The organism is Isoalcanivorax indicus (assembly GCF_003259185.1).
GTDB lineage: Bacteria > Pseudomonadota > Gammaproteobacteria > Pseudomonadales > Alcanivoracaceae > Isoalcanivorax > Isoalcanivorax indicus.
The window spans coordinates 1-55,092 of record NZ_QGMP01000001.1; the positions used below are offsets into that span (position 1 = coordinate 1).

A 55,092-nucleotide genomic window follows, 5' to 3' on the forward strand; every position below is an offset into this window, starting at 1 on the left:
TACGACGATGACCAATCAGCTCATCATGGATGCCTTCAAGATGGCAGTTACATCCCGAAAAGTAGAGCCTGGGCTGATCCTGCACTCAGACAGAGGCGTCCAGTATCGCTCTGGCGAGTATCAGGCGCTTCTGTTGGGCGAAGGGATGCGGCCCAGCATGAGCCGCAAGGGGAACTGCTGGGATAATGCCGCCATGGAGTCATTCTTCGCGCGCTTCAAGGTCGAAGCGCTGTATGCCGAAGACGTAAAGAGCAAGCAGGAGGCATACTCCTGCGTCTTCGAATATATTGAGCTATTCTATAACAGCCACCGGCGACACAGCACTCTGGGCTATAGAAGTCCGAGGGCCTATGAAGAAGAGTATGCGCGGATGTGCGCCTAAATCAGTGTCCACTTTTGGTGGGGAAGATCATGAGAATAAGAAATGGGCACCGTTAAAACTATGAGCGAGCTGGTGAGAGAGAAGCTCGATCAGGCTGCGGACAGCGGTGCTGACCAATTTATCTCAGCAATAAGGCCAATTTACGGCGCTTCCGACCATGGCCGGCCGGAACATATTAGTAGTGGGCTCCTACTTTTGTGGAAAGACAAACAGTACCTTGTTACAGCTGCTCATGTTATCGACGAAAATTCTGAGTCCACTCTGTATTTGGGGGTGGGATCTTGTTTGCAGGAAATTTCAGCGGGGTTCTTTTGCACTAAAAAGCCGGACAACGACCGTAGTAAAGATTACTACGACTTCGCTTGGACTGAATTGACCAATCTCAGTTTGGAAGGTTATAACGATCTTTCCTTTATCAGCGAGTCAGAAATTTCTCTTGAGGGCAGCTGTCCCGATGAGAATGCGTATCTTGCGCTCGGATATCCAAACTCAAAAAACAAGAAGCATGATAATGTGAAAAAAAGGGTGGCGCCTAAATACATGAAATATACATCTACCCTAAAAAGAGATAAGTCATGGGCAACTGAGCGGTACCTTAGCGGGAATGACCATATTCTCCTGAAATACCACAGCAAGCACGCTCGAGACTCTGATGGTAATAAGGTCAATACATTGTCACCTAGGGGCGCAAGCGGAGGTGCTTTGATCGATATGGGTGCATTGCATCAAGTAGAGGCCTATAAACCCAATCACACCCCGGTAGGGAGACTTGTTGGGATGATCATAGAAAAGTCGGCGAAGCATGACGTGCTGGTAGCAGTCAAAATAGGCTCAATTCTTGAGCAGATTGAAAGATGCTCACACTAACAATAGCGACAACGCGGACCGGTTTCTCCGCTGGCGCTCCAAAACCGGCCGGTTACGCTAAGCGTTAACGAACCAGCAGGAAGAGAGCATATGAAATATTCCGTGATGTATGAATGCCGAGCGAACGGGAAGGAATTTCAGGGGAATATTGAAGTTGAGCGCGACTTTGAGCCGTCGACGACGGACGTCGAGATACTGGACTTGGCTCGCCAAGATTCAGCCAGATTTATTCAATCAGGCGGTGCGGGTATCGAAGTCATCTCCATCAAGGAAATTTCTTAGGTGGTGCAATTCGTTAACAAGGCTAATCACGGCGACGGCTTTTACGTTGCGGCTTCGCCTCCACTACAAAGCCGCGCGTGTCGGCAGCGTTAACTGGGAAGGAGCCCATGAATCAGAATCTTGCGGATGAGCTGGTCACGATGATGACGGAAGACCAGCGGTTGTTGCAGCAACTCTTCAATTCCGGAGAGCTGCCATCTGAGTCTTATCATCCCCGGATGAAAGCCCTGCATGAGCACAATGCCTCCCGCCTGAAAGAGATTATTGGTGCTCACGGCTGGCCCGGCATTTCGTTAGTTGGGGAAGAGGCTGCTAAAGCTGCATGGCTAGTCGTTCAGAATTCTGTTTCAGATCTCGAATTCATGGGTGAGTGTGTCTCCCTACTAGAAAATACAGTTGCGAGAGAGGATGTAGCGGGCTGGCAGTTGGCATTCCTCCAGGATCGGGTGCGTACGTTATCTGGCAAGCCTCAATACTACGGCACCCAGTTTGATGTTGATGAAAACGGTTGGCCAACACCGTTTCCTATCGAGGATTCTGCTACGGTTAATGAACGCCGTGCGCGTCTTGGGCTGAACTCCATCGAGGAGCGCCAGGAACAAATGACTGAGCGGGAGCGGAAGCGCCGTGCCACCATCGAACAAACCAGTTAACAAAACGCGGCACACGGACGCCCTTGTCTCCGCTTCACTGCGTCAAGGTCGCCAGTGCGCTCTGCGTTAAACGCTCAGAACACTGACCATCAACGGGAGAGGCAGCCATGGAATTCGATTACAGAGCAGACGGCGATTCTGGTCTCATGTATATGGGCGACTATGAACCCGGGACAAGTCTGTCACAAACCATCGAACCCGGTGATGAGGTGACGCTCAAGGTTGGTGGAAACAGGGTTAACGTCACAATCGACACGATCAATGGGAATTCGTACGAGGGGACTGTAAGCCGTATAATCGACGATTCCGATGCATTCGGTGACCTTGAGGCTGGTGATGAGGTGGAATTTCTACACTCCAATATCTGGGCTAAGTATCGGGGTTAATGAGCGTCTAACCAGTCGCTGCAGTACGCGGCCGATGGCCGCGCCGGACGCCCTTTTCATTGCGGCTTCGCCTCCATTACAAGGGCGCCGCTAAGCTTTGCGTTAGCCTCTAAGGGAGATTATGGCAATCTCACAAGACTTTCTCGCCTACCATGAGTCAATTGGCGCAGAGCTAAAATCATCAGAAACTAGAATTAGGAATCTCATTGGTAGCTCTCATTGGGCTACAGATGGCGAGCATAAAGAGAGTATTCTCAGAAAGGTTATATCGGATTTTGCGCCAGAAATTTATAGAGTGGGAACTGGTTTTGTTTGTTACCCTGGCGAAGCTAATGGGGATCAAAGTAACTCTGGACAAATAGATATTTTAATTACGTCAAAAGCCAGCCCGACGCTTTTTAAGAGTGGCGAGCTTCACTTTGTTACTCCGGATTGCGCCAGTGCCATTGTTGAAGTTAAGTCACGAGTTGCAAACGGAGAATCCCTTAGATGTATATTGCAAAAGCTTAGCAACGACATAAAGTCCATTCGTACGCATTCAGGTAATCCTAATAACGCATGGGCTGGTCTCTTCATATATAACAGCGGTAGCTTGAGAGACAGTCAAGTCTTAGAAATGCTGCAGGAGATTACTAATAATGACCCATTAGGTGTTATCAACTGTGTGTCGATAGGTGAGAGTGTATTTATACGGTATTGGGAAAATGGGCATGCCAGCAGCAATCTTGGCGAGGATCCAGTTTGGCATTCATATAATTTAAATAACTTATCACATGCGTATTTTGTAAGTAACCTAGTGTCTCATCTCTCTCCAAATATTGATGACACTCTATCTCAGGCTTGGTTTCCTGTCGAAGGATCAAAAGAAGTTCATCGCTCACGTTACGCCATGTTAGAGCAAAGAGAATCAGTTGAATTTGACCAAGGCTAACAAGTTTAGGCAATCGGACGCTGTAGTTCCCCCGGTTTAGTGGACACCTTCTCCTAACTGAGGAGGTGTAGAAATGCCGAAGTACAATAATCCAAGAAAGACTTGGCGGTATGCGGACGATTTCAAGGTTCGCGCCGTCGAGATGAGCTACCAGGAGGGAATTCAGATCCAGCAGGTTGCCGAGGGACCTGGCATCCACCCCTTCATGCTATCGCGCTGGCGTAAAGAGTATCGGGAAGGCAAGATCAGGTCTGACGGTCGCAAACGTGTAGCAGTGATGAAGAATCCCAAAGCACCCAGGACCGCCGAGCTGAACGAAACGGCCCGGCTGAAACGCAAGAATGAGCGCCTCAAAAAGGAGAACGATCTCCTAAAAAAGTGGCAACGGTATCTGGCGGAACAACATCAGAGCGATTTGGATTCATCCAAGTCCACGGACGAGAACTAGGCGTCAGATACCTGTGTGAATGGCTTGGGGTTTCCCGGAGCGGCTACTACGCATGGCTGAAGCGTATCCGTTTTACTGGTGGAGGATCAATAACTACTCGCTGCGCTCCCAATTTTCCGGTGAGCAAGGCGTTGGGCAGAAATGATGATGGAATATTTAGCTAAAATCTGGAATAACTTCAAATCCTTTTGGTGTAAAGTGGATTCGCATGTGATCCAAGAGTATCGCACCGTTTTCAAGGGAGGAGTATTTTTGCTCGGTGTGACTATTGCGAGTTTGTCTCAGATTTACCCTAAGCTCATAGAAATGGACTATAAAGCCAGGCTCGTCCAGTTTCAGGTTGAGGCCCAAGAAAAGAAAAAGCTGAGTGAGATTGGCGACTGTCACACACTATCTGAAAACATAGATAAGTGTCTTTACGCAAAATATCAGCTAAACAGCAATGTGACGTCGTTTCGCTTGGCTGCTTGGGTTACAGTATTCTGTTTTTATACAGGGGTTCTTCTTCTGCTTGCAGCTATGTACGGTTTCGTAGAACAGGCAAAAAAAACCGATGGCCCACCGGAGAATACAAGTGAATAGCCAGGCGCAGCATTCCATGCCCTTCGGGCACGGGCCACTCATAAGATCGTGCCTCTGTGCGCAACGTTGCACGTCATGATTAAACGGGCCGCCGCCACAATATTACTGGCATTTTCAGGGCTTTGTTTAGGGGAATCTGTGCATGATGGCAAAGAGGAATCTCAAGAATTGATGAATGCAGTTTTGCCGCTTGCAGAAAAGCTATTAACCGAACATGGCGAGTTCTTTCCTTATGGCGGTGCAATGACCCCCGATGGCGAAATCGTAAGTGTCGCAGTCTATGATGGCAACGAGAACCCTCCGTCTTCAGAAGTTATAGACTCGCTTCACAAGGCATTTCATACAGCCGCTCAGAATAATGAATACAAAGCCACAGCTCTTGTTTACGATGTTAGGGTTCGGTTATCCAATGGCGAACCATCAGATGCACTAGCAATCGAGCTGGATCATGAGTCGGGTTACTCGGTCATTGTTTTGATTCCTTATATTTTAAGTAATGGCCAGCTTCAATATGGTGAAATCTCAGCGCAAGCCGGGGAAGGTAATGTCTTTCAGTAGCGAGAAACTTGGAACAAGTCAAAGCACGAGGAGGTGGCAAATCCATCACCTTCATAACGCCGATGTTTGAGGCGTTAGAAGTTCGAGTTGTCCACAGATAGTGGGCACCCTTTACAGTTAGAAAATGAGCAAAATGTGAGCTTCCCAATCTACCAGATCGATGCGTTCACTAACCGGGTCTTCGGCGGCAATCCGGCTGCGGTTGTCATACTGGATGAATGGCTCGAAGACGAGACCCTTCAGGCCATCGCGGCAGAGAACAATCTCGCTGAAACGGCATTCGTCATCCCGGGTGCAAAGTGCTCCGAGCTACGATGGTTCACTCCGGTGGTGGAAGTGGAGCTCTGTGGTCATGCCACGTTGGCTGCTGCATACGTGCTGTTCCAGGAGTATTTCCGGGCGGAAAGCCATCTTCGGTTTGAAACTAAAAGTGGTTGCCTTGCGGTGAGCCGAAAGGAGAATTTCCTCTTTCTCGATTTTCCTTCACGCCCCGGAAAGGCGGTATCCGTCGATGACAGCCTCATTGAGGTGCTGGGAACAGCACCAGAATCCGCATTCCTGGCCCGGGACCTCATGGTGGTGCTTGAAAGTGAGGCGCAGGTGAGGTCGTTCTCGCCCAACTACCATGCAATACAGGGCCTTGACGCGTTTGCGCTCATCATCACCGCTCGTGGCGATGAGGTGGATTTTGTCTCCCGCTTCTTTGCGCCTGGTGCCGGAGTGCCGGAAGACCCGGTGACGGGATCAGCCCATTGCACCCTCATTCCCTACTGGGCTGATCGTCTCGGGAAGACTGATTTGGTAGCACGCCAGCTTTCCAGCCGCGGGGGAGAGCTTAGCTGCGAGCTTCACGGAGATCGCGTCTTGATCGGCGGTGAAGTCGTTGAATATATGAGAGGAAAAATCCTTTAAAGCCTGCTTCTATCTTTTGGGGGTCGGCCCCCATTTCCCGCATCTCTGAGTTCAGGTCTCCCATTTCCCGCTGGATTTTTCTGAGAAATAAGCGGCCTGCCCCCAATGATGATGAAGATCACTCGGGTAAAGGCATCCTGGCAATACGAGCGGCCTTCTCATCCTCTACCCCTAATGCCAGCAAGATCATTTCAGCCGCTGCGCTGTCATGATGTTCAAGCTCCATCCCCTCCAGCAGCGTAAAGATCGCGCCTGTCGTGCCCGCGACTACCATCGACATCGCCAACTCCTCACTGGCATAGCGGAAATCCCCTTGTTGCTTCCCTGCCTGCAAGTCAGATCGCATATAAGCTGCCAGCGCTGAACGCAAGCCTTCGGCAAAGCGCACTACCTTGACCAAAGCACTGCCCCATTCATGATCTGCCTGCGCTTTGCGTATGAAGGAGCGGACGCCGACAGCAAGGCGCTCGGCACCACTGCTCAGGCCGACGCTGAGCGTAATGACCTCATGAGAGAAGGCTTCCGCCAGCGCGATACCCACGGCTTCCAGCATCTCTTCCCGGGTGCGGAAGTAGTTGTACACCGTGCCATGTGACACGCCCGCCTCATCCGCCAGACGGTTCAATGACACAGTCTGCCCGCCCCGCTGGGCATATATGCGCAGCGCTGCCTCCACCAGCAGCCGCCGGGTACGCGCCTTTTTCTTGTGCCCGCGCGTCAGCCCTTCTTCGGCCTCCAGATCACTTGCCGTATCCGCCTGCTTCACCATTCGCCAACCCCACTCCTCAGATTTCCAACGGCCAATAGACTGGATTTTTTCCAAAATTGGACTCATTTCAAGCCAACTTTACCATCCTGCCCTGCCGGCAATCACCAACAAATGGTTGACGACATCGCCAATATTGGAATACTTTCCATTTGTGGGGTCGAGCCCCGGAACAGTATCTACCGCGCAATCTGCCGCGCAGGCGAGGAAACGTGCCATGACTTATGCAACTCAACCGGTCCGAATGCTGACGGACGAAGAGATTCAACGCTACCGTGAGGACGGGGTAATCATGGTCAAGCAGGCCATCGCCCCCAACTGGATGGCCATGCTTGAAGCGGGTCTTGAGGAGGCGAGAAACAACAGTTCCCTGCTTGGAAAGTTCATGTCCCGCAAGGTCGAGGGATACCAGATGGATATCTTCCTCTGGAAGCGCATAGACGTGCTGCGCGATCTTATCTATTACGGCCCTTTTGCTCACTGGGCCCAGCAGCTCATGGGTTCCAATGAAGTCCGGTTCTTCTACGACCAGATGTTTGTCAAAGAGCCTGGCACCAACGCGCCTACGCCCTGGCATCAGGATCTGAGCTTCTGGCCGATCCGTGGTGAACAGATCTGCTCTTTCTGGATTCCCTGCGATGCGGTCACGCGTGAAAGCAGCGGCTTGCTTTACGTCAAGGGCTCCCACAAGTGGCCCCAGCGCTTCAAAGCCTATTCTCCCGACTATGTCGCCGCCCTGATTGACGACACCATGGATGAAATTCCTGACATCAGCGGCAACCCGGACCAGTACGACCTGATCGACTGGGAAATGGAGCCGGGCGATATGTTGGTGTTTCACCCGCTGACCCTGCATGGCTCCTTCGGCAATGGCTCCCGTGTGCGCCGTCGCCGCGCTCTGGCCTTGCGCTGGGTCGGGGATGACGTGCGCTACGCGCCGACCGAAAAGCGGATGCCTATTCACTACCGGCACGACTCCGAAATTGGCGGCCCGCTGCGCGGGGCGGCTTTCCCCCGCATCCTGCCTTTTGCAGACCCGGCAGAGCGCGCCGCGCGCCGCAAGGCTGAGCATCCGAAAATTGACAAGCTGTTGAGCTCGGGCATCCACAATGCTGCCGCAGCGGCGCGGCTCAAGCTGAAGCCCTCTGCAACCATTGATCAGCTCAAGAAAAGCTGGAATAAATAAATCCGAGAGGAACGATTCCGAATGAAAAGCTATCCCAATCCTGTCCCTGCAGGGGACATGAAACTTCTGCGTTTGCCCGGTCTGAATCCCGAAGATGTGATTCTGGACAAGAAAGGTCGAATTTATTGCGGCCTGGAAGATGGCAGCATTCTGCGTATGAACGCGGATGGCAGCGATACTCACGTAGTGGCAAATACAAGCGGGCGGCCGCTGGGCTTGGATTGGCTGCCAGATGGCCGCCTCTTGGTCTGTGACTGTCTGCGCGGACTGCTCGCCGTGGATACCGGCAATGGCTCAGTCGAGCTTCTGCTGGATTCGGTGGACGGAAAGAAGATGATGATCTGTAATAATCCCGCTGTCGCGAAAGACGGCACCATCTACTTCACCGATTCCTCTACGCGCTATCTGCTGACAGAGATTCGCCGCGACATAATAGAACATATCGCCACTGGCCGATTACTGCGGCGCAATACCGATGGCTCCGTGGATGTACTGTTGGATCATCTGCAGTTTGCCAATGGTGTGGTGCTGGCCGAGGATGAGTCCTTTGTTTTGGTTGCCGAAACCGGTGCAAACCGGATCAATCGTGTCTGGCTGAAAGGTTCGAAGAAGGGGGCTTCCGAAATCTTTGCGGACAACCTGCCTGGCATGCCAGACAACATGTCATGGGGTTCCGATGGTTTGTTCTGGGTTGCCCTTCCCTCGGCTGTTGATAAACGTCTGCAGCTGCTGCACCGCTTGCCAACCGTCATTCGCAAGCTTATCGCGCGCATTCCGGAGAAGCTGCAGCCGGCGGATCAGCGTAGCGTTCTGTTCATGGCATTTAATGCGGCCGGAGAGTGCGTGCATTTCATCGAAGGCAATCCCCTTCGCTTCCATCTTGTCACCGGCGTACGAGAGAAGCACGGAAAGATCTATGCAGGCAGCATTGAAGAGAACGCCGTGGCGGTTATCGATCTTCCTTCAGCGGTTCCCCGGTGATCTTGGGGTCAGGTCTCCCATTTCCCACTGGAATTTTTCTTTGAGACATAAGAGACCTGACCCCCATGATGGATGCCACTATGGTCTGGATTTGTACTTTATGAAAACCGCAACGGCGACAGGAAGAAGATAAGTCAACAGGAAGATGGGTAACTCCTGCATAAGCGTATAACCGGCTTGTGTCACGCCCACCCAGATATTCCAACTGGTTATCATGAGCCAAATGGTTGCGAAGATCGCTACAGGCTTCCAGCTGCTGCTCGCGTGGTCATTGAACAGTTTGGCAACACCCGTGATGACTGCCCAAAGAATGATGCCCCCAACGATCACTATTAATGTTCTCATACCTTCCTCCATCACTCGGGGTCTGTGTGATCTGGTTGCGGGTATCGCCCCCGGCAACTACTCCCGGGGGCGGTGCCCGTTTTTTATCGGGTGGTGTAGCCACCATTAGCAAACAGGGTCTGACCGGTCATCCACCAGCCCTCTGCTGCCAGGAATTTCACAATGGGAACAATGTCTTCAACCATCGTGAGCCGATTGCCCATGCCATTTGACTTGTGATACGCCACCCGCTCCGGGGTTTCCTGGCCATAGAAAAACGGCGTGTCCATGGGGCCCGGTCCAATATTGTTGACCGAAATGCCCCGATGGGAAAGCTCCTTGGCTGCGGCGCGCGTGAAGTGCTCCACCGGCGCTTTGCCGCCGGCATAGGTTGAGTAGCCGTCGGTGAAGGCGGCCAACAGGGAGGTCACGATGGTGATGAGCTTGCCGTTATCGTTCAGATGCAAGCCCGCTTCCTTGATGAAGAAATACGCGGACTTGGCGTTAATGGCCATCATCTCGCCGAACTCGGCTTCCGTTGTTTCAATGATGGGTTTGCGCAGTACCTTCCCGACAGTGTTGACTGCTACATCGATGCCACCGAAGTGGTCCTTGGCCTGTTGAAAAAGCGCGGATACATTGGCGGCTTTGGTAAGGTCGCCCTGGATCGCAATCGCGTCACGCCCCATGCCTTTGATGACTTCCACCGTGTCGTGTGCGTCTTTCTCGGTCGCATCGCTGTTGTAGTGCACCACGATATCCATCCCGCTAGCGGCAAATTCCCGGCTGATAAGGCCGCCAAGATTCTTGGCACCGCCAGACACAAGCGCCACTTTTCCGTTCAGATCGATCTTTGCCATGATTTCTCTCCTGCGGTGAATGAAGGCGGATCTCGGCCGTCCTTGCGATGCCGATCACCGTAGGGGCAGACTATGGAATTGAGCTGAATGCAGGAAGAGTGCTAATGTGCATCCATTAAATGCATATGGCGCAATAAGCATGGGTAATGTCGAGCACATATTCGTTCGAGTGGTGGAGTCGGGCAGCTTCAAGAAGGCGGCAGAATACCTGAAGCTCGAGCCCTCCTCCGTCAGCCGGCAGATCGCCGCGCTGGAGGATCGCCTCCAGGTCAAGTTGCTGCGTCGTTCCACACAGCGAACCACGCCGACGGAGCTTGGGCAGCGATACTACGAGCGCCTGCGCGTGATTATCGATGACCAGATCGCGCTGGAAGAGGAAATCCGAAGCGGCGTTTCCCGGCTCACCGGGAAGTTGCGTATCACCGCGCCCGTTGATTTCGGCACCAGATTCGTGGTTCCGGTAGCGTGCAAGCTGCAAGAGCTGGCCCCGGAATTGTCGGTGGAATTGTTGCTGGGCAGCCCTTTCGAGAGCTTGCTGGAGAGCGATCTTGATGTCGCTGTGCGAATCGGCGACCTGCCGGATTCCAGCCTGATCGCGAAGCATCTGGGCCACAACAGGCGAGTGCTGGTGGCCAGCCCCGAGTATCTGGATAAGCATGGTACGCCGACATCCCTGGAGCAGCTGGAATCGCACAACTTCATTCTGTACTCATCCAGTCAGGCGAGAAGCGATATCGAGTTTGCTGATGGCAGTCGCTATTCGCATCTGAAGATCAGAAGCAACATGACCGTCAACAGCGTCGCCGCGGTACGCAGGCTGGTGCTTGAGGGCTACGGCATACATCTTGGTCCTTTGTGGGTCTTTGCGGAAGACATCGAAAGCGGCGGACTGGTGCGCTTGCTGCCAGACAGGCCTTTGCGAAGCTTCCCGGTGCACGCCGTTTACCCTGAGCGCTCCTACCTGCCTGTTAAGGTAAAGGAGTTCATCCGGCTGCTATCGGAAGAACTGAGTTTGCAGAATACTTGATGGCTGGATCTCTAGGGTCAGGTCTCCCATTTCTCGCTCAAAGTGTTCTTTGGGAAAGACCCCAATGCCCCTGAAGCGGTTCAGAAACGTGTTGAATTCCATCCAAGTTGATAGCTACTACATAGAAATAAGGGAAGGGACCACCTATGACAATCATGATCAGGAAATTAGTGCACCCGGTACTTTGGCTTGCTTTGCTCTGCGCAACGTCCACCGCGTCCGCCGCTGGCCGGGAGACCGATCGGTTTGAGGCGTTGATACTTGATGTTTTCTTCACACTGAGCGAGCATGCGGAGGTCGATAGCGGCCAGTGTGCCGAGGCCGCTTTCAGTCCCCTGTGTCGGCATGAAATGGGGCGAAGAAACCTTGAGCGCGCGTTCAGTGAAATGGATGCCTGGCGAGTCTCATACGGTGAGGATAGCAGCCTGCCTTTCAGCGGATGGCCTGCGCTGGTCGACGAGTTAAGGCACTTCCCTCGAACTGAAGCCGTGGACGCTGCCAGGCAAGAAATCTACCTGAATGGCTTTGATCGGTTCCCGGTGGCCTCCGTGAGCTGCCAGAATCTGGTTAACCGGTTCATGGCCGCCGAGATTGCTGTTCTGGATGCGGCTGCCGGTCACGACGCCAGCCTGCGCCACAAGCAGTACGAAGAATACATACAGGCAACCTGCCGACCGTTCGTAAGATTGAGAAATCGCCTGATTGACCGTCATGGCGGCAATCGCGTCTATGAAAGCCTCGCTGACGTGCCGCAGAGAAGGGGGGCATGGCGTGCTTATATGAATGTGTACAATGTTTCGCGAAGATAAGATCGGAATTTGACGAGTCGGCATCCGGCAGATGAACCGAAAAATAAGAGACCTGACCCCAATGATGTTGCGCTCCGCGATTCTGTATCAAAGGAGAGTTCTGAATGAAGCCGAGAATCAGCATGATTACGCTGGGCGTCAGTGATCTGGAAGCGTCGGTTCACTTCTATGAGCAGGGGCTCGGTCTGCCGAGGATGGACTCGCCGCCGGAGGTCGCGTTCTTCACCCTCAACGGGACATGGCTCGGATTGTACGGCCGGAAGGCGTTGGCAGAAGATGCGGGGGTGCCTGCTGACGGCACGGGTTTCGCCGGCTTCACGATCGCGCATAATCTGGATTCGGAGGCGGCCGTTGACGAACTCATCGAGCAAGCTGTTGCGGCAGGGGCCAGGCTGGTGAAGCCTGCTCAGAAGGTCTTCTGGGGCGGTTACTCCGGCTACTTTGCCGATCCAGATGGCTATCTGTGGGAGATCGCACATAACCCCCTGTTCTGGGTTGGCCCGAAGGACGAACATGCATAACGGGCCGCTCAAGCTGTTCGATGCGCACCTCCATATCATCGACCCGCGGTTTCCTCTTTTTCAGAACAATGGATACCTTCCGAAGGCGTTCACGTGCAAGGACTACCTTGACAGAATGCAAGGGTGTCATCTGGCGGGAGGCGCCGTTGTATCAGGTTCATTTCAGGCCTTTGACCAAACGTATCTGATGGATGCGCTCCAGACTCTGGGTCCGAAATTTGTGGGTGTTACGCAAGTGCGGGCAACGATTTCGGATGACGAGCTTCTCGATCTTGATCGCGCGGGCGTTCGCGCAGTTCGCTTCAATCTGAAGCGCGGAGGCTCGGAAGAGGTACGATATCTTGATAGCCTGGCCAGACGTGTGCATGAGGTGGCAGGCTGGCATGTGGAGCTGTATGTCGATTCGAGAGCGTTGGCTCCCCTTTTTCCTGTGTTGGTCGCATTGCCATCAGTCAGTATTGACCACCTCGGGCTTTCCCGCGGCGGCTTTGCGACTCTGCTGCAACTGGTGGAGAAGGGTGTTCGTGTCAAGGCCACGGGTTTCGGGCGAGTTGATTTCGATGTAAAGACGGCGCTTGTGGCGTTGTTCTCAGCCAATCCGGACGCCCTGATGTTTGGCACCGATCTGCCCTCGACCCGCGCACCTCGGCCTTATGAAGACGACGATGTTGCGCTGATGGTTGAGGCGTTGGGGGCAGAGAATGCGCGCAAGGTGCTATTTGAGAATGCGGCGATGTTTTACAGGCCATCGGAACGCGGTTGATCAAGGAGGTGATATGAATGCATTCATCGCCGTGTTGTGGCGCCGGTTGGACACGCCAGGCCATGATGCATCTCCGCTACCGAGTATGAATACGACGCGCCGACCATGGACTATAGTGGCAAGCTGGAGTTTACTGAGCCGGGCGTCGTTGCTCATTATCCGGGTCTGTTCAGGGGCGTGCATGTGCATACGACCCTGGTCTGAAGTCGTTGGTTTGGCTAAAAGGAGCGTCCAGTGGGTTGGCCTCATCACCTGATGAACCCAGAAGCGCTGTCCGGGTTATTCGACTCCATCGATGATCTCGACGTGCTGAATGTTTTCGAAATCACCCTCAACAGAGAGGGGCCGGTGGTAGCGCTTCGCGCGGACCTTCCCCGATTTCCCGAGCGCCCCTCGAAGCGTTGGCCGCCCGGCGCGAACCGTGTTCAGATTCTGATCGAATTTCTGGGCGTTGAAGGGCTTTCATTGTCTGGATTCGAGACAATGAATGAGGGGCGTCTTGAGGTGCTGCCCTTGCAAACGGGCTATGCATTCTCGTTTCATGCACAGAGCCTGGAGCTGCGTGGAGCATGCGTCGGGCTGCGTATCGCGAGGGTCAGTGCTTATCTCGAAGCGTAAGCAGGAGGGCTTTCATGATTTCGGTCGAGTTTCTCATCACCTCCCTGATTGTGGTGCTGATCCCCGGAACGGGGGTGGTCTATACGGTCTCCATGGGCCTCGCGCAAGGGCGCATGGCAGGTGTTCTCGCGGCGCTGGGCTGCACGCTTGGCATTCTTCCTCATCTGGCAGCAACGATACTGGGCCTGGCTGCGCTGATGCATGCCAGCGCCCTGGCGTTTCAGCTGCTGAAGTACGCCGGGGTGGCGTATCTCCTTTATCTGGCCTATGCCACCTGGCGTGATCGCGCGGCGTTTTCAGTTGAAGCGATGCCGTCACGTACGGCCAGACTCGGCATCGTCATCAAGGCGTTCCTGCTCAACATTCTGAATCCCAAGCTCACTATCTTTTTTCTCGCCTTCCTGCCGCAGTTTGTGACGCCGGGCACCCTTTCGCCGTTGGCGCAGTTGCTGGCCTTGAGCGCCGTCTTTATGCTGATGACGTTCGCTGTTTTTGTGGTCTACGGCCTTCTTGCCTATCTGTTCCGCAAGGCCGTGATCGAATCGCCGCGCGTCCAGTCCTGGCTTCGCAGAGTATTTGCGGGCGCCTTTGCAGGGTTGAGTGCGCAACTGGCGCTGTCTGAACGGTAGACGAAAGGGAGTAATGCTGATGAGCCTCGGAGAGAATGTCCTCAGTACGTATCTGCACTTCCGGGATAATGGCGCGGCAAGTACGGTTCCCGTATCCGATGCCTTCTGGAGTGAACTGACGGCCGGTGAGCTCCAGCACCTGAATCAGGGTCGCTTGATGTCTGCCTTCACATTTTCCGCGCCGTGGCCAACATGGGAGCGTCATCCCGCCGGCGAGGAGCTGGTCCTGTTGCTTTCTGGCGTGGCGACAATGGTACTGGATGAGTCAGACCAAGAGCGCGAGGTGCAACTGAGCACGCCTGGTGATTTTGTGCTTGTTCCCAGGAATATCTGGCACACCGCGAGAACACAGGTAAAGACCACGATGCTCTTCCTTACACCGGGAGAGGGGACTGAGCACCGTGAAGTCGGCGCCACGTCTTTAGGATCCACAACATGACTCTTCAGGCGACACACATCATTGCCGCGATCCTCATCGGCATGGGCGCGACTCTGGTCATGGACCTTTGGGGCTATTTCCAGCGCAAGGTGATGGGTATTCCGCCGCTCAATTACTGCCTGGTGGGCCGTTGGCTCCGTCATATGCCGGACGGCAAATTTGCTCATCAGAGCATCCTGGCTGCGGCATCGAAGCCCGGGGAATGCACCGTGGGCTGGGTGGCCCACTATGCCATTGGAGTTGTTTTCGCTGGTGCCCTGCTTCTGATCACTTCGCCCGGCTGGATACAGCAACCAACGCTTGCTCCGGCGCTCTTTGTGGGTCTGGCGACCATAGCGATCCCGTTTCTGGTCATGCAGCCCGCCTTTGGCTTGGGAATCGCTGCTGCGAAAACGCCGAATCCGCGCAGAGCCCGGATGCTGAGCCTGGCAGCGCATACATCATTTGGGCTGGGCTTGTATCTCGCCGCACTGGCGTTCGGCCCGGTATTGGCACGTTAAACGGAGCATCGCTGCGCTGGTAAGCATGAACCGGAGGGCAAGGTATGGCAAAACTACGCAAGCCAAACAGCTCACGCAAGCCGCCCGTCCCCTCGAGTGACCACGGCCAGATTCATGACTGGATCAGCAAGCGGGTCATGCCTGGCCTGAATCCGATGGTTCGCAAGCTGGACGAGATGATCTGCGAGGAACACAGCGGGCTTCAATATGCTATCAAGTGGCAGAATGCGTACTACGGCCTTCCCGAGTTAGGTTGGGTCATTGAGATCGCAGCGTACGACGTGTCTGTGAACATTGTCTTTCTTGGTGGTGCTGACTTTGATGTGCCGCCGCCGTTGGGCGAGAGCGATCGTTCCCGGTATATCAAACTGAAAACGCTGGAGGAGGCCGCGGCGCCGGAGATCCGCCAATGGATCAGGCAAGCGGGCCGCCGTCCGGGTTGGACATAGCAAGGAGGGCAACGCATGAGCGAAAAAATGCCTGCGACAGATACCCCGGAAAGCTGGGGCGCGGCCAGCCGGGGTTATGCAGAGGACGTCGCACCGGTCCTGATGCGCGCTTTTACTGAGCCGTTGGTCGAGCGACTTGCTGTGGATCACAGCGCGGAGGTGCTGGAAGTAGGTGCTGGTTCCGGAGTGCTTACCGAAGCGCTGTTTCCCCGGGTGAAGTCGGTGATGGCCACCGATTTTGCCCCGAAGATGGTTGATGTGCTGCGTGAGCGGCTGCAGGCGGCGGGGGCTGTGAACGTCCAGTGTAAAGTCATGGACGGTCAGGCTCTGGCGTTCCCTGACGCGAGTTTCGATGCCGCAGCGTCCAGCTTCGCGCTGATGTTCTTCCCGGATCGGGTAAAAGGCTTTGCGGAGCTGTGCCGCGTGGTGCGTCCTGGCGGCCGCGTGGCCGTGACCGGTTGGGCTGGTCCGGACCGGTTCGAGTCGTTCGGGCTTTTTCTGGCTGCCGTGCAGGCCGCATTCCCGGATATGCCGGCGCCGCCGTCCCCGCCGCCTGTTTTTCGCCTGTCTGATCCTGCGGCTTTCAAGTCAGAGATGGAGGCCGCCGGGTTTCGTGATGTCCAGGTAGAGTTTGTTGCACGTGAACTGGAATTGCCTGACTTCGACGGACTGTGGCGCATGATGACGGCGGGCGCGCCGCCCGTGCAGGCGTTGCTGGATCGCGTTGGCCCTTCCGGCAAAGAGCGCCTCCGCGAGCGCCTGTACGCGATCATCGAGGAGCGGTTCCCGGGCGGCATCATCAAGGTAACCAATGTGGCGACCCTGGGCGTGGGTGTCGCCCCGTGATGAGAGCCCACAGGTACTGCTGATCGGGCTGAAACGAAGTGCAGCGTATGCCGAGGTGCAAATATGATGGCTTACACCATGGTAGGCACGCAGGATCTGGAGAAAGCGCGGGCGTTTTACGACCCCGTTTTTGACAACATGGCACTGGAAGTCTGCTGGGAAGATGAGGCCTGTGTCTCTTACGGCAAGAACGATGATCTGAGTTTCCCGCGTTTCTTCGTCGGCTATCCGTTTGATGGCAAGCCGGCCAATGTCGGCAACGGCGTCATGACCGCGTTCCAGTTTGAAGAAACGAATCAGGTGGATCGTCTTTACGAGTTGGCCATGCAGCACGGCGGCAGTTCAGAAGGTGAGCCCGGCTACCGGCCCCAGTACGCCGAGGGCTTTTACGCTGCTTACGTCCGCGATCCGGATGGCAACAAGCTGGCGTTTGTGATGTATCCGAAAGAGTAAACATCATCGCGAAATCCGCAGCAGTAGGCGTTATGGAGAAGCGATACGCTGAACCTGTCCGTCCGTCAGGATTTCGGCGCGTGATGAAGCCGGGCAATACGGGTGATACGATAGGAAAGGCGATCAACATCATAGTGGCGATGGCGTGGGCATAAAAAGTCGGCGCTCCAGCAACAGGGCTTCGGCGAAGGGCTCGCTATGGGTCACCACCATCAGGCTGCCCTGATACTGCCTCAGTACATCTGCCAGTAGCGCCTGACTCTCCAGATCCAGATGGTTATCCGGCTCATCCAGCAACAGGAGCTGCGCAGTCTCTGGTCCCATCAGGCAGCAAGCCAGAGCGACTTTCAGCTTCTCGCCGCCGCTGAGCTGGCCAATCGGTCGCAGTGCCTGTTCCCCCTTTATTCTCAATAACGCCAGCCGATCCCTGTAGGCGGTTTCAAGCCAACCAGGGTTCAGACTCTGAAAGTTGTCCAGTGCGCTATCGTCCGGATTCAGAATGCTCAGGTGCTGGTCGAGTCGACGCACAGAGCCCCGCCGGTCAATCTTTCCGGATAGCGGGTCGATGCCGCCGCAGATCGCGGCAAGCAGGGTTGATTTGCCGCTGCCATTGGCGCCGTGCAGTCGCCAGCGCTCGCCGTTCTGGATGTGTTCGTTCAGTGGTGGCATGTTGCGGATCCATGGCAGCCGCACATCCCGCAGTGTCAGTACGGCGCCGGAGATCGGCGCCGGTTCGGTCAGGCGAAAGCCCAGGGCATCATTCCGGCCAAGCACCGATTCGGCGATCTGAACGCGCTGCTGTTGCGCATCAAGGGCCGCCTGATGCTTGTACGCGATACGTCCCCCGGTGGCTTCACTCCGATCCTTGCGCGCATCCTGCAGGACCTTTGGCATATCCCCCTTGCGCGCTTTTGCACGCCCTCTGGCGGCACGCTGCTCATGTCGTTCCCGCTCAAGCTGTTGCTGATGCCGCTCCTTTCTTAGTGCCTGACGTGCATGAGTCTTGTCATGCTGTGCCTTTTCCAGAAGACCCAACCGCGCCTGCTCATAGGCTGCAAAGCCCTGGCCATGCCATTGCAGGGCTCCGTGGCGCAGTTCGAGCAGTTGGCTGAAGGAGTCAAGCAGGGCCCTGTCATGGGTAATCACCAGCGCTCCGCCCGTTCGCTGGTGGATCCAGCGCATCAGCCATTCCCGTCCGCTCTGATCGAGGTGATTGGTCGGTTCGTCGAGTATCAGAAAGGTATCAGCTTGCCGGGACAGCTTCAGCAGGTGCAGCCGGGTGCGCTGTCCTCCACTCAAGGTGCGAAGGGGGGAGGTCAGGATGTCGGGGGCGAGCTGGAACTGTGCCAGAAGGGCTTCAAGTTCTTGCCGGAGTCCCCACTGCTCGTCAAGCGTGGCGAGGTCATCGACACGTCCCGTTCCGGCCATCAGCCGATCAAGAGCGGCCAGCGGGGCCGCAACGCCCAGGAATGTGGCCACGTTTTCGGCACCCGGATTTTCGGCGGCACGCTGTGACAGGAACCGCACAGGCACTCGCTGCTGAACGATACCTTGCTGCGGCGTGCGCAGGCCCGCCAGACATTCGGCCAGCAGCGTCTTGCCGGCGCCGTTGGGACCAATCAGGGCTACAGGCATAGCGGCAAGATGCACATCCAGTGCCTGGAAAACGGGGGGTGCAGGTTCGAAAGTGACGGTCAGATCCGTCGCGGAAATACAGGCCATCGCCATGGACAACACCTCTGTAACACCAGGGAATAAACCGGGTTCAGAGTGCTGACTTCATTGGCGTGACTCCTGCGTGGTGGGACAGTGCCTGGTGGGATAGCTCACGGCCATTCTATCGAATGGCCAAAGGGGCGGCAATGGAAGGCCGGCTCCGGGGCCGGTGCCTGGAAGGTCAGAGCCAGTTGCCCATCAGAATAAACGGCGCCCAGTAATAGGGGTGACTGAAAGGCTGGTCCGGGTTGGTGATATACGGCTCAGGCACATTGCCTGATGCAGGCCTGGCCAGACCGCGTGTCAGGTTTTCCGGTACGGCAGAGAGGTCCATCTGGCCGCCCAGCAACGCCAGTTGGGCGCGACGAAGTGCTTCGGCCTTGTGCGTCTGCGCGTGCACCCGATGGTCGTAGAACTGCTGCATGAACAGGCCGGTGCTGGCATCGGCGACCGGCCACAAGGTGGCAATGACCGCTCGCGCGCCCTGACGCTGGGCCATCACACCGAAGCCCTCGACTTCGCGCCCGTTATCTCCCGGACCGCCCACGGCGGTATCGCACGCCGACAGGGTGAGCAGATCAACCTCATGCAGGGGGAAGGCGCCATGGCGAAAGTCTTCCAGACTGAGTCGTTGATCGTTCCCGAGCACCAGGAAGGAATCCGCTTCAGTGCCGTGCCCGAAATGAAAGTGGCTGGCGATATGCACCACCGGATACGCGTCTTCGAGTATTTCGGTCAATGCGTCGGCATCAAATTCGCCATCCAGATGAATGCTGCCGTGCAACATGCCGCCGTCGGGATTGCGCAACGGATCGCGCACCACCGAGTGCAGCTCGAACGGCACCGCGGGCAGGGCAGAGAAACCGGCGGCCGCTTCGCTCACTCCCAGGCCAGCGACGCGCCAATCGGTGCGTGGCGGCGCGGTCAGATTGGCGCGGGCGGCGGCGGTGTAAATGCTGAGGGCATAGTCTTCAACCAGCCAGCGTTCGCCGGAGTGCAGGGCGGCCAGCGGCAAGTAACGGAGATTGGCGTCCAGGCCCAGCATCAGCACGCGCGCCTGGGCTTGCTGCAGATCATCATGGACGGGGGCAATCAGCACGTCATAGAGCGCGCGTGCTGGCGCCTGCGGATCGCGTCGCGGGTCCTGGAGGACCTGCCGATAGGCAAGGATCAGGCGGTTGAGTTCAGCTTCGCTGATGGCGCTGTCGCGATGGAGTTGTACATCGGCCGTGGTGACGAGAATGCGCAGCCGCTCTGGTGTCACCAGATAATGCAGCAGTACGGTGCCCGGGCCGAGCTGCCGGAGTGTGCCTTGCAGTGCGCGCAGGCTGTCGAGGTCGTGTTCGGCAAAGGCCATGGCCCGTTCCGGGCCGAGTGCAGCAAAGGCGGATCGCAAGTCCTGGAGATGGGTCTGGTAGGCCTGTCTGGCTACAGCCAGATCTGCCTGCAAGGTCTGATAGCGCGCCTGCTGTGAGGCGTCTCTGGCGGTGCGGGGAACGCGTGACAGTTCGCCGTACTCGCGGCCGAGGGCGGCCAGGTTGTCGCCGATCTCCTGGTAGCGCGCCGCCCATGGCGCTTCGAAAGCGTTGCTGCTTGCTTCGCCAGCGAGACCTGTTGCGCGCTGGTCACGGCGCACGAAGTCCACATACTCCTGTTCCTTGAGCAGGCCGAGTATCTGTTCGGCCTCGCCCAGACGCCCCTGGCTGATGAGCAGGTCGGCCAGTTCGGTGTAGACGACGCGTTTGTCTGCGAGCAGAGACATTTGCAACGCGGCATCCAGCGTCTGCGCGCCAGCGCGCAATGACTGGATGGCGTTGACCGCGCGCTTGCCATAAAAGGCAGCTTCATAAGGCCGATTCAGCAACAGTAAAAGCTGTTGCAGTGCATGGTTAACCTGCCATTGCAGCGCTGGAACGGACGCCATGTCTGCGGCTATCAGGGTTTCTTCATAGATGGCCAGTGCTTGCTCATAGTGGCCACGCTTCTGGAGTACACGGCCTCGCGCGAATGCTGCACTGTGTTGCGCCGAGAAGCCTATGTCCTGATAGATCGTCTGCGCTTGCTGATAGTGGCGCAGGGCTCTGGCATGTTTGCCCTGGGCTTCGTACACGCTGCCCATGCCGTACAGGCTGGCCGCTTCGGCATGGCGGCGGTGTGTGCGGCGGGCGATGCGCAGTGCCTGTTTGTGGTGGGCCAGCGCGGCGTCAAGTTGGCCCCGCTGCTGGAGGGCGTTGGCTCTGTTATTGAGTGCGGCGCGCTCGCCGTCGCGGTCGCCACTGTCGCGCATGATCTCGATCGCTTGCTGATAGTATTCCAGCGCCTGCCCGGATTGGCCGAGTTGATGGTGGGTCACGCCAAGGTGCATCAGCGAGCGGCCTTCCCAATCGCGATCGCCCTGCGCGCGATAGCGCGCCAATGCCTGCTCGCCATGGGTCAGCGCAAGTGCATACTGGCCGAGTTCGCCGTACAGGACATACAGGTTGTTGTGAATCAGTGCTTGCAGCGAGATGTCTTCGGCCTGCTGCGCGCTGTCCAGCGCATGGGACAGTGTTTCGACGGCGAGCGGGTTGTTTCCCTGGAGCTGATACAGGGTACCGATATAAAACAGGGCTTCACTTTCAAGACGTACATTTTCAAGACTGTCGTCGCTGATTTCGCGGGCGATGACCAGTACCTGCTGATACTCCGTCAATGCGGCGGCGTACTGGCCCAGATCCTGATACAGCAGAGCGAGGCGTCGTCGTGAGCGTGCTTCGCCAGCTAAATCGCCGAGCTCGGCGCGCTTGAGTAATGCTTGCTGGTAGTGCTCCATGGCTTGGGGATAAAACGCCAGGCGCTCATAGACGATGCCGAGGTTGTTATGGGTGGTGCCCTCTGCCTCGAGCGCCGCAACCTCGCGGTGAATCTGCAACGCTTGCTGATAATGCTCCCGGGCCTCTTCCAGCGCACCAAGGCTCAGAGAAACGTCGCCGAGATCCTGAAGTGCCCCGCCTTCGCGGCTGCGATCGCCCAGTTCACGATGAAGGGCCAGGGCTTGCTCATAGTGACTGCGTGCGCAGGCGTACTGTCCAAGGTCTTCATATTCGTAGCCGAGGGCGTGCAAGGTCTCGGCTTCGCCGTGCCGGTCGCCGAGTTGGCGGTGCTGCGCCAGCGTGGCTTCGAGCTCAGGCTCGCTGCACACCGGTGACGGCGGGGTGCCCTTGTGCAGACTGGCGCAACCACTGAAGCTGGCCAACAGGCACAGGAGCGGCAGCAGGGGATGGTTTTTCCGGGTGGTGTATCCCAATGGCAGCATGGCCATGGCAGGCGCCTACTGTGAAGTGGATGGGTCTTGTGAGAGGGACAGATCGGCCATCGTCCACAAGGCCGCCAGCAAGGCGACCGGCGCTGTCTCGGCGCGGAGGACGCGGTTGCCGAGGGCGAAGGCGATGAAGCCGGCGTCTTGGGCGGCGGTCAGCTCGCCCTCGGTCAAGCCGCCTTCCGGGCCCGTCAGCAGGGCAAGGCTGCTGGCGGCGCGCAGCTGCGCGGGCGCCAGCGGTTGTTCGCCGGGATGGGCAATCAGTTTCAGGTCGGCATCGGTATGTTGCACGAAGGTGGTCAGCGGCAGCGGTGGCAGGATCGTCGGGACGCGGTTCAGGCCGCACTGCTCGCAGGCACTGATGGCCACCTGTTGCCAGTGGCGGCATTTCTTTTCCAGCCGTTCGCCATCCAGCCGCACGTCGGTACGTTCGGTCAGCAGCAATTGAAAGGCGGCGGCGCCCAGTTCGGTGGCTTTCTGGATGGCGTAATCCATGCGTTCGCCCTTGATCATCGGCAGGGCGACGGTCACGGGCCAGGGCGCGCTGCGGTCGTCGTGGCTGTGCGCGTAAGGAATGGCGGTGACGCTCTTCTTGCTGATGGCGCTGATGCGCGCCGACCATTCGCCGCCGTCGCCGTTGAACAGGCTGATCTCGTCGCCCACCGCCATGCGCAGCACGCGGGCGATATGGTGACTGGCGTCCTCACCCAGTTCGGTGGGCGTGTCGAGGGCGAAGGGCTGCGGGTCATAAAAGCGGCGCATGTCAGTCCTGCGTAGCCAGGTTGATGCCTTCCCAAGCCACGTCGGCCAGGTGATCGATCTGTTCCGGTGTAATGATATACGGCGGCATGAAATAGGTGACGTTGCCCAGCGGGCGCAGCAGGGCCTGGCGGGTCAGGGCGTGTTGATAAACGCGCAGGCCGCGCCGTTCGCGCCAGTCGTAGACTTCCCGGCTGCGTTTGTCTTTCACCATTTCCAGGGCGGCAATCATGCCGGTCTGGCGCACTTCGGCCACATGCGGGTGGTCCTGGAAGCGCTCCAGTGCCTTGCCCATGTGGGCCGCCAGGGCCTGGTTCTGCTCGATGACCTTGTCGCTTTCGAAGATATCCAGCGTCGCCATGGCCGCTGCACAGGCCAGCGGGTTGCCGGTGTAGCTGTGCGAGTGCAGAAAGGCGCGCAGGGTGTTGTAGTCGTCGTAGAACGCCTGATAGATCTCATCCGTGGTCAGCACGGCGCACAGCGGCAGATACCCGGCGGTCAGCCCCTTGGACAGTGCCATGAAGTCGGGGGTAATGCCCGCCTGCTCGCAGGCAAACAGGGTGCCGGTACGACCGAAACCGACGGCGATTTCATCCGCAATCAGATGCACCTTGTACTTGTCGCAGGCTTCGCGCAGCAATTTCAGATAGATCGGGTGATACATGCGCATGCTGCCGGCACATTGCACCAGCGGCTCAACGATCACGGCGCAGATTTCATGGTGGTGTTCGGCCAGGATGGCCTTCATGCCTTCGAACTGGCGGCGTGAATAGGCCTCCCAGCTTTCGCCGTCTTCGCGGTGGAAGCAGTCCGGGCTGGGGGCGGTCAGCACTTCCATCAGCAGGGGTTTGTAGGTGGACTTGTACAGGTCCACATCGCCCACGGCGAGCGCGGCCAGGGTTTCGCCGTGGTAGCTGTTGCCCAGGGTGACGAAGCGGCGTTTCTCTGTCTGGCCCTGGTTGTGCCAGTAGTGGAAGCTCATCTTCAGCGCCACTTCAATGCCGGATGAGCCGTTGTCGGCATAGAACACGCGCTCCAGGCCGGGCGGGGTGATCGACACCAGGCGCTCGGACAGCGCCACCACCGGCTCGTGGGAAAACCCCGCCAGAATGACATGCTCCAGCTTGTCGAGCTGTTCGTGCACGGCGGCATTGATGCGCGGGTTGGCATGGCCGAACAGATTCACCCACCAGGAACTGACGGCATCGATATAGCGGTTGCCGTCAAAGTCTTCCAGCCACACGCCTTCGCCACGCTTGATCGGAATCAGCGGCAGGCTCTCGTGATCCTTCATCTGGGTACAGGGGTGCCAGAGCACCTTGAGGTCCCGTTCGATCAGATCGCGATTGCTGGTCATGGTGGCTCCCGGGGTTGTGGCTGGGGAGGACAAGAGTACTACAGAAGGCACCCGATAAAGAAAACCCCGCCGAGGCGGGGTTTTCAGGTGGGCCGTGCTGCGCCGCTTAGTGGGCGGGTTGCAGATCGTCCATGCTCTCGCCGGTGTTGCCATGGTCCTTGCTGATATACAGGTACATGGCGGGCACCACAAACAGGGTGAACAGGGTGCCCAGGGTCATGCCGCTGGCGATCACGAAGCCCATGGCGAAGCGGGCACCGGCGCCGGGACCACTGGCGATCAGCAGGGGCACCATGGCCAGCACCAGGGCGGCGGTGGTCATCAGCACCGGGCGCAGACGAATCGACGTGGCCTCTTCGATGGCGCGGCGTTTGGACAGGCCCTGTTCCTGCAGCTTGTTGGCAAACTCCACGATCAGGATGCCGTGCTTGGAGATCACCCCGATCAACGTCACCAGTCCCACCTGGGTATAGATGTTCATCGAGGTGGTGGGCCAGTAGAGGCCGCCCATCTGGGCAAAGCCGCTGACGATGTTCAGGATGGCCATGCACAGCAGCGCGCCGCAGATCGACATGGGCACGGACACCAGCATCACCAGCGGATCACGCCAGGACTCGAACTGCGCGGCCAGCACCAGGTAGATAATCACCAGCGCAAAGAAGAAGGTCATGATCAGCTGCGACCCTTCGGTGCGGAACTGGCGTGACTGGCCGGCATAGTCGGTGCGGTAGCCCTGCGGCAGGATGTCCGCTGCGGCCTCTTCCAGCACGGACAGCGCCTCGCCCAATGACACGCCGGGGCGCGGCACGGCCGAAATCGTGATGCTGTTGAGCTGCTGGAAGCGATTCAGCTGCTGCGGCTGCACCGTGTGCTTCAGCGTCGCGATGGTGGACAGTGGCACCAGCTCGCCGGTCCCGGTGCGCGTGTAATAGTCCAGAATCTGCTCCGGGTTCAGTCGGTCGCTACGCTGTACCTGCGGGATGACTTTGTAAGAGCGATTCTCCAGCGCAAAGCGATTGGCGAAACCACCGGCCAGCATGGCGGACATGTCCTGGCTCAGGCCGCGCATGTCGATGCCCAGTGCGGCCGCCTTGTCGCGGTCGATCACGATTTCTGCGCGCGGCTTGTCGATCTTCAGGTCGGTGTTCAGGAAGATGAACTTGCGGCTCTCGTAACCGCGCGCCACGATCTGCTGCACCAGCTCGGCAGCTGCGGAAATGGGCTGTGTGGTGCCGACCACGAATTCAATCGGGAAGCCGCCACCGCCGCCACTGGGCAGGGGTGGGGGCTGGAAGGCCGCCATCTGCAGGCCGGGAATCGTTTCAACGATGCCCTGGATATCCTGCTCCAGCACCTGCTTGGTGCCGCGCGTGCGCTGATCCCAGGGCTTGAGCACCATGCCGGCGATGCCGTCGGTGGTGCTGCCGCTGCTGCCGCCGCCGAAGCCGTTGATCAGGAAGACCTTGTCCATCTCGGGCAGGTCCTGAACCTTTTCACGCAGCAGCTCGGTGTTCAGGCGGAAGTATTCCATGGTGGTATAGGGATCGGATTCCGCGAACGCCAGAATGAAGCCCTGGTCTTCCTCTGGTGCCAGTTCTTCAGGCAGGCTGGCAAACAGGAAGTAGCAGGACACCAGCGCTACGCCGCCAAAGATGGCGACCAGCCCCTTGTCGTTCAGCATCGAATGCAGGCCGTTACGATAGCCCAGGCGCAGGGATTCGAACTTGGCGTCCAGCCATTTTTCCAGCCGCCCCCCGCCGTTTTCGTCATGCGGTTTGAGCAGCTTGCTGCAGAGCATGGGCGACAGCGTCAGTGCGACCACGCCGGACAAGAGCACGGCCCCGGCCAGGGTAAAGGCAAACTCCACGAACAGGGTGCCGGACAGCCCGCCGATAAAACCGATCGGCAGATACACCGCCACCAGCGTGGTGGTCATCGCCACCACTGGCCAGGCCAGCTCGCGGGCACCCTGCAAGGCAGCGTCCTTGGGTGCCATGCCTTCTTCCACATGCCGGTGAATGTTTTCCAGCACGATAATGGCGTCATCCACCACGATGCCGATGGCCAGCACCATGGCCAGCAGGGTCAGCAGGTTGATGGAAAAGCCCATCAGCAGCATCAGGAACATGGCGCCGACCATCGACAGCGGCACCGCCACGGTGGGAATGATCACGGCGCGCAGTGAACCGAGGAACAGGAAGATCACGATAATCACGATGATTACGGCTTCCACGATGGTGCTCAGCACCTCGTTGATGGCGCTCTGGATATATTCGGTGGAGTCGTAGGGAATATCGGCGGACAGCCCTTCGGGCAGTTCCGGAATGATGTCCTGATCCCACACCTGACGCACCGCCTGAATCACATCCAGGGCGTTGGCGTCCGGGGCCACTTCGATACCGATAAAGGTGGCGGCCTGATCACCAAAAGTCACGGTGGTGCCGTAGCTTTCCGCGCCCAGTTCCACCTCGGCGATATCGCTCAGGCGGATGATGGCGCCGCCTTCCTCGCGCACGATCAACTGCTCGAACTGCTCGACATTCTGCAGATCAGTCTGTGCGGTCAGGTCCACGCTGACCAGCGCGCCCTTGGTGGAGCCCACCGCAGAGAGCACATTGTTGGCCTGCAAGGCACCGAACACATCGCTGGCGGTCACGCCGAGGGCGGTCATGCGCTCCGGTTGCAGCCACAGGCGCATGGCGAAGGTGCGCGCCCCCAGAATTTCGGCACGCTGCACACCGGGCACGGTGGACAGCAGCGGCTCGACGACGCGCACCAGATAATCGGTAATCTGGTTGTTGTCGAGAATCTCGCTGTAGAACGCCAGGTACATGGCGGCGGTGGCATCGCCCTCGGCCAGCTCGACCACCGGGTCTTCCGACTCGGCAGGCAGTTCGCCGCGCAGCTTGTTGACCTTGGCCGCCACCTGGGTCAGCACTTCATTCGGGTCGGCCTCCAGGCGCAGGAAGGCCTGCACTTGTGATACGCCGCCGAAGCTGGTGGAGGTCAGGTAATCAATGCCATCGGCGGTAGCGATTTCGCGCTCCAGCGGGGCGGTGATAAAACCCTGGATCAGATCAGCATCGGCGCCGACATAGGCGGTGGTCACGCTGATCACCGCATTCTGCAATTCCGGATACTGGCGCACGTTCAGCTCCAGCGCGGCGCGCACGCCGAGCAGGAAAATGAACAGACTGACCACGCTGGCCAGTACCGGTTTGCGGATGAAGATATCGGTAAATTTCATCGTTGTTGTCCCGGTGAGGATCAGCTGTTGTCAGGCGTCGGGGCGGTGCTGGCCGGCGGTTCGGCCTCGTCACTGATCTTCACGGTGGCGTTGTTGCTGAGCTTGAGCAGGCCAGACGTCGCCACCCGGTCGCCGGGCTCCAGCCCTTCCAGTATGGCCACCATGTCGCCCAGCGTGCGGCCGGTGCGGACAAAGCGACGGTTCACGGTCAGGTGCGGTTCGCCGTTCTTGCCCTCGTTTTCCACGATCACGAATACGGCATTGCCATAGGGGTTGTAGCTCACCGCTGTTTGCGGAATCGCCACGACGTCGTCCGCGTCGCCCAGATCAATGGTCACGCGGGCGAACATACCGGCGCGCAGTTTCTGTTCCGGGTTGTCCAGCGTGGCCTGGATCATGAAGTTGCGAGTGCCGGGATTGATACCCGGCTCAAGGGCGGTGATGACCCCTTCGAACGCTTCACCGGGCCAGGCGTCGACTTCGGCGCGCACGGTCATGTCCAGCTTGATGTCCGCCAGGCGTTGTTCCGGCAGGCTGAATTCCAGATACACCGGATCAAGTTGTTGCAGGCTGACCACCGGCGTCCCCGGGGACAGGTATTCACCCAGGTCGACCTGGCGAATGCCCAGTTGGCCCGCGAACGGCGCCCGGATGGTCTTCTGGTTAACCCGGGCCTGCTGCGCGTTCAGAGCGCCACTGGCCTGATCCGCCTGGCTTTTTGCGCGGTCCAGCTCAGCTTTGGAGATGCTGCCCTGGCGATGCAGGCGTTCGGTCCGGTCCAGATCCAGCCGGGTCAGCTCGGCGGCGGCGCGCAGCGATTGCAGCTCGGCCCGGTCGGTGTCGTCGTCCAGGCGCAGCAGTATCTGGCCTTTCTCGACGGTATCGCCGGAGCTGAAGCGGATTTCGGTGACGATGCCCGCTGCCTCGGTGGTCAACTGGGTGCCGTTCACGGCGCGTGCCGTGCCCACCGCATTGATGCCGCGTGCCCAGGCCGCCGTTTCGGCCTCGGCCGCGGTAATGGTGGCGGCTGGCATCGGCATATTATCGAAGAACTGGTTCATGCCCATGCGCATCATTGCCTGAACGACGAACACGAGCAGGAACAGCACGATCAGGCCGATCAGGGTGAAAAGAATCTTCAGGTTCATCTCTAGCGGTCCTCAGTGGGTCGCCGCGGGCGGTTCATCGCCGTCCGTATGGCAAAGATCATCAAACAGGGTGGTGCAGATACGTGACACCAGTGCGTCCAGCGCCTGGCTGTCGGCCGGGTCGAGCAGCGGTTGCCAGTTGAGCCCGTTCAGGTGCGCCACGCCGTGATACAGCAGCACCTGATACGGGTCGTGCACGTTGTAGTTATCCAGCACGCCCTCGGCCAGCACCATGGTGTGCATGCCGATGGTCATGGCGTATTGCCCCAGCGCCAGCTCCAGCGGATGCGGGCGCGGGTTGACCACGTCACCGGCGGCCACGCCGTCGTTGACGATGCGCGAGATCAGTTCGCTGATCGGCCGGTGCGCCTCGATCACCGCGTCCCGGCGCCGCTGCGACGCCGAGCCCCAGACGGCCTCGGTAAAGATGTACTGGGTCAGGCGGTAGTGGTCGGGGTGCCGACGGGCAAACAGCATGTCCGCCACCATCAGGGCAAAGATGCGATCCCGGGACGGTGCGTCCCAGTCGGCGGCGCGGGCCATGGTGGCCACGCGTTTTTCGGCCTGATCGGCACAGATCGATAACAGCAGGTCCTCTTTCGAGGAAAAATGCTGGTACAGCGTGCCGGTGGCGTAATCGCAGGTGCGGGCGACCTTGGCCATCTGCAGGGCCAGCAGACCATGGTCACGGATCTGTTCACGCGCGGCATCCATGAAGCGTTGTTCCCGTTCCGCCAGTTCACGCAGGCGTCTTTCCCGAGTCCCCATCAGTGGCAGTCTCCGCTGGGCGAGGTGAGTATCGTTACGAATATTGAGCGGATTATGAATCCGGTTCATTTCGCGAGCAAGCCTCTTGTCATCGGCGCTGATTCTGCCGCTCGGTGTTGCAGCCTGTATTGTAAAAATGCGCAGTAGCGCGGAGGTTGCCGCGGGATCGTGACAGATCGTGGCAGCAGTGCGTGAAGGCCCGTCAGGCGGAGAGGAAAAGACCGAGGGTATGGTTGAGGTGGCGCTGCCCCAGGGTGGTGCAGGCCAGGCGCTGCGGGTCGTTGCTGAGCAGTCCCCGGGCGCGGCCACGCGTCAGGGCATCGGCCAGTTGGTCCAGCGGTAATCCGGTATGGGCCGGGAACATCGCCGCTGGCACCCCGGCAACAAGGCGCAGGGCGTTGAGCATGAATTCGCCGGGCAGTTCGTCGGCGGGCACGGGGGCCAGGCCGCAGCGCCGGGTGCCGTCCTCGGCCAGGTAGTGGCCGGGCAGGCGGGTCTTGCGGTAGCGGTAGATCCCGTCGGGCCGAGTGATCTTGCCGTGGGCCCCGGCGCCCAGCGCCAGGTAATCGCCAAAGGTCCAGTAGTTCAGGTTATGTCGGCACTGCCGGTCGGCGCGGGCGAACGCAGACACTTCATAGCGCCCGTAGCCCGCCTCGGCCAGTACGTCGAAGCCCGCCATCTCGGTATCCGCCAGGGTGTCACCGTCCGGCTGGGTGGGCGGTGCCCGGTAGAAGGCGGTGTTGGGCTCGATGGTGAGTTCGTACCAGCTGATATGCTCGGGGGCCAGGGCAATGGCCTGGCGCAGATCTGCCAGCGCCTGCTCCGGCGTCTGCCCGGGCAGGCCGTGCATCAGGTCCAGATTGATATTGTCGAACCCGGCGCGGCGCGCCTGCCCGGCGGCCCGGATCGCCTCGGCGCCGCCGTGGATACGCCCCAGGGCGCGCAGGTGCTGATCGTTGAAGCTCTGCACGCCCAGCGACAGCCGGTTGATCCCCGCCGCACGAAAGCCGTCGAAACGATCCTGTTCCACGGTGCCGGGATTGGCTTCCAGTGTGATCTCGATGTCGCGGGCGAACGGCAACTGCTCGCGCAGTCGGGTCAGCAGTGTCTGGTAGAAGCCGGGCGACAGCAGGCTTGGCGTGCCGCCGCCGAAGAACAGGCTGGTGACCTCCCGACCTTGTACGTCCGGCAGTTCCTGTTCGAGGTCGGTCAGCAGCGCCGCCAGATAGGCCGCCTCCGGCAGGTCGCCATCGCGTTCATGGGAATTGAAATCGCAGTAGGGACATTTGCGCACGCACCAGGGCAGATGCACGTAGAGTGACAGGGGCGGCAGGGTGGCCGGGAGCGGTGAGTGCGGCGGGTGTGCTGGCATGGCTCAGGGTGGTGGCGCCGACAAGGTGCAGGCGGAACGAGTATGCCTGAAGGTCGGGGCAGTAACAAAAAGGGCGGCTTGCGCCGCCCCGGATTGCTTCCGTGCAATCGACTGACCTCAGTTGGTCATGTCTTCATAGGTATCTTCCGCAGCGTCGGTGGTGTCATCCCACGCTTCATCGGCTTCGCGGCCAGCTTCTTCCATCGGGCCTTCTTCGCCCATCATGGCATCGTAGCTTCGCTCCAGGCGATCCGTGCCTTCATCGAACGCCTCACCGGCTTGCTCGCCCGGGCCCGGGTCGCCGCAGGCCGCCAAGGCAAACGAGGTGACCAGAGCGATACCGGCAATATGCAGCTTGTTCATAACCTTTCCTCCGTGTATTCAGGAAACTGACGATGTTGATCGTACGTGCTTTTAGTGGAAATTAAGAGATCAAAGTTTGTCGGCAAGGCAAGGTTTAACACTAATTTGTATTTGCTGCATCAATTAAACGCGCTTTCGCGATAGTCATGAACTGCGACAATGCCTTGCCGCGATGGCTTAGCCGATGCTTGTCGTGTGCGCACATCTCTGCGGCGCTGCAGCCTGCTTCGGGCACAAAAAAATGTGGATCGTAACCAAAGCCGCCCTCGCCTGTCGGGGTCATCTGTATCTCGCCCTCCCAGCTGCCCTGGCAGATCACGGGCACTGGATCATCAGCGTGGCGCATGAAGACGATAACGCACTGGTAGCGCGCCCGGCGAGACGCATTTGGCATCTCGCGCAGGCTTTCTGTCAGTTTGCGATTGTTGTCGGCATCGCTGGCGCCGGCGCCGGCAAAGCGTGCGGAATAGATGCCCGGGGCGCCGTTCAGCGCGTCGACTTCCAGGCCGGAATCGTCACTGATGGCGGGCAGGCCGGTATGGTGGGCGGCATTGCGGGCCTTGAGGATGGCGTTTTCGACGAACGTCAGGCCGGTTTCCTCGGCCTCTGGCACGGCAAAGTCGCTTTGCGGGCGAACGGTCACGCCCAGCGGTGCCAGAATGTCGGTCAGCTCCTTCAGCTTTTTCTGATTGCCCGAGGCCAGCACCCATTCCATACGCAACGCTCCGTGGCTCAGTAACTGACCCGGTAGATGGCAATTTCGCCAAACACGTTCGGCCACAGCCGGGTGCCCAGGCCCGAGGCGTGGTCGTTGTTCAGCACCAGGCGATCAAGCACCTTGTAGCCGCGCTTGCGACAGTGGGTATCGAAATCCTGCACGGTGCACAGGTGGATGTTCGGCGTGTCATACCATTGATGCGGCAGGCGTCGGGACACTGGCATCCGGCCCTTGAAGAACAGGTAGCTGCGCACGCGCCAATGGCCGAAGTTGGGGAAGGTGACAATGGCTTCGCGTCCTACGCGCAGCATCTCGGCCACGACCTGGTCGGGTCGCTGCACCGCCTGCAGGGCCTGGGTCATCAGGACATAATCGAAGCGTCCGTCGGCAATGTTGCCCAGCCCTTCGTCGATATCCTGTTCGATCACATTGACCCCCCGCTCGATGCAGTGGGCAATGTTTTCCTGATCGATTTCCAGGCCGTAGCCGCGCACGTTGCGGGTGTCGCGCAGATTGGCCAGCAACTGACCATCGCCGCACCCCAGGTCAAGCACACTGGCACCTTCGGGAATCCAGTCGCGAATCAGGGCGAGGTCCGGACGCAGGGCCTGTTGCGTGGTTTCGGTCATGCGCGCGCCTCCAGGTCATTGGCGATGCGCCGCATCCAGGCACCGAACAGACGGGTATATTCGGGGATGTCGAGCAGAAAGGCGTCGTGACCCTTGTCGGTGTCCACCTCGGCATAGCTGACATCCCGCCCCACCGCCATCAGTGCGCGGACGATTTCTTCGGAGCGTTCCGGTGCAAAGCGCCAGTCAGAGGTAAAGGACACCACCAGGAAGGGGCAGCGGGCCTGGGCCACGGCCTGATCCAGCGAGTCATTGAAATCCCGGGCCGGATCGAAATAATCCAGCGCCTTGGTCATCAGCAGGTAGGTGTTCGCATCGAAATGGCGCGAGAACGTCTCACCCTGATGGCGCAGGTAGCTCTCTACCTGGAACTCCACATCAAAACCGAAGTGGAAGCGCCCGCTGCGCAGGTCGCGACCAAACTTCGCGCGCATTGCGTCGTCGCTGAGGTAGGTGATATGGCCGACCATGCGCGCCAGGATCAGTCCCTGGCGCGGGTAGGTGTCATGCAGGTAATAGCGGCCGCCATGAAAATTCGGGTCCGTCAGGATCGACTGGCGGGCGACCTCATTGAACGCGATATTCTGTGCCGACAGTTTGCTGGCCGAGGCAATCACGGCGGCATGGCCAACGCGGTCGGGATAGTCGATGGCCCACTGCAGGGCCTGCATGCCGCCCAGGCTGCCACCGATGACCGCGGCCCATGTGCGGATGCCCAGCCGGTCTGCCAGCCTGGCCTGACTGTTGACCCAGTCCTTCACCGTCACCATGGGAAAATCCGGACCCCAGGGCTGGCCGTTGTCGGGGTTGATGCTGGCCGGGCCGGTGGAGCCGTGGCAGCCGCCCAGATTGTTCAGTGACACGACGAAGAAGCGGTTCGTATCGATCGGCTTGCCCGGGCCGATGCAGCTGTCCCACCAGCCCGGGCGCTTGTCCTGCTCGCTGTGATAGCCCGCAGCATGGTGATGCCCGGACAGCGCATGGCAGATCAGCACCGCATTGGAGGCGTCGGCATTGAGGGTGCCGTAGGTTTCGTAGATCAGCTCATAGGCGGGCAGCACGCGATGGCATTCCAGCTCCAGCGGCTGGTCGAAATGCATCACGGTGGGCGTCACCAGGCCCACTGAGCCGGGGGCATGAATGTCAGGCATCGGTGTCCGGGCATCCAGAAGTAAAGAGCGCAAGTCTAAACACGGGTGCCCGGCGCTGCAATGAAGCGGTCAGCGGCAGCCCCGTGTCAGCTGTCTTCGCGTTGTACGGTGCGCGTACGTCCATTCTCATCAATGGCGACGAAGGTAAACAGGCCTTCGGTGACCTTGGCGACCTCACCCATGCTGCGAATCCAGACTTCCACGCGGATACGCATGGAGCTGCGGCCGACATCCAGCAGGTCGGTGTAGCAGCTGACGACGGCGCCGATGGGCACCGGGCGCAGGAAGGCCATGGAATCGATGGCCACGGTGGCAATGCGACCGCGTGCCGCCTTGCGCGCGCAGACAGCACCGGCAAGGTCCATCTGCGAGACCAGCCAGCCGCCGAAAATATCGCCGTTCCAGTTGGCATCCTGAGGCATGGCGATGGTCTGGATGGCCAGTTCGCCAGTGGGTTGCGGATCGTCGTCGCGTTCGTCTGTCATGGTCGTCATGGTCCGTTGTGAAGTGCTGTCACCATTAATTGTAGAGCAGCCCCGGCAGCCAGGTGGCAAGAGGCGGCCACAGGGCGAGCAGGATCAGCAGCAACAACTGGATACCGATAAAGGGTATCACGCCGCGATAGATTGCGCTGGTGGGCACGCTCTCGGGCGCCACCCCGCGCAGGTAGAAGAGGGCAAACCCGAACGGCGGTGTCAGAAACGAGGTTTGCAGGTTCAGGGCGATCATGATGCCCAGCCAGACCGGGTCCAGCCCCATCATCAACAGCACGGGCGCCACAATCGGCACCACCACAAAGGTGATCTCGATGAAATCGAGGATGAAACCGAGCAGAAAGATCAGCAGCATCACGGCCAGCATGGCCCCGAACGCGCCGCCCGGCAGGCTGCCGAGCAGTCGCTCCACGGCGTCGCCGCCACCGTAGCCGTGGAACACCAGGGTAAAGATGGAGGCGCCGATCAGGATCATGAACACCATGCTGGTGACCCGGGTGGTGCCGCGCATCACATCGCGCAGGCGCGCCAGCGTCAGTTCGCCGCGCAGCAGGGCCAGCAGCAGCGCCCCCAGCGCCCCCACGGCGGCGGCTTCAGTGGGGGTGGCCTTGCCCGCCAGAATGCTGCCGAGCACGGCGACCATCAGCAGCAGTGGCGGCAGCAGGCTGGTGAGCAGGGCGCGGGCCAGTGGCGGCTCGCCCTCGGCAGTGCCGCGCTGCACCGCCGGGGCGCGCTCCGGGTGGCGCAAGGCGGTAAACAGTATCCAGCCTGTATAAAGCAGCACCAGCAGCAGGCCGGGCACGATGGCGCCGGCAAACAGGTCGCCGATGGAAACCGTATCGAACGACCACAGCCCCTGTCGCAGCTGGGCCTGTTGATAGGCGGTGCTGAGCACGTCGCCCAGCAGCACCAGGGCGATGGACGGCGGGATCATCTGGCCCAGTGTGCCGGTGGCGCAGATCAGGCCGCTGGCCATGTCCGGCCGGTAGCCCTGGCGCACCATGGTGGGCAGCGCCAGCAGCCCCAGGGTGACGACGGTGGCGCCGACGATGCCGGTGCTGGCGGCCAGCAGGGCGCCCACCGCCACCACAGCAATGGCCAGGCCGCCGGGCAGTGGGCCAAACAGCCGCGCCAGCGTGCGCAACAGGTGCTCCGCGATGCGTGACTTCTCCAGCATCATGCCCATGAACACGAACAGCGGCACGGCGATCAGTGTGCTGTTGCTCAGGATGCCGAACAGGCGATTGGGCAACAGGCCCAGTTCGCTGGCGTCGAAGACGCCGAGCAGGATGCCGGCAAAGGCGAACAGCAGCGCGACGCCGCCCAGGGTGAACGCCACCGGGTACCCGGCCATCAGTACCAGGCAGACACTGACAAACAGCAGCAGGGCGATCCATTCCATCAGTGATCGCCTCGCGCGGGCGGTTCGCCGCCGGTCAGGGTCAGCAGGGCGCGCAGTGCTTCCGCAAGGCCCTGTATGCACAGCACCACGGGCAGCACCAGCAGCAGGCTCTTGAACAGATAGAGATAGGGCAGGCCCCCGGCTTCCGCCGAGCCTTCGCGGCGGGTCCAGCTGACCTGCACATAATCCAGACTCATGACGAACAGGGTGATGGCCAGCGGCAGCAACAGCAGCAGGCTGCCGAGCAGGTCGATCCGGGCGCGGGCCAGGCTGCTCATGCGCTGGTAGAAGATGTCGACACGGACATGGTCGTTGCGGGCCAGGGTGTAGCCTGCGCCCAGCACGAACAGGGTGGCGTGCAGATACAGAACGGACTCCTGCAGGGCGATGCTGCCGATGCCAAAGCCGTAGCGCAGCACCACGCTGGTCATCATCACCAGTACCACGGCCAGCGCCAGCCAACTCACCAGGCGACCCACCACCAGGCTGCAGGCCTCGCAGCCGCGCAGCAGGTGCTGTGCTGTATTCTGCCACCCCGTCACATTCGATCTCCCGCCTGCCTGTCTGGCTGTTTCCCCGTTGGCCGGGCCGCGCAGTATAGCCGCAGCAGGCTGCTCATTAAATCGCCGCCGATGTCATGGAATAGTCACAATGGGCCCCTATAGTCCCGCTTCAGGCGCAGGAAGACTGCGAACCTGACAAATTGGGGAAACCTGGAGAACAGTATGAAACTGCGTAACGCGTTCACCGCAGCCGCGGTAGCCATTACCACCACCTTCAGCGGCTTCGCCGTTGCGGATGTCGACCCGAAACTGCCGGCGTACCAGCGCGTGGGCGGTGTTTCCGGTAACGTGAACAGCATCGGTTCCGACACCCTGAACAACCTCATGACCCTGTGGGCCGAGGAATTCAACAAGTTCTACCCGAACGTGCGTGTGCAGGTGCAGGGCGCCGGTTCTTCCACGGCACCGCCGGCCATCACCGAAGGGACCGCCAACCTGGCGCCGATGAGCCGCGCCATGCGTGACTCGGAAATCCAGTCCTTCGAAAACCGTCACGGCTACAAGCCTTACGCCGTACCGGTGGCCATCGACATGGTGGCCGTGTATGTGAACAAGGACAACCCGATTGAAGGCATGACGCTGGCGCAGGTGGATGCGGTGTTCTCCTCCACCCGTCGCTGTGGTTACAGCGAAGACATCACCCGCTGGGGCCAGCTGGGTCTGACCGGCGCCTGGGCCAACCGTGACTTCACGGTCTACAGCCGTAACGCGGTATCCGGTACCTACGGTTACTTCCGCCAGAACGCCCTGTGTGACGGTGACTTCAAGGCCAGCGTGAACGAGCAGCCGGGTTCCTCTGCGGTAGTGCAGGGCGTGGCCGAATCTCTCAACGGTATCGGTTACTCCGGCATCGGCTACATCACCTCTGGCGTGCGCACCGTGCCGCTGGCGCGTGAAGCAGGCATGCCGTTCGCTGACACCACCGCAGAAAACGCCGCCACCGGTGACTACCCGCTGGCCCGCTTCCTGTACGTGTACGTGAACAAGGCGCCGAATGGTGAGCTGGACCCGATCACCCGCGAGTTCATCAGGCTGGTGCTCTCGAAGGAAGGTCAGGAAGTGGTGGTCCGTGACGGCTACGTGCCGCTGCCGGAAGCCGAAGCCGCCAAGCACCGCAAGGCGCTGGGTCTGTAAGGTCCTGATCTGAAAAGAGAAGGCTGGGAAGGCGCCGGTGGGTCCGGCGCCTTTTTCTATGGGGCCTTTCCGTGACAGACCCTGCCATAGGCAGTGCCCCGCCTGTCCGACAATACGGACCCCTTTTTCACCTCCAGATCGTTTGTCACATTGCTGTCATTTAAGAGGTCTAGTCTCCGGGGCTCGGATTCAGCTTGCCGGACCCTACTTATGACGGATTCTTCCAACGCCAGTGCACCGGCCTCCAGTGGCTTTCGCCACCTGTTGCCGGACGCCGAGGCGCGCAAGAAACAGCGCCGCCGCCGGGCGATCAACGACAAACTCTCCGCTTTCGGGATTTCAATGGCCGGGCTGGGCGTGGTGGGTGCGCTGGCCCTCATCTTCGTCTACCTGTTCAGTGAAGTGGCGCCGCTGCTGCGGCCCGCGTCCATTGAGGCCCAGATCGGTTACAGCCTGCCGGAAGGGGGGCCGCACGCGGAAACCGTGCACCTGACGCTGGACCGCTACCAGGAAATCGGCATGCAGGTGACCCGCGACGGTCGGGTGATCTTCTTCGACGCGGATGCCGGTGGTTTTCATTCGGCGTTCCAGGTGCCGATTCCTGACGGCGCGACAGTCACCAGCTTCGGCCAGGGGGAGAAGCGTGACGGTTTGCTGGCGTTCGGTCTGGATACCGGTGAGATCGTGGTCGCCAAAGTCGAGTATGAGCTGACCTACCCGGAAGGGACGCGGGTCACGGTGCCGAAACTGACTTATCCGCTCGGTGAGGCGCCGATCGTGGTGGATGACCTGGGCGAAGCGTTGATTCATGTGGCGGTGCAGGAAGGGCGGCGCGGCACCGTTGCCGTAGCACAGACGGCCGATGGCCGCCTGCTGGTGAATGCCTACCGCACGCAGCGCAACATCTTCTCCGGAGACGTGCAGGTTACGGCCAGCCGGGCTGAAATGCCGGCCTATCCTGGCGAGATCAGCCGCATTCTTGTGGACGGTAGCCAGCGCAATGTCTTCATTGCTGATCCGACCGGTTACCTCGCCTACTACGACATCTCCACGATCAATTCGCCGAGCATGGTGCAACGGGTGCGCGCGGTGCGGGAAGGGGGCATCACGGCCATTTCGTTTCTGGCCGGTACGGTCTCCCTGATCGTGGGCGGATCGGACGGTTCCCTGTCGCAATGGTTCCTGATCCGGGATGAGAACAACGCGTATGCGCTGAGCCGTATCCGTGATTTCGTGGGCCATAGAAGCCCGGTAACGGCCATCGATTCCGAATACACGCGCAAGGGCTTTCTCAGTGGCGCGAAAGACGGCACGCTCGGCATTCACTTTGCTACCTCAAGCCGCACCCTGTTGCGCGAGCGGGTGCTGGATGGGCCCATCTCGGCCATCGCCATCTCACCCATCAATGGTCGTATGCTGGTCACGGATACCAGCGGTGGGGTGCATCCGCATCTTGTAGAAAATCGACATCCGCAAGTGTCGTTCCGCGCCATGTGGCAGCGCGTCTGGTACGAAGGTCGCGGTGAGCCGGAATACGTCTGGCAGGCCTCCTCGGCGTCGGATGAATTCGAACCGAAGATGAGCCTGGTGCCGCTGACCGTCGGCACTCTCAAGGCGGCCTTCTTCGCCATGCTGATTGCCATGCCGGTGGCGGTCATGGGGGCCATCTACTCGGCCTACTTCATGACCCCGCGCATGCGCGGGGTGGTCAAGCCGACCATCGAAATCATGGAAGCCCTGCCCACGGTGATTCTCGGTTTTCTGGCCGGCCTGTGGCTGGCGCCGTTTGTTGAAGACAACCTGCCCGTGGTGTTCACCATGCTGTTCGGGTTGCCCCTGGGCATGCTGCTGGCGGGCTATGTCTGGTTCCGCCTGCCGCAACACTACAAGAACTACATTCCGCCGGGCTGGGAAGCGGCCACGCTGGTCCCGGTGGTGCTGGTCATCGGCTGGATCTGCGTCGCCAGCAGCCCCTATATCCAGCTCTGGTTCTTCGATGGTTCGATGCGCCAGTGGTTTACGGACCAGGGTATTACCTACGACCAGCGCAACGCCCTGGTGGTGGGTATCGCCATGGGCTTTGCGGTGATCCCGACGATCTTCTCGATTGCCGAAGACGCGGTGTTCAACGTGCCCCGGCATCTGACGCAAGGGTCACTGGCCCTCGGTGCCACGGCGTGGCAGACGGTAATGGGTGTGGTGTTGCCCACAGCCAGCCCGGGCATCTTCTCGGCGGTGATGATCGGCTTCGGTCGTGCGGTGGGAGAAACCATGATTGTGGTGATGGCCACCGGCAACAGCCCGGTCGTCAACTTCAACATCTTCGAAGGCATGCGCACCCTGTCCGCCAACGTGGCGGTGGAACTGCCGGAAACCGCAGTGGGCAGCACGCACTTCCGCGTGTTGTTCCTGGCGGCGCTGGTGCTACTGACCATGACCTTTATCGTCAACACCATTGCTGAAATCGTGCGCCAGCGCTTGCGCGCACGCTACAGCAATCTGTAATCGGGGGCCCTTATGAGCACCAAGCAATCCTGGTTCAAGAGCGGTACCCCCTGGATCTGGCTGAATGGCGGGGCCGTGGCGCTGAGCATCGTGATGGTGGCCGGTCTGCTGGGGCTGATTGCCATCCGTGGCCTGTCGCATTTCTGGCCCGCTGAAATCGTTCAGTTCGAGTACACACAGCGTGACGGCACCCGGGAAGTCGTGATGGGTGAAGTGGTGCGCAGCCAGACGCTGGCGGGCACGATCGTGATTGATTCCGGCCGCCCGGATCTGGCGCAGCCGGATGATCTGGTAACCCGGTATCTGATCAAACGCGGTAACCGCGACGTCACCAGTCGCGATTTCATGTGGTATCTGCAACCCGCCATGGGCGAGATGACCCGACCGAAAGACGCCATCGTGCTGGAGCGGCGCGAGTGGGGCAACTTCTATGGCGTGCCCGTGGCTATCCGCGAGGCAGGTCAGGTTGTGGCGGAAGGCGCCGACGTGATCCCCGCGCTGCGCGAACGTATGCGTCGTGCCCTGTCCATCCGCGATGAGATCCGGCATATCGAGCGGGTGGAAATCGGTGATATCAACCACCGTATGGAGCAGATCCGTCTTGGCATCCGTCGTGTGCAGCTGAACGAACGGCTCTCGGAAGAGGAGCAGGCCAGACGCATTGCGGAGCTGGAAAGCGGCCGTCAGGGACTGGACGACGAATATGCGGTGGTCCAGGACCGCCTGGACCGGCTGATCGCCGAAGCAAGTCGTGACACCCTGGTGGCGCGCACCGGAGATGGGCAGGAAGTGCTGATCAGCTTGCGTGACATCGTGCGGGCCACGCAGCCCAACCAGTTGTCGCTGTTCGGCAAGGTGGCCAATTACGTGGATCGCTTCTGGGAATTCATGAGCGGTGATCCGCGCGAGGCGAACACGGAAGGGGGCATCTTCCCGGCCATCTTCGGTACCGTGACCATGGTGTTCCTGATGAGCCTGGTGGTGACGCCTTTCGGTGTGCTGGCGGCAATCTATCTGCGCGAGTATGCCCGGCAGGGGCCGGTGCTCAAGGCCATTCGTATCTCGGTCTACAACCTGGCAGGCGTGCCGTCGATTGTGTACGGGGTGTTCGGTCTGGGCTTCTTCGTCTACACCATCGGGGGCAGCATCGACCAGGTGTTCTATCCGGAATCATTGCCGTCACCGACCTTCGGTACGCCCGGCCTGATGTGGGCGTCGCTGACCCTGGCCTTGCTGACCCTGCCGGTGGTGATTGTGTCCACCGAAGAAGGGCTGTCACGCATTCCCAGCACCATTCGCCAGGGCTCGCTGGCCCTGGGTGCCACCAAGGCAGAGACCCTGTGGCGCGTGGTCGTACCGCTGGCCACACCCGCCATGATGACCGGCATGATTCTGGCGATTGCGCGCGCTGCCGGCGAAGTGGCGCCCCTGATGCTGGTGGGTGTGGTGAAGCTGGCGCCAACACTGCCGATCGACAGCTACTTCCCCTTCATTCATCTGGATCGCAAGATCATGCATCTGGGCTTTCACATCTATGATGTGGGCTTCCAGAGCCCGAACGCCGAGGCGGCCCGTCCGCTGGTATATGCCACCGCACTGGTGCTGGTGGGGATCATTGTGGTGCTGAACCTGACGGCAATCAGTATCCGTAACCGCCTGCGCGAAAAATACCGCGCCGAGTCGGACTAAGGTTGCCGGGGAGAATTGATATGTCAGACGAAAACAGCGAACAGAACGGGAACAAGGCCATGACCTCACGCGAGCATATTACCCACGGTTTCAACGCCGGCGAGCTGCGCAAGAGCGATGCGCCGCACCTGAGCCTGGCCAACGAGACCATCAAGCTGGATGTCCAGCATCTGAATCTTTTCTATGCAAAGGATCAGGCGCTCAAGGATATCAATCTGCAGATTCCCGAGAAGAAGGTGACGGCGTTTATCGGGCCGTCCGGTTGTGGCAAGTCGACGCTGCTGCGTTGCTTCAACCGCATGAACGATCTGGTGGACATCTGCCGCATTGAAGGCAAGATACTGATGGACGATCGGGATATTTATGCCCGGGGTGTGGATGTGGCGGAACTGCGCCGCTCTATCGGCATGGTGTTCCAGAAGCCGAATCCTTTCCCGAAAACCATCTATGAAAACGTCGCCTATGGTCTGCGCCTGCAAGGGGTGAAGTCGAAGCGCATTCTGGATGAAGTGGTGGAGAAGTCCCTGCGCGGTGCCGCCCTGTGGGAAGAGGTCAAGGATCGACTGGACGACAACGCCTTCGGTCTTTCCGGTGGTCAGCAACAGCGTCTGGTGATCGCCCGGGCCATTGCCATCGAGCCGGAAGTGATCCTGCTGGACGAGCCCGCCTCGGCGCTGGACCCGATTTCGACACTGAAGATCGAAGAGCTGATCAACGAACTGAAAGAGCAGTACACCATCGTTATCGTGACCCACAACATGCAGCAGGCAGCGCGGGTGTCCGATTACACTGCCTTCATGTACATGGGGGAACTGGTGGAGTACAGCGACACCGATTCGCTGTTCACGAACCCGTCGAAAAAGCGGACCGAAGACTACATTACCGGCCGTTACGGCTGAGCCGGCCTGACAGAGAGAGCGGATCATGGACAAGGATACTTATCAGCATCATATTTCCCAGGCCTTCAACAAGGACCTGTCCACCGTGCGCAATCACCTCATGGAGATGGGCGGGCTGGTGGAAAAGCAGGCGGCCGATTCTCTGGATGCCTTGCTCAAGGGCGACTCCGGTCTGGCCGAAAACGTCCTGCTGGTGGAGGACCGCATCAACAAGCTGGAGATGATGATCGACGAGGAATGCTCGCGGATCATCGTGCTGCGTCAGCCTGCGGCCTCCGACCTGCGCATGATCGTGGCCATTTCCAAGGCGGTGGCCGATCTGGAACGCATTGGTGATGAGTCGGCCAAGATCGCCCGTCTGGCGATCCAGCTGGCAGAAGAGGGTGAGTCGCCGCGCGGTTACGTGGAAGCACGCCATATCGGCAACCATGTGCGCCGTATGCTGCACGACGCGCTGGATGCCTTTGCCCGCTTCGATGTGGACAAGGCCGTGGAAGTGGCTGCCGAAGACGACACGGTGGATCTGGAATACCGCAGCGCCATGCGTTCGCTGGTGACCTTCATGATGGAAGACCCGCGCTCCATTACCCGCGTGCTGAACGTCATGTGGACACTGCGTTCGCTGGAGCGTATCGGCGACCACGCCCGCAATATCTGTGAGCAGGTGGTGTACCTGGTACAGGGCAAGGATGTGCGCCACATCAGCAGCGAGAAAATGCAGGAACAGGTCCGCAACGGCAAATAGCCCGACCGCGACCTGTTCTCGCGTAGGTGGGGCTGGGCTGAGCGAAGCCCGGCCCCACCCGCCTGGATCTGCTTCACTTCCCCCCGGGTTTGACATATATATCCGCTTATCCGAATATATGGATGTCATGCCCGACCCGCAGGAACCGCCATGCCCGCCACAGCCCTGTCACTCACCCCGGCCATGCTGTGCAAATGCCTCGGCGACGACACGCGCCTGCGCGCCATGTTGCTGTTGCACCGGTTTGGCGAGCTGTGTGTCTGTGATCTGGTCAGCGCGCTGGCCTTGCCGCAGTCCACCGTATCCCGGCATCTGGCCCAGCTGCGTCAGTGTGGCCTGGTCAGCGACCGTCGGGCCGGGCAGTGGGTGCACTACCGCCTCAACCCGGGCCTGCCCGGCTGGGCGGCGCGGGTGCTCGACGAGCTGTGCCGGGCTGCTGCCGAGGCGAATACCGACCTGATGACCCGCGCCGAGGGCTGCTGCCCCGTCGTCACCACCGCCTGAGGAGGCGTCATGCCGTTACCCCTGCGTATTCTGTTTCTGTGCACCGGCAATTCCTGTCGCTCGATCATTGCCGAAGGCCTGGCCAATCACCTGGGCGAGGGCCGGATTCAGGCGCTCAGCGCGGGCAGCCAGCCCACCGGCAAGGTGAATGCCAATGCGCTGGCCGTGTTGGCACGTCATGACGTGCCCATGGCCCATCCGACCTCGGATTCCTGGGACGCTTTCGAGGGTCAGGATTTCGATCTGGTCATCACCGTGTGCGACAACGCTGCGGGTGAGAGCTGCCCGATCTGGCTGGGCCAGACCCTGAAGGCCCACTGGGGTGTGCCGGACCCGGCCCATGTCGAGGGCGAACAGGCGGTGATTGATCGCGCTTTCGAGTTGACCTACCAGCAGATGCATTGCCGCATCAGCCGCCTGCTGTCGTTGCCCCTGGATGAGATGACCACCGAACAACTGGCGCATGAGCTGGATGATATTCAACGGCGGTGCGACTGATGGGTGTTTTCGAACGTTTTCTGAGCGTCTGGGTCGGGCTGGGCATTCTGGTCGGCATCAGTCTCGGGCTGGCGATGCCCGGCGTATTTTCTGCCGTGGCGGGGATCGAATACGCCCACGTCAACCTGGTCGTGGCGGTGCTGATCTGGGCGATGATCTACCCGATGATGGTGCAAGTGGATTTCACCGCCATCAAGGATATCCGCAAACGCCCTCAGGGCATCTGGCTGACGCTGGTGGTGAACTGGCTGATCAAGCCCTTCACCATGGCCGCTCTGGGCTGGCTGTTCTTCCGTGTGCTGTTTGCCGATCTGGTTGATCCGGCTTCCGCCACGGAATATATCGCGGGCATGATCCTGCTGGGCGTTGCCCCCTGTACCGCCATGGTGTTTGTCTGGAGCCAGCTCACCAAGGGTGATCCGAATTACACCTTGGTGCAGGTGTCGATCAACGACATCATCATGATCTTTGCGTTTGCGCCGCTGGCGGCGTTGCTGCTGGGCATGACCGACATCACGGTGCCCTGGGAAACCCTGCTGCTCTCGGTGGGCCTGTATGTGGTGCTGCCGTTGATTGCCGGTGTCTATACGCGCCGCCTGCTCACCCAACGGGGAGGTGTCAACGGCGTCAACCTGTTCCTGTCCCGGGTAAAGCCGCTGTCCATCATGGGGCTGGTCGGCACCGTGGTGCTGTTGTTTGGCTTGCAGGCACCGACCATTGTCAGTGACCCCTTCGTTATTCTGCTGATTGCTGTGCCGCTGCTGATACAGAGCTATGGCGTGTTCATTATCGCCTATGGCGGCGCCAGGGCGCTCAAGCTGCCGCACAATGTGGCGGCGCCGGCGGGGCTGATCGGCACGTCCAATTTTTTCGAGATGGCGGTCGCTGTGGCGATCTCCCTGTTTGGTCTGCACAGCGGCGCCGCGCTGGCGACCGTAGTGGGCGTGCTGGTGGAAGTGCCGGTCATGCTCACCCTGGTGGCGTTTGCCAACCGCACCCGTCACTGGTTCGACGGCGCGCCGTCGGTATCCGGCAAGGGTGTCGTTGAAGGAGTAAGAGAGCATGAGTAATGCAGAGTTGCCCAATCTGGCGAGTGACAGCTTCCGGCTGCCGGATAACGAACAGGTTTTCGCGGCCGCGCCCGGCCAACACAAGCCGCGCATCCTGTTGCTCTACGGCTCGTTGCGGCAACGGTCTTTCAGTCGCCTGGTGACGGAAGAAGCCGCGCGTTTGCTGGAGACCATGGGGGCTGAGACGCGCCTCTTCGATCCGTCCGGTCTGCCATTGCCGGACAGCGAAGACGCCAGCCACCCGAAAGTGGCCGAGCTGCGCGAGATGGTGAGCTGGAGCGAAGGCATGGTCTGGTGCTCGCCGGAACGCCATGGCGCCATGACCGGCATCATGAAGGCGCAGATCGACTGGATTCCATTGTCGCTGGGTGCCGTGCGCCCGACCCAGGGCAAGACCCTGGCGGTGATGCAGGTGTGTGGTGGCTCGCAATCGTTCAACGCGGTGAATCAGCTGCGCGTGCTGGGGCGCTGGATGCGCATGCTGACGATTCCGAACCAGTCGTCGGTCCCCAAGGCGTATCTGGAGTTCGACGCCAACGATCGCATGAAGCCGTCCCCCTTCTACGATCGCATCGTGGATGTCATGGAGGAGCTGATGAAGTTCACCCTGCTGACGCGCGACCGCGTGGATTATTTCACTGACCGCTACTCCGAGCGCAAGGAAAGCGCCGAACAACTGATGGCCCGCGTCAACCAGCGAGCGCTTTGAGGTCACAACCCCGTTAGCGTCAGCACCCCGAACAGGATGAACAGGGCGGCGCTGATGCGGTGGGCCCAGGTTTCGATGCGCGGGCTGGTCAGGCGGGCGCCAAGCCAGATCACCGGCACATTGGCGGCCACCATGCCCAGGGTGGAGCCGCTGAGCACGGCCCAGTAGTCCTCGGGGAAGCGTGCCGCCAGGGCGATGGTGGCCACCTGGGTCTTGTCGCCAATCTCCGCCAGAAAGAACAGCACAAAGGCGGCGGTAAAGGCGCCCCAGCGGCGACCGTTGCCGACCTCCTCGTCCTTGTCCGGGATAAGCATCCACAGGCCCAGCAGAATGAAGCTGCCACCCAGCAGCCAGATCAGCACCTGTGTGGGTAACAGCCCGGCCAATGCGGCGCCCAGCCAGACCGACAGGCCGTGGTTCAGCAAGGTGGCCAGCAGGATGCCGGCCAGAATCAGCCAGGGTGCGCGATAGCGCTGGGCCAGGGCGAACGAGAGGAGTTGTGTCTTGTCGCCGATTTCACCGATAGCAATCAGCGCGGTAGAGATGACAAAGGCTTCGGCCAGCATGATGATCTATCCAGAGGCGGGACTGTACGAGAGACACGGGACACAGGCCCCCGTCCCGCCGGAGCGGTGCCTGTGTCCCGGGTCTTGTCAGTCCCGGCGGCCGTGGCCGACGGGGTAGAGACGCCATGCCCTGTGGGGCAAGTATGTTGACGGCTCTCTGCAATACGATCGAGGCAGCGACTACTCCCCCGGAACGGATCGCAATATACCGGCAAACCATGCCGCAGGCCAACCCTTGCTCAGGCATAATGGCGCTGACTGACTTCTGACCGATCAGGCAACGGGAGGCCTGCCCATGGACGATGACCGTCTGGTGGATATCGAAACCAAACTCGCCTACCAGGAAGATCTGGTGCAGGCGCTCAATGGCGTGGTGGCACGCCAGCAACAACAGATCGACCAACTGGAAAAAGCCTGCCGCAGCCTGATCGAGCATCTGAACACTATGTCCGATGTGGTCAAGACATTGCAGCGGCCGGAAGACGAGATTCCACCGCACTACTGAGCACACTCACCGAGGCCGATGCCATGCTGCTGTTGCCGAGTGTCCACTTCTTGCGTCCCTGGGTCAGCCACTACTGGATCAGCCATTCGGTCACTGCTGACAGCTACCCTGTGTTGCCGGATGGTTGTGTTGATCTGGTATTTAAGGTCTCGGCAACACATTGGCAGGTGCATTTATACGGCACCAGCACGGCGCCTTGTCCTGTGGCGCTTGATGCGGGCACGACCTATCTGGGGGTCTGCTTTGCTCCCGGCCAGGCCCGGCATCTGCTCGATCTGCCCCTTGATAACCTGACTGATACCGCGATACCCGCTGCCGGGCATGTCTGCCTGCCTTTTGAGGCACTGGCCGAGGCAGTGCACAGGGAGTCTCCGGACCAGCTGGCGGCGCGCCTGGATCAGGCGCTGATGCAGCCATTGGCGGGCTGCCCTGTTCAGGCAGGGCATGTCGACAAGGCGTTATCCGGGCTCCGCCAGGGGCTGGCTGTTCAGACCCTGCTGGCCGACAGCGCGGTCGGCGCGCGTCAGCTGCAGCGCCTGTTTCGGGAGCAGGTGGGGGTGTCACTGCAGACGCTGGCCAGTATTCGCCGGGTACGTCGTCTGGCGCGGTGGCTGATCACGGATCAGCAACGATCCCTCGCAGACATTGCTCTGGCGGTGGGTTATACCGACCAGAGCCACATGAATCGCGCCTGTCGCCAATTGCTGGGCGTGACGCCGGCCACCCTGCGACGGGACCATGTCGCGTTTGTTCAAGCCGGGCAGGCCGCCCGCTAGCCATACTGTCGGCTCTGAGGATGTGCAGGAGCGTTGCCATGCATCTGTGGTGCGGTGTAATCACAAAGAAGGTGCGCGAAAGCCGGGATTTTTACGTGCGGCTGTTCGGCGCGGAGGTGCTGTTCGATGAAGACTGGTGTGTTGTGTTGCGGCTGGGGGACAGCGAATTGGGTTTCATGCTGCCGGACCTGCCGCAGCAGGCCGTGCCTTTTCGCGGCGCCTATCCCGGCCAGGGTCTCTGGTTGACACTTGATGTCGCGGACGTGGATGCCGAGCACACCCGTATCATGGCGCTGGACGTGCCGATCGCCGTCAGCCTGCGTGATGAAGACTGGGGCGATCGTCATTTCAGTGTGCTGGACCCGAACGGCATTGGCGTGGATGTTGTGACCCGGCGCTAGCCCTCGCCTCGGTCGGCATTTTTCTGCAGGTTGTCCTGGTGCGCGCGCTCCTTGCTTTTGTAGTCGAGGTAGGTCTCAAGGTCGAGCTCCTTGAGCTGGTCCGGATACTGCAGGGTCAGCGTGTGCCAGCGTTCCAGCCGTTCGTCGCGCTGGTTCGGTTCGGGGGCGCCCAGGAAGGCCTCCAGCGCCAGATAGAAGCGCATGGTGTTGCGTTCGACCATGCCGCGTACGCCGCGCACCGGGGTATTGTCGGTCCCTTCGCGGCTGAAGCCGATACGGTGCCGCCCGGCCGAGGCGAAATAGACGCGCTGGGCCACCCGGGTCACCATGTTGTAATGCAATGAATAGCTGACATGCGCCAGCGTGGTGTGCTCGTCCACCGGCACTGCCTGAATGACAATGCGGTAATCGCGGGTGCCGAAGGGGCCGTCCGGGCCGTGCAGGACGGTGTTCAGGTAGTTATCGCGAAAGCTGAAGGCTTCAAACACATAGTCGTTACGCGTGGCCTCTTCCGGGCTCTGGTAATAGAGACGACCGCTGTAGATGCTGACGCGGGTGGGATCGCTTTTCATGTCCAGCACACACGCCTTGATGTTGAAGTGCAGGAAGATGATTTCGCACCAGCTGCGCTTGTCGGCCAGCTTTTCGCGCAGGGTCTTGAAGGGCGTGTCGATGAGGACATAGATACCGCCCTGCACCTGGTTGTTGTCTTCGCGGGATTCCACATAAATGGGTTCCGCGAAATCCGCCTGACGGATGGCACGCAGTGCGGCGTCAGTATCAATCGGTGGTCGCCCGTTCTCCAGCGGCTCTGTGGCGGCAGCGAGGGCGACGGGTGTGGTCAGTGATGACAGTAGCAGTAGCGCGGTCAGCCTCTGGTTCCATGGCACATTCCCGGTTCGGTACACACCGCACTCCTTATGACGTCCTGCGTCTCCCGAGCATAGCAGGTCATAGCCCGGACATCTTGAAGGCGGCCACCAGCAGCACCAGCGCCAGCAGACGCCGAATGAGCGGCACGCCCAGGCGCCGCGCGCCCAGCTCGGCGCCCAGCAAACCGCCCGCAGCGGCGGCCAGCGCCCAGAGGGCGGCCTGCCCGGGGAGCGGGGTGCCGCTGGCCAGCACACCGGCCAGCCCGGCCAGGGAATTGCACAGCACGAACAGCACCACCACGCCGGACACCTCGCGTGTGCGGCTCCATCGGCCGAGCAGGAGCAGCGGGCTCAGGAAGATACCGCCACCCACGCCGGTCAACCCGGACAGCAGGCCCAGTGCCGCCCCGCTGCCGAGCAGCAGGGGCAGGGCGGGGGTACGTATCGCGGCGGCGGGGGGGTCCGCCGGGTGGCGCCATAGCTGCAGTGCCGCCCACACCAGCACCAGCGCGACCAGGGGCCGATATCCGGCGGCGGGCAGTGTCAGCAGGCCGCCGACGAAAGCCATGGGCACGGCCGACAGGGCCAGCGGCCAGAACAGACGCGCATTGAAGAGCCCCGCCCGCAGATAACGCACGGCCGCGATGCTGGCGACGCCGATGTTCATGATCAGCGCCGCCGGGCGCATCACCTCGGGCGGGATGCCGTACAGCGCCATGACGGCCAGATAGCCAGAGGCGCCCGCATGCCCGACAGCGGCAAACAGGATGGCGATGAAAAAGAACCACGGCAGCAAGGTCATGCCGAGCCTGAGGCGATGGGCGCTTCGCTGGCCAGCCGGTGGCCGGGAAAGTGGCAGGTGAAGGTGCTGCCCCGACCGGGCGTGCTGTGAATGTCCAGCTGGCCGTCGTGGCGTAACAGCACATGCTTGACGATGGCCAGGCCGAGCCCGGTGCCGCCGGTCTCGGTCACGCGACTGGAGTCCGGTCGGTAGAAGCGCTCGGTCAGGCGCGGAATATGTCGGGCTTCAATGCCGACGCCGTCGTCGCTGACGGACAGGTGGCCGCCCGCATCATCTTCCCACCAGCGGATGCGGATATGGCCGCCTGCGGGGGTGTATTTGACGGCGTTGGTGACCAGATTGGCGAAGGCGCTGTGCAGCTCGGCGCCATTGCCCAGCAGCCCGGCGCCGGGCGCCACTTCCAGCTGCACGTCCTGCTGCTTGTCCGGCGCCATGGCCAGGGCATCCTGGCGCAGTCGGCGCAACATCGGCGCCAGCGCCTGCCGTTCGCTGTCGTGTTCGACCTCGGTGCCTTCCAGGCGCGCCAGCAGCAGCAAGTCGTTGACCAGCGCTTCCATGCGCTGGCTTTGCTGGTTCATCTGGATCAGCGCACGGTGGACGCGTTTCTGCTCGGCGGGAGTCGAATCCAGCAGGGTTTCCAGATAGCCCTTGAGCACGGTCAGCGGCGTTTTCAGTTCATGGCTGACGTTGCCTACGAAATCCTTGCGCATCTGCTCCAGGTTATGCAGCCGGGTCACGTCACGCACGATGACCAGCCAATCTCCCGCCCCGAAGCGGGTGATGGTGAATTCCAGCATGCGGTGTTCATCGTTCGGCGATGGCAGCGTCAGAGGATGGTCGAAGTGGCCTTCCTTGAGATACGCAGCAAAGCGTGGGTCGCGGATCAGGTTGGTCAGCGTCTGCTGCTTGTCATGCGGTGCCTTGAAACCCAGCAGCCGGTCTGCCGCACGGTTCCAGTATTCGATCCGCCCCTGGCGATCAACCACGACGATGGCATCGCGCAGGGCGGTGATCGAGGTTTCGGCCCGGGTAATCAGGAATTCCAGCTCATCGCGGGCGGCTTTCTCGCGCCGCAACAGATGATACAGCCGGTCGAACAGGTCGCCCCAGGCGCCCCGGCTTTCCGGCGGCGGCTTGCCCTGCTCGTAGCTCACGACCCAGTGACTCAGGCGCATCAACTGGCGCAGGTTGAACGCCAGACAGAGGAGTGCGGCCAGCAGCACCGGCCAGAGGCTGTCCAGCATCAGCGACAGGCCTGCACCGGCCAGTACGAACAGGGCGATGCGGCGAAGCTCCTGGCGAACGGTGGGGGTCACCGGCTGACTCTCCATGCGGGTCGGGTGCCCGCTATTGTACGTCAATGGTTGCAATCCGTTTGCAGCCTGACTGCACCGGAATCAGGCGCGGGCGGTCTTGGTCGAAAACCGGTAGCCGGTGCCGCGCACCGTCTGGATAAAGCGGTCGAAGTCGTACGGCGCCAGCGCCTTGCGCAGGCGGCGAATGTGCACGTCGATGGTGCGGTCCTCGACATAGACGTTGGCACCCCACACCTGGTCCAGCAGTTGGGTACGGGAATAGGCGCGCTCCTGGTGGCTCATGAAGAACTCCAGCAGGCGGTATTCGGTGGGGCCCATGTCCACCGGCTCGTCGTTGGCGGTGATGCGGTGGCTGACCGGGTCCAGACACAGACCGTCGACCTCGATGGCCTTGTCGGCGGCCGCCGCGCTGCTGCGGCGCAGCACGGCCTTGATGCGGGAAATCAGTTCGCGGGTGGAGAACGGCTTGGTGATGTAGTCATCCGCCCCCACGTCCAGCCCCTGGATCTTGTTGTCTTCCTCGCTCTTGGCCGTGAGCATGATGATGGGGATTTCGCTGGTGGTCTCGTCGCGTTTGAGGCGGCGCGCCAGTTCGATACCGCTCACCGAAGGCAGCATCCAGTCCAGCAGGATCAGGGCCGGGCGCTCATCGACAATGATCTCGTGGGCGCGCTGGGCATTGTCGGCCTCCAGTACATCGAAGTCGGCCATTTCCAGGGCCACGGCAACCATCTCCCGGATGGCCGGCTCATCGTCCACGATCAGTAGGGTGTGCTTGCTCATGACAGCGTCTGCTCTGGCTTGTACATGCGCCCATTAGATGGCCGTTTCATGACAAGCATATGACAGTGGCGCGATTGGGGGTATGGCTGGGTTCCCTAGAGATACTGCAGCCACAGCCCGGCAAACAGCGCGGCGCCGACCCACTGGTTATTCAGGAAGGCCCGGAAGCAGCCGTCGGGCTGGCGCTCGCGAATCAGCCACTGCTGATAGACGAACAGCCCGGCCGCCACGGCCAGCCCGAGATACCAGGTCCAGCCGAAATCCAGCCCCCGGCCCAGCAACCACAGCGGCCACAGGGTCAGCGCCTGCAGCACCCCGATGATCAGCCGGTCGGCCTCCCCGAACAGGATGGCGGTGCTCTTGATGCCCACCTTCAGGTCGTCTTCCCGGTCACACATGGCGTACTGGGTGTCGTAGGCCACTGTCCACAGCAGCTTGGCGACAAAGATCAGCCAGGCCGCTGCCGGCACGGCTTCCGTTTCAGCGGCAAAGGCCATCGGAATCGCCCAGGCAAAGGCGGCGCCCAGGAACAGCTGCGGCAGGAAGGTAAAGCGCTTCATGAACGGATAGATGATGGCCAGCGCCGCCCCACCGAAGGCCAGATAGAAGGTGAAGCGGTTGAGCTGCAAGACCAGGATCAGCGCAATGGCCATCAACCCGGCAAACAGCATCAGCGCATCGCGCCCGCGCAAGGCCCCGGTGGCCAACGGGCGCGCCTGCGTGCGCGCCACATGGCCATCGAAGTGGCGATCAGCGTAGTCGTTGATGACGCAGCCTGCCGCGCGCATCACGATCACGCCCAGCGTAAAGACGATGATGGTGCGCGCCGACGGGCTGCCTGCCCCGGCAATCCACACCGCCCACAGTGTCGGCCAGAGCAGTAGCAGGGTGCCGATGGGCCGGTCCAGACGCATCAGTTGCAGCCAGGGCCAGAGGCGGGGGGCGCGGTGTTGCAGAGCGTCGAGCATGGGCGTCCTTGTGATCTCGTAGCGGTAAAGCAGCGAAGTGAGACGCCATGATAAAGAAGCACGGGTGCCCGGGGTAGCAGGTGCCCCGAACCCGTCTTAGGAACGGGCGGCGTGATCGCTGAGTGGCCACAGCGCGGGCAGGAACACCTCGGCGACCAGCAGCGGCTTGCCGCGCTTGCGGAACAGGGACTGGCGCCCCCATACCGGCGTATCACCGGCCGCCACGGGCAATGCCCCGGGCGGGAAGGTGGCGGCCCAGACCGCGCAGCGGCGTGCCCGTGGACGGCGGAACAGTTCGGCCCCCAGTGACCGGCGTGCCATATGACCCAGCACACGGTTGGCGCCGGTCAGCGAGGTCAGCGGCAGTACGCTGCGGGCATAGACCACCGGCACACCGTCGACATGCAGGCAGACCTCGCGGATCAGCGCGGCGTGCCGTGGCGGCTGTTGCAACAGCCGTGCTTCCTGCGGGGCCGGCGCCGCTATTCGCTGGCGCAGCGGCAGCACGCTGAACTGGCCGAGCTGCCGCAGCCGATGGGTAAGGGACCCCGTGTCCGCCAGCCAGTCGGCCATGGGAGCCGGTGCGCGCACGCGCGCCAGCGGTTGCCAGCGGGGCTGGTCGCAAGCAAACCATGGGTGCGGAGCAAACTGGCGCACGTCGGGTCCCGTGAACAGGCTGGCATGCGGCGCCAGCGGGTCTGAAGGGCGCCCGGGCAAGGCCCTGGCGCCGGGGCACTATGCGTCAGCAGGGCAGCCATGGCAAGCCGCGGCAGGCCTCGCGGTCACCCCTGCTTCTTTGTCCGACGCTGACCGTAACGTCATTGATTTTTCACGGTGGCATGGCTAGTTTAGGCCCCTCTCCGAATCTGGCTGATCGAACGGTCGTTTGAAACAGCCGGTTTCCCCGGATAACAGCATCCGCCGGGCCCCCCGGAACGGGCACCGACGCGACACAGAGAGGGTCAGCCATGAGAAAGTGGGAATGTGTGGTTTGCGGCTTCATCTATGACGAAGCTGAAGGCCTGCCGGAAGAAGGCATCGCTCCGGGTACGGCCTGGGACGACGTGCCGGATGACTGGGTGTGCCCCGATTGTGGCGTCTCCAAAGATGATTTCGAAATGGTAGAAATCTGATGGCTGATCCCATCGTCGTCATCGGCAGCGGCCTGGCCGGCTTCAATCTGGTCAAGGAGCTGCGCAAGCTGGACAAGGACACGCCCATCGTCATGCTCACCGCTGACGACGGCCGCAATTACTCCAAGCCCATGCTCTCCACCGGCTTCACCAAGGGCAAGAGCGCCGACGAACTGGCCATGGCGACGCCCGAGAAGACCGCCGAGCAGTTCAATGTCACCCTGCGCACCCACGTTACCGTGACCGGCATCGACCGCGACGGCCATGCGGTGCTGATCGGTGACGAACGCCTGCCCTACAGCAAGCTGGTGCTGGCCTGGGGCGCCGATGTGTTCCGCCCGCCGGTAGAGGGTGACGGCCTGGACAAGGTCTATACGGTCAATGATCTGGAAGACTATGGCCGCTTCCGCACAGCGGTAGACGGCGCAAAGACCATCCTGATTGTGGGCGGCGGCCTGATCGGCTGCGAGTTTGCCAATGACCTCACCAACGGCGGCTTCAAGGTGCATGTGGTGGAGCCGGTGGGCCGCTGCTTGCCGACCTTCCTGCCCGAGACGGCGTCGAAAGCGGTATCAGACGCACTGACCGGGCAAGGCGTGACCTTCCATTTCGGGCCTTTCGTGCAGCGCGTGGACGCGGCCGGTGACGGCGTGCGTGCGACCTTGTCTGATGGCAGCACTGTGGACGCCGACCGGGTCTTGTCCGCCGTGGGCTTGCGCCCGCGCATCGCCCTGGCCGAGCAGGCCGGGCTCAAGGTCAACCGGGGTATCTGCACCGACCAGACCCTGCGCACCAGCGACCCGGATATTTATGCACTGGGCGACTGCGCCGAAGTGGAAGGCCATGTACTGTTGTACGTGCTGCCGCTGATGGCGGCGTCGCGCGCGCTGGCGCAGACGTTGGCGGGCAACGAGACTCCGGTAAGCTACGGCGTCATGCCGGTGACCATCAAGACCCCGGCGTGCCCGGTGGTATGCGTGGTACCGCCGCAGGGCATTGAGGGCGACTGGGACATCGAAGCCGACGGCCATAACGTGCGCGCTCTGTTCCGTGATGCTGA

General features: G+C 60.4%; 61 protein-coding genes and 1 pseudogene (1 of these 62 only partly in view). 37 read left to right on the forward strand and 25 right to left on the reverse strand.

The annotated features are described in order from the left end of the window. From DKW65_RS00005 to DKW65_RS00040, 10 genes and pseudogenes are all read left to right on the forward strand, one after another. Positions 1-382, forward strand: a 382-nt coding sequence (locus tag DKW65_RS00005) for an integrase core domain-containing protein (protein ID WP_162925609.1), incomplete at its 5' end; no start/stop codon positions are given. 42 nt (positions 383-424) lie between these two features. Then, complete coding sequence (locus tag DKW65_RS00010; protein WP_111655318.1) at positions 425-1,249, forward strand: hypothetical protein; 825 nt, start codon at positions 425-427, stop codon at positions 1,247-1,249. A gap of 90 nt (positions 1,250-1,339) precedes the next feature. Beyond that, positions 1,340-1,531: a hypothetical protein gene (locus tag DKW65_RS00015; RefSeq protein ID WP_111655319.1), complete on the forward strand. Its 192-nt coding sequence runs from the start codon at positions 1,340-1,342 to the stop codon at positions 1,529-1,531. 107 nt (positions 1,532-1,638) lie between these two features. After that, positions 1,639-2,184 (forward strand): DUF6624 domain-containing protein, encoded by a 546-nt coding sequence (locus tag DKW65_RS00020; RefSeq protein WP_111655320.1) that lies wholly within the window; start codon positions 1,639-1,641, stop codon positions 2,182-2,184. Positions 2,185-2,291: 107 nt separating this feature from the next. Next, positions 2,292-2,570 (forward strand): hypothetical protein, encoded by a 279-nt coding sequence (locus DKW65_RS00025; RefSeq protein ID WP_111655321.1) that lies wholly within the window; start codon positions 2,292-2,294, stop codon positions 2,568-2,570. Positions 2,571-2,691: 121 nt separating this feature from the next. Beyond that, positions 2,692-3,501 carry a DUF6602 domain-containing protein gene (locus DKW65_RS15755; protein WP_162925610.1) on the forward strand — a complete coding sequence of 270 codons (810 nt, stop codon included), beginning with the start codon at positions 2,692-2,694 and terminating at the stop codon, positions 3,499-3,501. Between the two features lie 142 nt (positions 3,502-3,643). After that, positions 3,644-4,020 (forward strand): annotated as a pseudogene (locus tag DKW65_RS00030) (transposase); the annotation flags it as partial. 70 nt (positions 4,021-4,090) lie between these two features. Then, a complete protein-coding gene (locus DKW65_RS00035; RefSeq protein WP_111655323.1) occupies positions 4,091-4,531 on the forward strand; it encodes a hypothetical protein in 441 nt (146 codons plus the stop codon). Positions 4,532-4,606: 75 nt separating this feature from the next. Continuing rightward, complete coding sequence (locus tag DKW65_RS15760; protein ID WP_162925611.1) at positions 4,607-5,089, forward strand: hypothetical protein; 483 nt, start codon at positions 4,607-4,609, stop codon at positions 5,087-5,089. A 135-nt stretch (positions 5,090-5,224) separates the two neighbouring features. Continuing rightward, complete coding sequence (locus tag DKW65_RS00040) at positions 5,225-6,001, forward strand: PhzF family phenazine biosynthesis protein (protein ID WP_111655324.1); 777 nt, start codon at positions 5,225-5,227, stop codon at positions 5,999-6,001. A 118-nt stretch (positions 6,002-6,119) separates the two neighbouring features. On the opposite strand, the gene DKW65_RS00045 is transcribed toward DKW65_RS00040, so the two are convergent. Then, positions 6,120-6,824 carry a TetR/AcrR family transcriptional regulator gene (locus DKW65_RS00045; RefSeq protein WP_245932351.1) on the reverse strand — a complete coding sequence of 235 codons (705 nt, stop codon included), beginning with the start codon at positions 6,822-6,824 and terminating at the stop codon, positions 6,120-6,122. A gap of 160 nt (positions 6,825-6,984) precedes the next feature. Here DKW65_RS00045 and DKW65_RS00050 point away from each other — a divergent pair, with 160 nt between their 5' ends. Both DKW65_RS00050 and DKW65_RS00055 read left to right on the forward strand, forming a co-directional pair. After that, on the forward strand, positions 6,985-7,953 hold the full coding sequence (locus tag DKW65_RS00050) for a phytanoyl-CoA dioxygenase family protein (RefSeq protein WP_111655326.1): 969 nt from the start codon (positions 6,985-6,987) through the stop codon (positions 7,951-7,953). 21 nt (positions 7,954-7,974) lie between these two features. Further along, complete coding sequence (locus DKW65_RS00055; RefSeq protein ID WP_111655327.1) at positions 7,975-8,934, forward strand: SMP-30/gluconolactonase/LRE family protein; 960 nt, start codon at positions 7,975-7,977, stop codon at positions 8,932-8,934. A gap of 78 nt (positions 8,935-9,012) precedes the next feature. On the opposite strand, the gene DKW65_RS00060 is transcribed toward DKW65_RS00055, so the two are convergent. Together DKW65_RS00060 and DKW65_RS00065 are read right to left on the reverse strand one after the other, a co-directional pair. Further along, positions 9,013-9,279 (reverse strand): hypothetical protein, encoded by a 267-nt coding sequence (locus tag DKW65_RS00060; RefSeq protein ID WP_111655328.1) that lies wholly within the window; start codon positions 9,277-9,279, stop codon positions 9,013-9,015. An 83-nt stretch (positions 9,280-9,362) separates the two neighbouring features. Continuing rightward, on the reverse strand, positions 9,363-10,118 hold the full coding sequence (locus tag DKW65_RS00065; RefSeq protein WP_111655329.1) for an SDR family oxidoreductase: 756 nt from the start codon (positions 10,116-10,118) through the stop codon (positions 9,363-9,365). A 139-nt stretch (positions 10,119-10,257) separates the two neighbouring features. On the opposite strand from DKW65_RS00065, the gene DKW65_RS00070 reads away from it, so the two are divergent. The 11 genes from DKW65_RS00070 (at position 10,258) to DKW65_RS00120 (ending at position 17,172) form a co-directional block, all read left to right on the forward strand. Further along, a complete protein-coding gene (locus DKW65_RS00070; protein WP_111655330.1) occupies positions 10,258-11,145 on the forward strand; it encodes a LysR family transcriptional regulator in 888 nt (295 codons plus the stop codon). A 146-nt stretch (positions 11,146-11,291) separates the two neighbouring features. Continuing rightward, the gene (locus DKW65_RS00075; protein WP_111655331.1) at positions 11,292-11,954 is read left to right on the forward strand and encodes a hypothetical protein; all 663 of its coding nucleotides are present in this window, start codon (positions 11,292-11,294) and stop codon (positions 11,952-11,954) included. Between the two features lie 104 nt (positions 11,955-12,058). Further along, a complete protein-coding gene (locus tag DKW65_RS00080) occupies positions 12,059-12,475 on the forward strand; it encodes a VOC family protein (protein ID WP_111655332.1) in 417 nt (138 codons plus the stop codon). Next, the gene (locus tag DKW65_RS00085; RefSeq protein WP_111655333.1) at positions 12,468-13,238 is read left to right on the forward strand and encodes an amidohydrolase family protein; all 771 of its coding nucleotides are present in this window, start codon (positions 12,468-12,470) and stop codon (positions 13,236-13,238) included. Before DKW65_RS00080 ends, DKW65_RS00085 begins: the two co-directional genes overlap by 8 nt. A gap of 234 nt (positions 13,239-13,472) precedes the next feature. Next, positions 13,473-13,856, forward strand: a complete 384-nt coding sequence (locus tag DKW65_RS00090; protein ID WP_162925612.1) for an Imm50 family immunity protein — start codon at positions 13,473-13,475, stop codon at positions 13,854-13,856. Between the two features lie 14 nt (positions 13,857-13,870). Further along, entirely contained in the window at positions 13,871-14,485 is a 615-nt protein-coding gene (locus DKW65_RS00095) for a LysE family translocator (protein ID WP_111655335.1), read from the forward strand. Between the two features lie 19 nt (positions 14,486-14,504). After that, positions 14,505-14,924 (forward strand): cupin domain-containing protein, encoded by a 420-nt coding sequence (locus tag DKW65_RS00100; RefSeq protein WP_111655336.1) that lies wholly within the window; start codon positions 14,505-14,507, stop codon positions 14,922-14,924. Next, positions 14,921-15,424 carry a DUF2938 domain-containing protein gene (locus tag DKW65_RS00105; protein ID WP_111655337.1) on the forward strand — a complete coding sequence of 168 codons (504 nt, stop codon included), beginning with the start codon at positions 14,921-14,923 and terminating at the stop codon, positions 15,422-15,424. Before DKW65_RS00100 ends, DKW65_RS00105 begins: the two co-directional genes overlap by 4 nt. 44 nt (positions 15,425-15,468) lie before the next feature. Then, the gene (locus DKW65_RS00110) at positions 15,469-15,873 is read left to right on the forward strand and encodes a DUF1801 domain-containing protein (RefSeq protein WP_111655338.1); all 405 of its coding nucleotides are present in this window, start codon (positions 15,469-15,471) and stop codon (positions 15,871-15,873) included. Between the two features lie 15 nt (positions 15,874-15,888). Then, positions 15,889-16,719: a class I SAM-dependent methyltransferase gene (locus DKW65_RS00115; RefSeq protein WP_111655339.1), complete on the forward strand. Its 831-nt coding sequence runs from the start codon at positions 15,889-15,891 to the stop codon at positions 16,717-16,719. 63 nt (positions 16,720-16,782) lie between these two features. Then, a complete protein-coding gene (locus DKW65_RS00120) occupies positions 16,783-17,172 on the forward strand; it encodes a VOC family protein (protein ID WP_111655340.1) in 390 nt (129 codons plus the stop codon). A 129-nt stretch (positions 17,173-17,301) separates the two neighbouring features. Here the strand turns inward: DKW65_RS00120 and DKW65_RS00125 are convergent, their stop codons facing one another. The 15 genes from DKW65_RS00125 to DKW65_RS00195 all read right to left on the reverse strand — a co-directional run bounded on the left by DKW65_RS00125 (position 17,302) and on the right by DKW65_RS00195 (position 36,136). Further along, a complete protein-coding gene (locus DKW65_RS00125) occupies positions 17,302-18,900 on the reverse strand; it encodes an ATP-binding cassette domain-containing protein (RefSeq protein ID WP_111655341.1) in 1,599 nt (532 codons plus the stop codon). A gap of 169 nt (positions 18,901-19,069) precedes the next feature. Beyond that, complete coding sequence (locus DKW65_RS00130; RefSeq protein WP_111655342.1) at positions 19,070-22,189, reverse strand: CHAT domain-containing tetratricopeptide repeat protein; 3,120 nt, start codon at positions 22,187-22,189, stop codon at positions 19,070-19,072. A gap of 9 nt (positions 22,190-22,198) precedes the next feature. Continuing rightward, positions 22,199-22,948, reverse strand: a complete 750-nt coding sequence (locus DKW65_RS00135; protein ID WP_111655343.1) for a 16S rRNA (uracil(1498)-N(3))-methyltransferase — start codon at positions 22,946-22,948, stop codon at positions 22,199-22,201. 1 nt (position 22,949) lies between these two features. Beyond that, the gene (locus DKW65_RS00140; RefSeq protein WP_111655344.1) at positions 22,950-24,302 is read right to left on the reverse strand and encodes an adenosylmethionine--8-amino-7-oxononanoate transaminase; all 1,353 of its coding nucleotides are present in this window, start codon (positions 24,300-24,302) and stop codon (positions 22,950-22,952) included. Positions 24,303-24,408: 106 nt separating this feature from the next. Continuing rightward, the gene (locus tag DKW65_RS00145; protein WP_111655345.1) at positions 24,409-27,549 is read right to left on the reverse strand and encodes an efflux RND transporter permease subunit; all 3,141 of its coding nucleotides are present in this window, start codon (positions 27,547-27,549) and stop codon (positions 24,409-24,411) included. 20 nt (positions 27,550-27,569) lie between these two features. Then, positions 27,570-28,697, reverse strand: coding sequence for an efflux RND transporter periplasmic adaptor subunit (locus DKW65_RS00150; protein WP_111655346.1), 1,128 nt, complete (start codon positions 28,695-28,697; stop codon positions 27,570-27,572). 12 nt (positions 28,698-28,709) lie between these two features. Beyond that, the gene (locus tag DKW65_RS00155; RefSeq protein WP_245932352.1) at positions 28,710-29,534 is read right to left on the reverse strand and encodes a TetR/AcrR family transcriptional regulator; all 825 of its coding nucleotides are present in this window, start codon (positions 29,532-29,534) and stop codon (positions 28,710-28,712) included. Between the two features lie 133 nt (positions 29,535-29,667). After that, positions 29,668-30,837, reverse strand: coding sequence for a radical SAM family heme chaperone HemW (hemW, locus tag DKW65_RS00160; RefSeq protein ID WP_111655348.1), 1,170 nt, complete (start codon positions 30,835-30,837; stop codon positions 29,668-29,670). Between the two features lie 117 nt (positions 30,838-30,954). After that, complete coding sequence (locus tag DKW65_RS00165) at positions 30,955-31,200, reverse strand: hypothetical protein (protein ID WP_111655349.1); 246 nt, start codon at positions 31,198-31,200, stop codon at positions 30,955-30,957. Positions 31,201-31,300: 100 nt separating this feature from the next. Beyond that, positions 31,301-31,915 carry an RdgB/HAM1 family non-canonical purine NTP pyrophosphatase gene (gene rdgB, locus DKW65_RS00170; protein WP_111655350.1) on the reverse strand — a complete coding sequence of 205 codons (615 nt, stop codon included), beginning with the start codon at positions 31,913-31,915 and terminating at the stop codon, positions 31,301-31,303. Positions 31,916-31,932: 17 nt separating this feature from the next. Further along, complete coding sequence (metW, locus tag DKW65_RS00175; RefSeq protein WP_342767572.1) at positions 31,933-32,547, reverse strand: methionine biosynthesis protein MetW; 615 nt, start codon at positions 32,545-32,547, stop codon at positions 31,933-31,935. Continuing rightward, complete coding sequence (metX, locus tag DKW65_RS00180) at positions 32,544-33,698, reverse strand: homoserine O-succinyltransferase MetX (RefSeq protein WP_111655351.1); 1,155 nt, start codon at positions 33,696-33,698, stop codon at positions 32,544-32,546. The genes metW and metX overlap by 4 nt, the downstream gene beginning before the upstream one ends. Before the next feature lie 86 nt (positions 33,699-33,784). After that, positions 33,785-34,183, reverse strand: a complete 399-nt coding sequence (locus DKW65_RS00185; RefSeq protein WP_111655352.1) for an acyl-CoA thioesterase — start codon at positions 34,181-34,183, stop codon at positions 33,785-33,787. Between the two features lie 34 nt (positions 34,184-34,217). After that, the gene (locus DKW65_RS00190) at positions 34,218-35,594 is read right to left on the reverse strand and encodes a TRAP transporter large permease (protein WP_111655353.1); all 1,377 of its coding nucleotides are present in this window, start codon (positions 35,592-35,594) and stop codon (positions 34,218-34,220) included. Then, positions 35,594-36,136: a TRAP transporter small permease subunit gene (locus DKW65_RS00195; protein ID WP_245932353.1), complete on the reverse strand. Its 543-nt coding sequence runs from the start codon at positions 36,134-36,136 to the stop codon at positions 35,594-35,596. The genes DKW65_RS00190 and DKW65_RS00195 overlap by 1 nt, the downstream gene beginning before the upstream one ends. A gap of 183 nt (positions 36,137-36,319) precedes the next feature. Here DKW65_RS00195 and DKW65_RS00200 point away from each other — a divergent pair, with 183 nt between their 5' ends. The 9 genes from DKW65_RS00200 to arsH all read left to right on the forward strand — a co-directional run bounded on the left by DKW65_RS00200 (position 36,320) and on the right by arsH (position 45,910). After that, entirely contained in the window at positions 36,320-37,291 is a 972-nt protein-coding gene (locus tag DKW65_RS00200) for a PstS family phosphate ABC transporter substrate-binding protein (RefSeq protein ID WP_111655354.1), read from the forward strand. A 210-nt stretch (positions 37,292-37,501) separates the two neighbouring features. Beyond that, positions 37,502-39,796: an ABC transporter permease subunit gene (locus DKW65_RS00205; RefSeq protein WP_111655355.1), complete on the forward strand. Its 2,295-nt coding sequence runs from the start codon at positions 37,502-37,504 to the stop codon at positions 39,794-39,796. 12 nt (positions 39,797-39,808) lie between these two features. Continuing rightward, positions 39,809-41,485 carry a phosphate ABC transporter permease PstA gene (gene pstA, locus DKW65_RS00210; protein WP_111655356.1) on the forward strand — a complete coding sequence of 559 codons (1,677 nt, stop codon included), beginning with the start codon at positions 39,809-39,811 and terminating at the stop codon, positions 41,483-41,485. A gap of 59 nt (positions 41,486-41,544) precedes the next feature. Next, the gene (gene pstB / locus DKW65_RS00215) at positions 41,545-42,384 is read left to right on the forward strand and encodes a phosphate ABC transporter ATP-binding protein PstB (protein WP_111657453.1); all 840 of its coding nucleotides are present in this window, start codon (positions 41,545-41,547) and stop codon (positions 42,382-42,384) included. Between the two features lie 25 nt (positions 42,385-42,409). After that, on the forward strand, positions 42,410-43,129 hold the full coding sequence (gene phoU, locus DKW65_RS00220; RefSeq protein WP_111655357.1) for a phosphate signaling complex protein PhoU: 720 nt from the start codon (positions 42,410-42,412) through the stop codon (positions 43,127-43,129). Positions 43,130-43,279: 150 nt separating this feature from the next. Beyond that, entirely contained in the window at positions 43,280-43,633 is a 354-nt protein-coding gene (locus DKW65_RS00225; protein ID WP_111655358.1) for a metalloregulator ArsR/SmtB family transcription factor, read from the forward strand. 9 nt (positions 43,634-43,642) lie between these two features. Continuing rightward, the gene (locus tag DKW65_RS00230; protein WP_111655359.1) at positions 43,643-44,131 is read left to right on the forward strand and encodes an arsenate reductase ArsC; all 489 of its coding nucleotides are present in this window, start codon (positions 43,643-43,645) and stop codon (positions 44,129-44,131) included. After that, positions 44,131-45,201, forward strand: a complete 1,071-nt coding sequence (arsB, locus tag DKW65_RS00235) for an ACR3 family arsenite efflux transporter (RefSeq protein ID WP_111655360.1) — start codon at positions 44,131-44,133, stop codon at positions 45,199-45,201. Before DKW65_RS00230 ends, arsB begins: the two co-directional genes overlap by 1 nt. Continuing rightward, positions 45,194-45,910 (forward strand): arsenical resistance protein ArsH, encoded by a 717-nt coding sequence (gene arsH / locus DKW65_RS00240; protein WP_111655361.1) that lies wholly within the window; start codon positions 45,194-45,196, stop codon positions 45,908-45,910. Before arsB ends, arsH begins: the two co-directional genes overlap by 8 nt. Before the next feature lie 2 nt (positions 45,911-45,912). On the opposite strand, the gene DKW65_RS00245 is transcribed toward arsH, so the two are convergent. Continuing rightward, the gene (locus DKW65_RS00245; RefSeq protein WP_111655362.1) at positions 45,913-46,476 is read right to left on the reverse strand and encodes a TMEM165/GDT1 family protein; all 564 of its coding nucleotides are present in this window, start codon (positions 46,474-46,476) and stop codon (positions 45,913-45,915) included. Between the two features lie 295 nt (positions 46,477-46,771). On the opposite strand from DKW65_RS00245, the gene DKW65_RS00250 reads away from it, so the two are divergent. From DKW65_RS00250 to DKW65_RS00260, 3 genes are read left to right on the forward strand one after another with little or no spacing between them, the layout of a single operon-like run. Beyond that, on the forward strand, positions 46,772-46,981 hold the full coding sequence (locus tag DKW65_RS00250; RefSeq protein WP_111655363.1) for a SlyX family protein: 210 nt from the start codon (positions 46,772-46,774) through the stop codon (positions 46,979-46,981). 23 nt (positions 46,982-47,004) lie between these two features. Further along, positions 47,005-47,757 carry an AraC family transcriptional regulator gene (locus DKW65_RS00255; protein ID WP_111655364.1) on the forward strand — a complete coding sequence of 251 codons (753 nt, stop codon included), beginning with the start codon at positions 47,005-47,007 and terminating at the stop codon, positions 47,755-47,757. A 38-nt stretch (positions 47,758-47,795) separates the two neighbouring features. Further along, positions 47,796-48,158 (forward strand): VOC family protein, encoded by a 363-nt coding sequence (locus tag DKW65_RS00260; protein ID WP_111655365.1) that lies wholly within the window; start codon positions 47,796-47,798, stop codon positions 48,156-48,158. Here DKW65_RS00260 and DKW65_RS00265 read toward each other — a convergent pair. The 6 genes from DKW65_RS00265 to DKW65_RS00290 all read right to left on the reverse strand — a co-directional run bounded on the left by DKW65_RS00265 (position 48,155) and on the right by DKW65_RS00290 (position 53,556). Beyond that, entirely contained in the window at positions 48,155-49,066 is a 912-nt protein-coding gene (locus tag DKW65_RS00265) for a hypothetical protein (protein ID WP_111655366.1), read from the reverse strand. The genes DKW65_RS00260 and DKW65_RS00265 overlap by 4 nt on opposite strands. A gap of 43 nt (positions 49,067-49,109) precedes the next feature. After that, entirely contained in the window at positions 49,110-49,832 is a 723-nt protein-coding gene (locus DKW65_RS00270; protein ID WP_111655367.1) for a sulfite exporter TauE/SafE family protein, read from the reverse strand. After that, complete coding sequence (gene phoR / locus DKW65_RS00275) at positions 49,829-51,193, reverse strand: phosphate regulon sensor histidine kinase PhoR (RefSeq protein WP_245932354.1); 1,365 nt, start codon at positions 51,191-51,193, stop codon at positions 49,829-49,831. Before phoR ends, DKW65_RS00270 begins: the two co-directional genes overlap by 4 nt. Positions 51,194-51,229: 36 nt before the next feature. Further along, positions 51,230-51,931, reverse strand: a complete 702-nt coding sequence (phoB, locus tag DKW65_RS00280) for a phosphate regulon transcriptional regulator PhoB (protein ID WP_111655368.1) — start codon at positions 51,929-51,931, stop codon at positions 51,230-51,232. Positions 51,932-52,026: 95 nt separating this feature from the next. Then, complete coding sequence (gene ubiA / locus DKW65_RS00285; protein WP_111655369.1) at positions 52,027-52,899, reverse strand: 4-hydroxybenzoate octaprenyltransferase; 873 nt, start codon at positions 52,897-52,899, stop codon at positions 52,027-52,029. A 96-nt stretch (positions 52,900-52,995) separates the two neighbouring features. Beyond that, a complete protein-coding gene (locus DKW65_RS00290) occupies positions 52,996-53,556 on the reverse strand; it encodes a chorismate--pyruvate lyase family protein (RefSeq protein ID WP_245932355.1) in 561 nt (186 codons plus the stop codon). Between the two features lie 311 nt (positions 53,557-53,867). Here DKW65_RS00290 and rd point away from each other — a divergent pair, with 311 nt between their 5' ends. Together rd and DKW65_RS00300 are read left to right on the forward strand one after the other, a co-directional pair. After that, positions 53,868-54,032, forward strand: a complete 165-nt coding sequence (gene rd, locus DKW65_RS00295) for a rubredoxin (RefSeq protein ID WP_111655370.1) — start codon at positions 53,868-53,870, stop codon at positions 54,030-54,032. Continuing rightward, on the forward strand, positions 54,032-55,092 hold the 5' portion of the coding sequence (locus DKW65_RS00300; RefSeq protein ID WP_111655371.1) for an FAD-dependent oxidoreductase. 88 nt of this gene lie beyond the right edge of the window; 1,061 of the gene's 1,149 nt are visible here — the first part of the coding sequence; the start codon lies at positions 54,032-54,034; the stop codon falls past the right edge of the window. The genes rd and DKW65_RS00300 overlap by 1 nt, the downstream gene beginning before the upstream one ends.

Coding starts and splice junctions, on each gene's coding strand:
- DKW65_RS00010 (WP_111655318.1), top strand. CDS start 425: ATGGGCACCGTTAAAACTATGAGCGAGCTGGTGAGAGAGAAGCTCGAT.
- DKW65_RS00015 (WP_111655319.1), top strand. CDS start 1,340: ATGAAATATTCCGTGATGTATGAATGCCGAGCGAACGGGAAGGAATTT.
- DKW65_RS00020 (WP_111655320.1), top strand. CDS start 1,639: ATGAATCAGAATCTTGCGGATGAGCTGGTCACGATGATGACGGAAGAC.
- DKW65_RS00025 (WP_111655321.1), top strand. CDS start 2,292: ATGGAATTCGATTACAGAGCAGACGGCGATTCTGGTCTCATGTATATG.
- DKW65_RS15755 (WP_162925610.1), top strand. CDS start 2,692: ATGGCAATCTCACAAGACTTTCTCGCCTACCATGAGTCAATTGGCGCA.
- DKW65_RS00035 (WP_111655323.1), top strand. CDS start 4,091: ATGATGATGGAATATTTAGCTAAAATCTGGAATAACTTCAAATCCTTT.
- DKW65_RS15760 (WP_162925611.1), top strand. CDS start 4,607: ATGATTAAACGGGCCGCCGCCACAATATTACTGGCATTTTCAGGGCTT.
- DKW65_RS00050 (WP_111655326.1), top strand. CDS start 6,985: ATGACTTATGCAACTCAACCGGTCCGAATGCTGACGGACGAAGAGATT.
- DKW65_RS00055 (WP_111655327.1), top strand. CDS start 7,975: ATGAAAAGCTATCCCAATCCTGTCCCTGCAGGGGACATGAAACTTCTG.
- DKW65_RS00060 (WP_111655328.1), bottom strand. CDS start 9,279: ATGAGAACATTAATAGTGATCGTTGGGGGCATCATTCTTTGGGCAGTC.
- DKW65_RS00065 (WP_111655329.1), bottom strand. CDS start 10,118: ATGGCAAAGATCGATCTGAACGGAAAAGTGGCGCTTGTGTCTGGCGGT.
- DKW65_RS00070 (WP_111655330.1), top strand. CDS start 10,258: ATGGGTAATGTCGAGCACATATTCGTTCGAGTGGTGGAGTCGGGCAGC.
- DKW65_RS00075 (WP_111655331.1), top strand. CDS start 11,292: ATGACAATCATGATCAGGAAATTAGTGCACCCGGTACTTTGGCTTGCT.
- DKW65_RS00080 (WP_111655332.1), top strand. CDS start 12,059: ATGAAGCCGAGAATCAGCATGATTACGCTGGGCGTCAGTGATCTGGAA.
- DKW65_RS00085 (WP_111655333.1), top strand. CDS start 12,468: ATGCATAACGGGCCGCTCAAGCTGTTCGATGCGCACCTCCATATCATC.
- DKW65_RS00095 (WP_111655335.1), top strand. CDS start 13,871: ATGATTTCGGTCGAGTTTCTCATCACCTCCCTGATTGTGGTGCTGATC.
- DKW65_RS00100 (WP_111655336.1), top strand. CDS start 14,505: ATGAGCCTCGGAGAGAATGTCCTCAGTACGTATCTGCACTTCCGGGAT.
- DKW65_RS00105 (WP_111655337.1), top strand. CDS start 14,921: ATGACTCTTCAGGCGACACACATCATTGCCGCGATCCTCATCGGCATG.
- DKW65_RS00110 (WP_111655338.1), top strand. CDS start 15,469: ATGGCAAAACTACGCAAGCCAAACAGCTCACGCAAGCCGCCCGTCCCC.
- DKW65_RS00115 (WP_111655339.1), top strand. CDS start 15,889: ATGAGCGAAAAAATGCCTGCGACAGATACCCCGGAAAGCTGGGGCGCG.
- DKW65_RS00120 (WP_111655340.1), top strand. CDS start 16,783: ATGATGGCTTACACCATGGTAGGCACGCAGGATCTGGAGAAAGCGCGG.
- DKW65_RS00125 (WP_111655341.1), bottom strand. CDS start 18,900: ATGGCGATGGCCTGTATTTCCGCGACGGATCTGACCGTCACTTTCGAA.
- DKW65_RS00130 (WP_111655342.1), bottom strand. CDS start 22,189: ATGGCCATGCTGCCATTGGGATACACCACCCGGAAAAACCATCCCCTG.
- DKW65_RS00135 (WP_111655343.1), bottom strand. CDS start 22,948: ATGCGCCGCTTTTATGACCCGCAGCCCTTCGCCCTCGACACGCCCACC.
- DKW65_RS00140 (WP_111655344.1), bottom strand. CDS start 24,302: ATGACCAGCAATCGCGATCTGATCGAACGGGACCTCAAGGTGCTCTGG.
- DKW65_RS00145 (WP_111655345.1), bottom strand. CDS start 27,549: ATGAAATTTACCGATATCTTCATCCGCAAACCGGTACTGGCCAGCGTG.
- DKW65_RS00150 (WP_111655346.1), bottom strand. CDS start 28,697: ATGAACCTGAAGATTCTTTTCACCCTGATCGGCCTGATCGTGCTGTTC.
- DKW65_RS00155 (WP_245932352.1), bottom strand. CDS start 29,534: ATGAACCGGATTCATAATCCGCTCAATATTCGTAACGATACTCACCTC.
- hemW (WP_111655348.1), bottom strand. CDS start 30,837: ATGCCAGCACACCCGCCGCACTCACCGCTCCCGGCCACCCTGCCGCCC.
- DKW65_RS00165 (WP_111655349.1), bottom strand. CDS start 31,200: ATGAACAAGCTGCATATTGCCGGTATCGCTCTGGTCACCTCGTTTGCC.
- rdgB (WP_111655350.1), bottom strand. CDS start 31,915: ATGGAATGGGTGCTGGCCTCGGGCAATCAGAAAAAGCTGAAGGAGCTG.
- metW (WP_342767572.1), bottom strand. CDS start 32,547: ATGACCGAAACCACGCAACAGGCCCTGCGTCCGGACCTCGCCCTGATT.
- metX (WP_111655351.1), bottom strand. CDS start 33,698: ATGCCTGACATTCATGCCCCCGGCTCAGTGGGCCTGGTGACGCCCACC.
- DKW65_RS00185 (WP_111655352.1), bottom strand. CDS start 34,183: ATGACAGACGAACGCGACGACGATCCGCAACCCACTGGCGAACTGGCC.
- DKW65_RS00190 (WP_111655353.1), bottom strand. CDS start 35,594: ATGGAATGGATCGCCCTGCTGCTGTTTGTCAGTGTCTGCCTGGTACTG.
- DKW65_RS00200 (WP_111655354.1), top strand. CDS start 36,320: ATGAAACTGCGTAACGCGTTCACCGCAGCCGCGGTAGCCATTACCACC.
- DKW65_RS00205 (WP_111655355.1), top strand. CDS start 37,502: ATGACGGATTCTTCCAACGCCAGTGCACCGGCCTCCAGTGGCTTTCGC.
- pstA (WP_111655356.1), top strand. CDS start 39,809: ATGAGCACCAAGCAATCCTGGTTCAAGAGCGGTACCCCCTGGATCTGG.
- pstB (WP_111657453.1), top strand. CDS start 41,545: ATGACCTCACGCGAGCATATTACCCACGGTTTCAACGCCGGCGAGCTG.
- phoU (WP_111655357.1), top strand. CDS start 42,410: ATGGACAAGGATACTTATCAGCATCATATTTCCCAGGCCTTCAACAAG.
- DKW65_RS00225 (WP_111655358.1), top strand. CDS start 43,280: ATGCCCGCCACAGCCCTGTCACTCACCCCGGCCATGCTGTGCAAATGC.
- DKW65_RS00230 (WP_111655359.1), top strand. CDS start 43,643: ATGCCGTTACCCCTGCGTATTCTGTTTCTGTGCACCGGCAATTCCTGT.
- arsB (WP_111655360.1), top strand. CDS start 44,131: ATGGGTGTTTTCGAACGTTTTCTGAGCGTCTGGGTCGGGCTGGGCATT.
- arsH (WP_111655361.1), top strand. CDS start 45,194: ATGAGTAATGCAGAGTTGCCCAATCTGGCGAGTGACAGCTTCCGGCTG.
- DKW65_RS00245 (WP_111655362.1), bottom strand. CDS start 46,476: ATGCTGGCCGAAGCCTTTGTCATCTCTACCGCGCTGATTGCTATCGGT.
- DKW65_RS00250 (WP_111655363.1), top strand. CDS start 46,772: ATGGACGATGACCGTCTGGTGGATATCGAAACCAAACTCGCCTACCAG.
- DKW65_RS00255 (WP_111655364.1), top strand. CDS start 47,005: ATGCTGCTGTTGCCGAGTGTCCACTTCTTGCGTCCCTGGGTCAGCCAC.
- DKW65_RS00260 (WP_111655365.1), top strand. CDS start 47,796: ATGCATCTGTGGTGCGGTGTAATCACAAAGAAGGTGCGCGAAAGCCGG.
- DKW65_RS00270 (WP_111655367.1), bottom strand. CDS start 49,832: ATGACCTTGCTGCCGTGGTTCTTTTTCATCGCCATCCTGTTTGCCGCT.
- phoB (WP_111655368.1), bottom strand. CDS start 51,931: ATGAGCAAGCACACCCTACTGATCGTGGACGATGAGCCGGCCATCCGG.
- ubiA (WP_111655369.1), bottom strand. CDS start 52,899: ATGCTCGACGCTCTGCAACACCGCGCCCCCCGCCTCTGGCCCTGGCTG.
- rd (WP_111655370.1), top strand. CDS start 53,868: ATGAGAAAGTGGGAATGTGTGGTTTGCGGCTTCATCTATGACGAAGCT.